The organism is Streptomyces sp. NPDC001920 (assembly GCF_053594495.1).
The window spans coordinates 1-56,382 of sequence record NZ_JBSFEP010000005.1; the positions used below are offsets into that span (position 1 = coordinate 1).

General features: G+C 72.4%; 47 protein-coding genes and 1 pseudogene (1 of these 48 only partly in view). 34 read left to right on the forward strand and 14 right to left on the reverse strand.

The window, feature by feature from the left end:
• From treS to ACWCPI_RS09615, 8 genes are all read left to right on the forward strand, one after another.
• Positions 1 to 1,359: maltose alpha-D-glucosyltransferase (gene treS / locus ACWCPI_RS09580; RefSeq protein ID WP_451037582.1), on the forward strand; the 1,359-nt coding region annotated here is incomplete at its 5' end.
• 35 nt (positions 1,360 to 1,394) lie between these two features.
• Complete coding sequence (locus ACWCPI_RS09585; protein WP_451037583.1) at positions 1,395 to 2,756, forward strand: maltokinase N-terminal cap-like domain-containing protein; 1,362 nt, start codon at positions 1,395 to 1,397, stop codon at positions 2,754 to 2,756.
• A 4-nt stretch (positions 2,757 to 2,760) separates the two neighbouring features.
• Complete coding sequence (gene glgB, locus ACWCPI_RS09590) at positions 2,761 to 4,968, forward strand: 1,4-alpha-glucan branching enzyme (protein WP_451037584.1); 2,208 nt, start codon at positions 2,761 to 2,763, stop codon at positions 4,966 to 4,968.
• A 133-nt stretch (positions 4,969 to 5,101) separates the two neighbouring features.
• A complete protein-coding gene (locus tag ACWCPI_RS09595) occupies positions 5,102 to 7,009 on the forward strand; it encodes an AMP-dependent synthetase/ligase (RefSeq protein WP_451037585.1) in 1,908 nt (635 codons plus the stop codon).
• 369 nt (positions 7,010 to 7,378) lie between these two features.
• Positions 7,379 to 8,764, forward strand: a complete 1,386-nt coding sequence (locus ACWCPI_RS09600) for an NAD(P)/FAD-dependent oxidoreductase (RefSeq protein WP_451037586.1) — start codon at positions 7,379 to 7,381, stop codon at positions 8,762 to 8,764.
• 60 nt (positions 8,765 to 8,824) lie between these two features.
• Positions 8,825 to 11,068 carry an FUSC family protein gene (locus ACWCPI_RS09605; RefSeq protein WP_451037587.1) on the forward strand — a complete coding sequence of 748 codons (2,244 nt, stop codon included), beginning with the start codon at positions 8,825 to 8,827 and terminating at the stop codon, positions 11,066 to 11,068.
• Positions 11,069 to 11,103: 35 nt separating this feature from the next.
• Positions 11,104 to 11,325, forward strand: a complete 222-nt coding sequence (locus ACWCPI_RS09610; protein ID WP_019760806.1) for a hypothetical protein — start codon at positions 11,104 to 11,106, stop codon at positions 11,323 to 11,325.
• Positions 11,326 to 11,663: 338 nt separating this feature from the next.
• Positions 11,664 to 12,119 carry a cyclic nucleotide-binding domain-containing protein gene (locus ACWCPI_RS09615; RefSeq protein WP_451037588.1) on the forward strand — a complete coding sequence of 152 codons (456 nt, stop codon included), beginning with the start codon at positions 11,664 to 11,666 and terminating at the stop codon, positions 12,117 to 12,119.
• Between the two features lie 69 nt (positions 12,120 to 12,188).
• On the opposite strand, the gene ACWCPI_RS09620 is transcribed toward ACWCPI_RS09615, so the two are convergent.
• Both ACWCPI_RS09620 and ACWCPI_RS09625 read right to left on the reverse strand, forming a co-directional pair.
• Complete coding sequence (locus ACWCPI_RS09620; protein ID WP_451037589.1) at positions 12,189 to 12,752, reverse strand: DM13 domain-containing protein; 564 nt, start codon at positions 12,750 to 12,752, stop codon at positions 12,189 to 12,191.
• Between the two features lie 120 nt (positions 12,753 to 12,872).
• The gene (locus ACWCPI_RS09625) at positions 12,873 to 13,604 is read right to left on the reverse strand and encodes a flavodoxin family protein (protein ID WP_451037590.1); all 732 of its coding nucleotides are present in this window, start codon (positions 13,602 to 13,604) and stop codon (positions 12,873 to 12,875) included.
• Between the two features lie 124 nt (positions 13,605 to 13,728).
• On the opposite strand from ACWCPI_RS09625, the gene ACWCPI_RS09630 reads away from it, so the two are divergent.
• Positions 13,729 to 14,733 carry an NAD-dependent epimerase/dehydratase family protein gene (locus ACWCPI_RS09630; RefSeq protein ID WP_451037591.1) on the forward strand — a complete coding sequence of 335 codons (1,005 nt, stop codon included), beginning with the start codon at positions 13,729 to 13,731 and terminating at the stop codon, positions 14,731 to 14,733.
• A 90-nt stretch (positions 14,734 to 14,823) separates the two neighbouring features.
• On the opposite strand, the gene ACWCPI_RS09635 is transcribed toward ACWCPI_RS09630, so the two are convergent.
• A complete protein-coding gene (locus ACWCPI_RS09635) occupies positions 14,824 to 15,936 on the reverse strand; it encodes a sensor histidine kinase (RefSeq protein WP_451037592.1) in 1,113 nt (370 codons plus the stop codon).
• A gap of 2 nt (positions 15,937 to 15,938) precedes the next feature.
• Entirely contained in the window at positions 15,939 to 16,670 is a 732-nt protein-coding gene (locus ACWCPI_RS09640) for a response regulator transcription factor (RefSeq protein WP_451037593.1), read from the reverse strand.
• A gap of 114 nt (positions 16,671 to 16,784) precedes the next feature.
• Between ACWCPI_RS09640 and ACWCPI_RS09645 the strand changes: the two genes are divergently transcribed.
• The 3 genes and pseudogenes from ACWCPI_RS09645 to ACWCPI_RS09655 all read left to right on the forward strand — a co-directional run bounded on the left by ACWCPI_RS09645 (position 16,785) and on the right by ACWCPI_RS09655 (position 19,302).
• Complete coding sequence (locus ACWCPI_RS09645; RefSeq protein ID WP_451037594.1) at positions 16,785 to 17,489, forward strand: glycosyltransferase family 2 protein; 705 nt, start codon at positions 16,785 to 16,787, stop codon at positions 17,487 to 17,489.
• A 29-nt stretch (positions 17,490 to 17,518) separates the two neighbouring features.
• Positions 17,519 to 18,127 (forward strand): annotated as a pseudogene (locus tag ACWCPI_RS09650) (TIGR04282 family arsenosugar biosynthesis glycosyltransferase); the annotation flags it as partial.
• A 410-nt stretch (positions 18,128 to 18,537) separates the two neighbouring features.
• The gene (locus tag ACWCPI_RS09655; RefSeq protein WP_451037595.1) at positions 18,538 to 19,302 is read left to right on the forward strand and encodes a class I SAM-dependent methyltransferase; all 765 of its coding nucleotides are present in this window, start codon (positions 18,538 to 18,540) and stop codon (positions 19,300 to 19,302) included.
• A 316-nt stretch (positions 19,303 to 19,618) separates the two neighbouring features.
• On the opposite strand, the gene ACWCPI_RS09660 is transcribed toward ACWCPI_RS09655, so the two are convergent.
• The gene (locus ACWCPI_RS09660) at positions 19,619 to 20,878 is read right to left on the reverse strand and encodes a molybdopterin-dependent oxidoreductase (protein WP_451037596.1); all 1,260 of its coding nucleotides are present in this window, start codon (positions 20,876 to 20,878) and stop codon (positions 19,619 to 19,621) included.
• A 161-nt stretch (positions 20,879 to 21,039) separates the two neighbouring features.
• On the opposite strand from ACWCPI_RS09660, the gene ACWCPI_RS09665 reads away from it, so the two are divergent.
• On the forward strand, positions 21,040 to 22,380 hold the full coding sequence (locus ACWCPI_RS09665) for a hypothetical protein (protein ID WP_451037912.1): 1,341 nt from the start codon (positions 21,040 to 21,042) through the stop codon (positions 22,378 to 22,380).
• 50 nt (positions 22,381 to 22,430) lie between these two features.
• Here ACWCPI_RS09665 and ACWCPI_RS09670 read toward each other — a convergent pair whose 3' ends face one another.
• Positions 22,431 to 23,045 (reverse strand): LysE/ArgO family amino acid transporter, encoded by a 615-nt coding sequence (locus ACWCPI_RS09670; protein WP_451037597.1) that lies wholly within the window; start codon positions 23,043 to 23,045, stop codon positions 22,431 to 22,433.
• Positions 23,046 to 23,125: 80 nt separating this feature from the next.
• On the opposite strand from ACWCPI_RS09670, the gene ACWCPI_RS09675 reads away from it, so the two are divergent.
• Complete coding sequence (locus ACWCPI_RS09675; protein WP_451037598.1) at positions 23,126 to 24,034, forward strand: LysR family transcriptional regulator ArgP; 909 nt, start codon at positions 23,126 to 23,128, stop codon at positions 24,032 to 24,034.
• Between the two features lie 15 nt (positions 24,035 to 24,049).
• On the opposite strand, the gene ACWCPI_RS09680 is transcribed toward ACWCPI_RS09675, so the two are convergent.
• Positions 24,050 to 24,754, reverse strand: coding sequence for a TetR/AcrR family transcriptional regulator (locus ACWCPI_RS09680; RefSeq protein ID WP_451037599.1), 705 nt, complete (start codon positions 24,752 to 24,754; stop codon positions 24,050 to 24,052).
• A 130-nt stretch (positions 24,755 to 24,884) separates the two neighbouring features.
• Between ACWCPI_RS09680 and ACWCPI_RS09685 the strand changes: the two genes are divergently transcribed.
• Positions 24,885 to 26,102 (forward strand): saccharopine dehydrogenase family protein, encoded by a 1,218-nt coding sequence (locus ACWCPI_RS09685; RefSeq protein WP_451037600.1) that lies wholly within the window; start codon positions 24,885 to 24,887, stop codon positions 26,100 to 26,102.
• Between the two features lie 106 nt (positions 26,103 to 26,208).
• The gene (locus ACWCPI_RS09690) at positions 26,209 to 26,460 is read left to right on the forward strand and encodes a WhiB family transcriptional regulator (protein ID WP_451037601.1); all 252 of its coding nucleotides are present in this window, start codon (positions 26,209 to 26,211) and stop codon (positions 26,458 to 26,460) included.
• A 46-nt stretch (positions 26,461 to 26,506) separates the two neighbouring features.
• Here the strand turns inward: ACWCPI_RS09690 and ACWCPI_RS09695 are convergent, their stop codons facing one another.
• Positions 26,507 to 26,953 (reverse strand): DUF6098 family protein, encoded by a 447-nt coding sequence (locus ACWCPI_RS09695; protein WP_451037602.1) that lies wholly within the window; start codon positions 26,951 to 26,953, stop codon positions 26,507 to 26,509.
• 131 nt (positions 26,954 to 27,084) lie between these two features.
• Between ACWCPI_RS09695 and ACWCPI_RS09700 the strand changes: the two genes are divergently transcribed.
• Entirely contained in the window at positions 27,085 to 27,438 is a 354-nt protein-coding gene (locus ACWCPI_RS09700; RefSeq protein WP_451037603.1) for a DUF488 domain-containing protein, read from the forward strand.
• 210 nt (positions 27,439 to 27,648) lie between these two features.
• Here ACWCPI_RS09700 and ACWCPI_RS09705 read toward each other — a convergent pair whose 3' ends face one another.
• Both ACWCPI_RS09705 and ACWCPI_RS09710 read right to left on the reverse strand, forming a co-directional pair.
• Positions 27,649 to 29,322 carry an FAD-binding dehydrogenase gene (locus tag ACWCPI_RS09705; protein WP_451037604.1) on the reverse strand — a complete coding sequence of 558 codons (1,674 nt, stop codon included), beginning with the start codon at positions 29,320 to 29,322 and terminating at the stop codon, positions 27,649 to 27,651.
• Entirely contained in the window at positions 29,259 to 29,981 is a 723-nt protein-coding gene (locus ACWCPI_RS09710; RefSeq protein WP_451037605.1) for a TetR/AcrR family transcriptional regulator, read from the reverse strand. The genes ACWCPI_RS09705 and ACWCPI_RS09710 overlap by 64 nt, the downstream gene beginning before the upstream one ends.
• Positions 29,982 to 30,134: 153 nt before the next feature.
• Between ACWCPI_RS09710 and ACWCPI_RS09715 the strand changes: the two genes are divergently transcribed.
• The 4 genes from ACWCPI_RS09715 to ACWCPI_RS09730 all read left to right on the forward strand — a co-directional run bounded on the left by ACWCPI_RS09715 (position 30,135) and on the right by ACWCPI_RS09730 (position 34,124).
• Positions 30,135 to 30,764 carry an alpha-ketoglutarate-dependent dioxygenase AlkB gene (locus ACWCPI_RS09715; protein WP_451037606.1) on the forward strand — a complete coding sequence of 210 codons (630 nt, stop codon included), beginning with the start codon at positions 30,135 to 30,137 and terminating at the stop codon, positions 30,762 to 30,764.
• Between the two features lie 108 nt (positions 30,765 to 30,872).
• Positions 30,873 to 32,054, forward strand: a complete 1,182-nt coding sequence (locus ACWCPI_RS09720) for an acyltransferase family protein (protein ID WP_451037607.1) — start codon at positions 30,873 to 30,875, stop codon at positions 32,052 to 32,054.
• A 49-nt stretch (positions 32,055 to 32,103) separates the two neighbouring features.
• Positions 32,104 to 32,850: an MBL fold metallo-hydrolase gene (locus ACWCPI_RS09725; RefSeq protein ID WP_451037608.1), complete on the forward strand. Its 747-nt coding sequence runs from the start codon at positions 32,104 to 32,106 to the stop codon at positions 32,848 to 32,850.
• A gap of 41 nt (positions 32,851 to 32,891) precedes the next feature.
• Positions 32,892 to 34,124 (forward strand): DUF4032 domain-containing protein, encoded by a 1,233-nt coding sequence (locus ACWCPI_RS09730; RefSeq protein ID WP_451037609.1) that lies wholly within the window; start codon positions 32,892 to 32,894, stop codon positions 34,122 to 34,124.
• Positions 34,125 to 34,137: 13 nt separating this feature from the next.
• Here the strand turns inward: ACWCPI_RS09730 and ACWCPI_RS09735 are convergent, their stop codons facing one another.
• Positions 34,138 to 35,010, reverse strand: a complete 873-nt coding sequence (locus ACWCPI_RS09735) for a universal stress protein (protein WP_451037610.1) — start codon at positions 35,008 to 35,010, stop codon at positions 34,138 to 34,140.
• A gap of 477 nt (positions 35,011 to 35,487) precedes the next feature.
• Here ACWCPI_RS09735 and ACWCPI_RS09740 point away from each other — a divergent pair, with 477 nt between their 5' ends.
• The 12 genes from ACWCPI_RS09740 (at position 35,488) to ACWCPI_RS09795 (ending at position 52,164) form a co-directional block, all read left to right on the forward strand.
• Positions 35,488 to 37,164: an FAD-dependent oxidoreductase gene (locus tag ACWCPI_RS09740; protein WP_451037611.1), complete on the forward strand. Its 1,677-nt coding sequence runs from the start codon at positions 35,488 to 35,490 to the stop codon at positions 37,162 to 37,164.
• Positions 37,161 to 38,606, forward strand: a complete 1,446-nt coding sequence (locus tag ACWCPI_RS09745; RefSeq protein WP_451037612.1) for an ATP-binding protein — start codon at positions 37,161 to 37,163, stop codon at positions 38,604 to 38,606. The genes ACWCPI_RS09740 and ACWCPI_RS09745 overlap by 4 nt, the downstream gene beginning before the upstream one ends.
• Positions 38,603 to 38,956 (forward strand): UBP-type zinc finger domain-containing protein, encoded by a 354-nt coding sequence (locus ACWCPI_RS09750; RefSeq protein ID WP_451037613.1) that lies wholly within the window; start codon positions 38,603 to 38,605, stop codon positions 38,954 to 38,956. Before ACWCPI_RS09745 ends, ACWCPI_RS09750 begins: the two co-directional genes overlap by 4 nt.
• 60 nt (positions 38,957 to 39,016) lie before the next feature.
• The gene (locus ACWCPI_RS09755; RefSeq protein WP_451037614.1) at positions 39,017 to 41,977 is read left to right on the forward strand and encodes a helix-turn-helix transcriptional regulator; all 2,961 of its coding nucleotides are present in this window, start codon (positions 39,017 to 39,019) and stop codon (positions 41,975 to 41,977) included.
• Positions 41,978 to 42,402: 425 nt separating this feature from the next.
• Complete coding sequence (locus tag ACWCPI_RS09760) at positions 42,403 to 43,647, forward strand: serine hydrolase domain-containing protein (RefSeq protein WP_451037615.1); 1,245 nt, start codon at positions 42,403 to 42,405, stop codon at positions 43,645 to 43,647.
• Between the two features lie 181 nt (positions 43,648 to 43,828).
• The gene (locus ACWCPI_RS09765; RefSeq protein WP_451037616.1) at positions 43,829 to 44,506 is read left to right on the forward strand and encodes an AIM24 family protein; all 678 of its coding nucleotides are present in this window, start codon (positions 43,829 to 43,831) and stop codon (positions 44,504 to 44,506) included.
• Positions 44,507 to 44,707: 201 nt separating this feature from the next.
• Positions 44,708 to 45,784: a tetratricopeptide repeat protein gene (locus ACWCPI_RS09770; protein WP_451037913.1), complete on the forward strand. Its 1,077-nt coding sequence runs from the start codon at positions 44,708 to 44,710 to the stop codon at positions 45,782 to 45,784.
• Complete coding sequence (locus ACWCPI_RS09775) at positions 45,781 to 46,851, forward strand: polyprenyl synthetase family protein (RefSeq protein ID WP_451037617.1); 1,071 nt, start codon at positions 45,781 to 45,783, stop codon at positions 46,849 to 46,851. The genes ACWCPI_RS09770 and ACWCPI_RS09775 overlap by 4 nt, the downstream gene beginning before the upstream one ends.
• A gap of 136 nt (positions 46,852 to 46,987) precedes the next feature.
• Positions 46,988 to 47,947 carry a threonine/serine dehydratase gene (locus ACWCPI_RS09780; RefSeq protein WP_451037618.1) on the forward strand — a complete coding sequence of 320 codons (960 nt, stop codon included), beginning with the start codon at positions 46,988 to 46,990 and terminating at the stop codon, positions 47,945 to 47,947.
• Between the two features lie 156 nt (positions 47,948 to 48,103).
• Positions 48,104 to 49,732: a serine/threonine protein kinase gene (locus tag ACWCPI_RS09785; protein ID WP_451037619.1), complete on the forward strand. Its 1,629-nt coding sequence runs from the start codon at positions 48,104 to 48,106 to the stop codon at positions 49,730 to 49,732.
• Positions 49,733 to 50,026: 294 nt separating this feature from the next.
• Entirely contained in the window at positions 50,027 to 51,004 is a 978-nt protein-coding gene (locus ACWCPI_RS09790; RefSeq protein ID WP_388796025.1) for an LLM class F420-dependent oxidoreductase, read from the forward strand.
• 116 nt (positions 51,005 to 51,120) lie between these two features.
• Positions 51,121 to 52,164: a hypothetical protein gene (locus ACWCPI_RS09795; RefSeq protein ID WP_451037620.1), complete on the forward strand. Its 1,044-nt coding sequence runs from the start codon at positions 51,121 to 51,123 to the stop codon at positions 52,162 to 52,164.
• A 36-nt stretch (positions 52,165 to 52,200) separates the two neighbouring features.
• Here the strand turns inward: ACWCPI_RS09795 and ACWCPI_RS09800 are convergent, their stop codons facing one another.
• Both ACWCPI_RS09800 and ACWCPI_RS09805 read right to left on the reverse strand, forming a co-directional pair.
• Positions 52,201 to 52,695: a DUF6328 family protein gene (locus ACWCPI_RS09800; RefSeq protein WP_451037621.1), complete on the reverse strand. Its 495-nt coding sequence runs from the start codon at positions 52,693 to 52,695 to the stop codon at positions 52,201 to 52,203.
• Between the two features lie 98 nt (positions 52,696 to 52,793).
• Positions 52,794 to 53,777 carry an aldo/keto reductase gene (locus ACWCPI_RS09805; protein WP_451037622.1) on the reverse strand — a complete coding sequence of 328 codons (984 nt, stop codon included), beginning with the start codon at positions 53,775 to 53,777 and terminating at the stop codon, positions 52,794 to 52,796.
• A 137-nt stretch (positions 53,778 to 53,914) separates the two neighbouring features.
• Here ACWCPI_RS09805 and ACWCPI_RS09810 point away from each other — a divergent pair, with 137 nt between their 5' ends.
• Positions 53,915 to 55,606, forward strand: coding sequence for a cholesterol oxidase substrate-binding domain-containing protein (locus ACWCPI_RS09810; protein ID WP_451037623.1), 1,692 nt, complete (start codon positions 53,915 to 53,917; stop codon positions 55,604 to 55,606).
• A gap of 6 nt (positions 55,607 to 55,612) precedes the next feature.
• Here ACWCPI_RS09810 and ACWCPI_RS09815 read toward each other — a convergent pair whose 3' ends face one another.
• Positions 55,613 to 56,382, reverse strand: partial view of an FAD-dependent monooxygenase gene (locus tag ACWCPI_RS09815; protein ID WP_451037624.1) — the 3' portion only. The gene runs 454 nt beyond the window's last position; only the last 770 of its 1,224 coding nucleotides appear in the window; the start codon falls outside the window, past its right edge; the stop codon is at positions 55,613 to 55,615.

Below are 56,382 nucleotides of genomic sequence, written 5' to 3' on the forward strand. Positions count from 1 at the left end.
AGCGACCAGCACCCGTGGTTCCAGGAGTCCAGGAAGGACCCCGACGGCCCCTACGGCGACTACTACATGTGGGCCGACGACGACAAGCAGTACGGCGACGCCCGCATCATCTTCGTCGACACCGAGGTCTCCAACTGGACCTTCGACCCGGTCCGCAAGCAGTACTTCTTCCACCGCTTCTTCTCCCACCAGCCGGACCTGAACTACGAGAACCCGGCCGTCCAGGAGGAGATCCTCGCCGCCCTCCGCTTCTGGCTGGACCTCGGAATCGACGGTTTCCGGCTCGACGCCGTGCCCTACCTGTACGCCGAGGAGGGCACCAACTGCGAGAACCTCCCGGCCACCCACCAGTTCCTCAAGCGTGTCCGCCGCGAGATCGACGCGATGTACCCGGACACGGTGCTGCTGGCGGAGGCCAACCAGTGGCCGGAGGACGTCGTCGACTACTTCGGCGACTACCGGGCGGGCGGCGACGAGTGCCACATGGCGTTCCACTTCCCCGTGATGCCGCGGATCTTCATGGCCGTGCGGCGGGAGTCGCGCTATCCGGTCTCGGAGATCCTCGCCAAGACCCCGGCCATCCCGTCGGGCTGCCAGTGGGGCATCTTCCTGCGCAACCACGACGAGCTGACCCTCGAAATGGTCACCGACGAAGAGCGCGACTACATGTGGGCGGAGTACGCCAAGGACCCGCGGATGCGGGCCAACATCGGCATCCGCCGCCGGCTCGCCCCCCTGCTGGACAACGACCGGCACACCATCGAACTGTTCTCCGCGCTCCTGCTGTCGCTGCCCGGCTCACCGATCATCTACTACGGCGACGAGATCGGCATGGGCGACAACATCTGGCTCGGCGACCGCGACGCCGTCCGCACCCCCATGCAGTGGACACCCGACCGCAACGCCGGCTTCTCCACCTGCGATCCGGGCCGCCTCACCCTGCCCACGATCATGGACCCGGTCTACGGCTACCAGGTCACCAACGTCGAGGCGTCGATGGCCTCCCCGTCGTCGCTGCTGCACTGGACGCGCCGGATGATCGAGATCCGCAAACAGAACCCGGCGTTCGGACTCGGTTCCTACACGGAACTGCAGTCCTCCAATCCGGCGGTGCTCGCCTTCCTGCGCGAGTACGAGGACGACCTGGTGCTGTGCGTGAACAACTTCGCGCGCTTCGCTCAGCCGACCGAACTCGATCTGCGCGAGTTCAGCGGACGCCACCCGGTCGAACTGTTCGGCGGGGTCCGCTTCCCGGCGATCGGCGAGCTGCCCTACCTGCTGACCCTCGGGGGCCACGGCTTCTACTGGTTCCGGCTCTCCCGAGTCGCATCCCGCATCGGCCGACGACTCTCAGCGTGAGCTTTGAGCAGGCGCCGAGGAAAGGACGCGTCACCATGCAGAAGACCGCATCACCCCGACCGAGCTGTACGCTCGACGCCGGCCCCATGGCCTCGCTCGCCGGGCTGCTGCGCGAATGGCTGCCACGGCAGCGCTGGTTCGCGGGCAAGGACCGCCCGGTGACGGACCTCGCGCTGCTGTCGATGACGGAGCTGTTCCCGGGCTGTCTGCATCTGCTGGTGCACGCCGGACACACGGCGGTGCCCGCGCCCGGCGGCGCGCCCCCGGCCGGTGACTGCTACCAGCTGCTGCTCGGCGTACGCCAGCACCTGTCACCGCGGCTGGGACGGGCGCTGATCGGTCGCGCCGAGGAGGGCCCGCTGGCCGGTCTGACGGTGTTCGACGCCCTGCAGGACCCCCGGTCGGCCCAGCTGCTCCTGGAGCGGCTGCGGCATCCCGGCGCGGCGGGCCCGCTGCGCTTCGAGGGGGACCCGTCCGTGCCGGTGCCGGCCGGGCTGGTGCCGCGGCTGCTGGACGCGGAGCAGTCCAACTCCTCGCTGATCTACGGGGACGCTTTCATCCTCAAGCTCTTCCGGCGTATCCAGCCGGGCGTCAACCCCGATCTGGAGGTGCCGGTCGCGCTGGCCGGGCAGGACTGCCGCCGGGTTCCGGCCCCGGTGGCCTGGTTCCGCACGACGCATCCCTGGGAGGCGACGCTCGGCGTGCTGCAGCCCTTCCTGCGGGACGCCACCGACGGCTGGACGCTGGCGCTGGACGCGCTGGCCTCGGGTGCCGACTTCACGGCCGAGGCCCGTCAACTGGGGCGCGCGACGGCCGAGGTGCACGTGGCGCTGGCGTCGGCCTTCCCCTCCCTGTCCCGCGGCGAGAACGGCCGTACGGCGGCGGCGATGACCGAGCGCCTGGAGAACGCCGCGCACTTCGTCCCCGTGCTGCAGCCGTACGTCCCCGGCCTGCGCAATGCCTTCGGCGCCCTCGTCGGCTGCGATCCGGGGCCGCCCGCCCAGCGCATCCACGGTGACCTGCACCTGGGGCAGGTGCTGCGGGCCGGCCGTGAGTGGTTCGTCATCGACTTCGAGGGCGAGCCGTCCCGACCGCTCGCCGAACGGTGCGGCGTCCACTCGCCGGTGCGGGACATCGCCGGCATGCTGCGCTCCTTCGACTACGCCGCCCGCCAGCGCCGGCCGTGGCGACCGGAGTGGGCGCGCCGCTGCCGGGAGGCCTACTGCGCGGGCTACGCCGCCTCGGCCGGGTGGGACCCGCGCCAGAAGCACGGCCTGCTGCGTGCTTACGAAACAGACCGCGCCGTGTACGAGGTCCTGTACGAGGCCCGGCACCGACCCGACTGGTTGCCCGTACCGATGGCGGCGATCGAACGCCTCGCCGTGAGAGGAGCCTGACCGCATGGCCCTGCACGAGACTTCGCGCCCTGAGTCGGCCGGACCGAACCGGTGGGCCGGCGCGCCCGCCCTGGACCCGGCCGACCGTGATCGCCTGCTGTCGGGCGCCCACCACGATCCGCACGCCCTGCTGGGCGCCCATCCGGTGCCGGGCGGGATCGCCTTCCGCGCGCTGCGCCCGTTCGCGCGGGCGGTGAGCGTCGTCGTCGACGGCGAACGCACCCGGCTCGTCTCCGAGGGGGGCGGCCTGTTCTCCGGCGTCCTGCCCCTGGCGGCGGTCCCCGCGTACACGCTGCTGGTGGCGTACGCCGAGGACGAGTCCGACGAGCGTGAGGTCCACGACCCGTACCGCTTCCTGCCCGCCCTCGGCGAGTTCGACCTGCACCTCGTCCGGGAGGGCCGGCACGAGCAGCTGTGGAAGGCGCTGGGAGCCGAGCCGATGACCCACCAGGGTGTGGCCGGCACCCGGTTCACCGTGTGGGCGCCGAACGCGCGGGGGGTGCGGGTCGCCGGGGACTTCTGCCACTGGGACGGCACGGCGTTCCCGATGCGGTCCCTGGGCGCGTCCGGGGTGTGGGAGCTGTTCCTGCCGGGCATCGGTGAGGGCGCCCGGTACAAGTTCGAGATCACCTCCCGGTACGGCGGCCGGTTCCTCAAGGCGGACCCGATGGCCCGCCGCGCGGAGGTGCCGCCGGACACGGCGTCGATCGTGCACACCTCGCGCTACGAGTGGGGGGACGAGAAGTGGATGGCGCACCGGGGCGACGTCCCCGTGCACCAGGCTCCCTTCTCCGTCTACGAGGTCCACCTCCCGTCCTGGCGCCCCGGGCTGACGTTCCGGGAACTCGCCGAGGAACTGCCCGCGTACGTCAGGGACCTCGGGTTCACCCACGTCGAGTTCATGCCGGTGGCGCAGCATCCCTTCGCCGGTTCCTGGGGCTACCAGGTCACCGGCTTCTACGCGCCGGCCGCACGGCTCGGTACCCCCGACGACTTCAAGTACCTGGTGGACCGTCTGCACCAGGCCGGCATCGGGGTGATCGTCGACTGGGTGCCGGCCCACTTCCCCAAGGACGACTGGGCGCTGAGCCGGTTCGACGGCGACCCGCTGTACGAACCCGGGGACTCACGGCGGGCCGAGCACCCGGACTGGGGGACGTTCGAGTTCGACTACGGCCGCACGGAGGTGCGCAACTTCCTCGTCGCCAACGCCACCTACTGGTGCGAGGAGTTCCACGTGGACGGGCTGCGCGTGGACGCGGTCGCCTCCATGCTCTACCTCGACTACTCGCGGGAGGGCGGGCAGTGGGCGCCGAACGAGCACGGCGGGCGCGAGGACCTGGCCGCCATGCGGTTCCTGCAGGAGATGAACGCGACCGTGTACCGGCGCAACCCGGGGGTCGTCACCATCGCGGAGGAGTCGACCGCCTGGGGCGGCGTGACCCGGCCCACCGACAGCGGCGGGCTCGGGTTCGGGCTGAAGTGGAACATGGGCTGGATGCACGACTCGCTTCAGTACATGGCCAAGGAGCCGGTGCACCGCAAGTACCACCACAACGAGATGACGTTCTCGATGGTGTACGCCTACAGCGAGAACTACGTCCTGCCCATCTCCCACGACGAGGTGGTGCACGGCAAGCAGGCGCTGGTCTCCAAGATGCCCGGCGACTGGTGGCAGCGACGTGCCAACCACCGCGCCTACCTGGGCTTCATGTGGGCCCACCCGGGCAAGCAACTGCTCTTCATGGGGCAGGAGTTCGCGCAGGGCGCCGAATGGTCCGAGGCGCACGGGCCGGAGTGGTGGCTGCTGGATCCGGGGTACGCGTCGGCGGGGGACCACCGGGGGGTGCAGGACCTGGTCCGCGACCTCAACACGCTCTACCGGGCGAGCCCGGCCCTCTGGGAGCGGGACACCGACCCGGCCGGGTTCCAGTGGGTGCTCGGGGACGCCGCCGACGACAACGTGTTCGCGTTCCTGCGGTACGGCGCCGACGGCGACGTCCTGCTCTCGGTCTCCAACTTCTCCCCCGTCGTCCGTCACGACTACCGGCTGTGGGTGCCGGACCACATCGACGTCTGGCAGGAGACCCTCAACACCGACGCCGCGCACTACGGCGGAAGTGACGTCACCAACCCCGGCCCCGTCAAGCCGGAGGACGGGCACATCCGGCTCACCCTGCCCCCGCTCGCCACGGTGTGGTTGTCGCCCTGAGCGGACCGAGATCACCGGACGGGATCAATTGTCAGTTCTCGACACCAGGCGCTCTCAGCTGGGCTAGATTCGGGCACCGCCGATAACGGAACTCGTCGGTGATGTCACGCCCGGTACACAGCAGGAGCAGCGCATGCGCGACCTCGGCCTCGCTCCCCCGACCGTCACGACTTTGACCGGTGGGCTCGCCGACTCTCTCTTCGAGACGGCGGCCCGCAGCCCCATGCTGCCGATGCTCGCGCGCCGTCCGGACCCCTCCTCCACCACCTGGGAGGAGGTGACCGCGGTGGAACTGCGCGACGAAGTGACCGATCTGGCCAAGGGTCTGATCGCGTCGGGGATCTCGCCGGGCCACCGCGTGGCCATCATGGCGCGCACGCGGTACGAGTGGACGGTGATCAGCTACGCGCTGTGGACGGTGGGCGCCGAGGTGGTGCCCATCTATCCGACGGCCTCGCGCGACCAGGTCGCGTTCATCCTCCGGGACGCCGAGTGCGTGGCCGTCGTGGTGGAGGACGAGCAGTCGGTCATGACGGTGGGTTCGGTGTGCGGATCGCTGCCTCGGCTGCGCCATGTCTGGCAGCTGGACGCCGGAGGACTCGGACAGCTCGTCCAGCGCGGCGAGCTCATCCCGCTCACCACCGTCGAGTCGCTGCGCCGCATCGTGCTGCCGGACTCCACCGCCGCCGTCTCGTACACCTCCGGCACCACGGGCCGGCCGCTGGGCTGCGCGTCGAGCCACCGCAGCCTCGCGAGCCCCTGCGACACACTGCTCGCGGGCTGGGGGCACACGGTGATCCCGCCCGGAGAGCAACAGGCGTCCGTGCTCGCCTTCCTGCCCTTCTCCCATGTGTACGGGCTTCTGGTGCAGAGTCTGTGTATTCGCGGCGGCATGCTGATGGGGCACGAGCCCGACCTGAGCGAGGCGGCGCTGTCCTCGGCGCTGCGGACCTTCCGCCCCACGTACTTCTGCGCCGTACCGTCGATCTTCGAGAAGATCTACAAGAACTTCCTGCGCGTGGCCCAGCAGGCGGGCCGCGGCGCGCTGTTCGAGCGGGCCGCGGACACCGCGCGGGACTTCGCGGCGGCTCAGGAGCGCCACCGGCTGGGCGGCGGCCCCGGGCCGGGTTTCGATCTGCGGCTTCAGCACGCCCTGTACGAGCGGACGGTGTACCGCAAGTTGCGTGCCGCGCTGGGCGGCCGGGTGTGCCGGGCGACCTCCGGCGGTTCCCCGCTCAACCGTGAACTGTCCTTGTTCTACGAGGGCATCGGCATCTATCTGAACGACGGGTACGGCCTGACCGAGACCAGCGGCGGGGTCACCGCGCAGCCGTTGGGCCGGGAGATGTCCGGAACGGTCGGGCGGGCACTGCCGGGCACGGACATCCGGGTGGCCGACGACGGGGAGATCCTGGTGCGAGGGCCGTCGGTGTTCCAGGGATACGTCAACGACGACGCCGCGACGCGGGCGGTGCTGCGCGGCGGCTGGCTGGCCACCGGGGATCTCGGGCGGCTGGACTCCGAGGGCTATCTGACGATCACCGGACGCAAGAAGGACGTCATCGTCACGAGCAGTGGCAAGAGCGTCTCCCCGGCGCTGCTGGAGCAGCGGCTCAGGCAGCATCCGCTGGTCCATCAGGCGGTGGTGGTGGGCGACGACCGGCCCTGTGTCGGCGCCCTGATCACTCTGGACCCGGATTTCCTGGCGTTCTGGCGGGACTCCCTCGCGGCGCGCAGTGACGCGCGGATGCGGGAGGCACGGGAGGAGAACGCCCTGCGCGAGGAGATCACCAGAGCCGTGGCCGCCGCCAACAGCGCGGTGTCACGTGCGGAGTCCATCCGGGTGTTCCGGGTGCTGCCGGAGCCGTTCGACGTGGCCAACGGTCTGCTGACACCGTCGATGAAGCTGCGCCGGGACGCGATCGTGCGGCACTACGCGTCGCAGATCGACGCGATGTACCAGGCCCGTTCACGGGTGCCCCGGGACCAGATGTCGGACGAGTTGGCGCACTGGGACGACGCGGACAACGTCTTCGGCTGAGGACACCCGTTCGCTCGTGGTGAGCCGTACGGCATCGGACTGCCCGCCGAGGGCGAGGGTGTTCCTGGACGGAGTTTCACACGATGACCTGCTGTTCATGTACGCGAACAGCAGGCCCGGCCTTGGACGAACTGTTCGGACGTCAGGTTCAGACCATTCGGCCCTCAAAAGATCGCGCGTACATGTCTTTCACTTCCGAACCGGTGTGCCCCCGGGTCGACCGGGGCAAGGTGGCTGTCGACGGGTTCGTCTGCCTGCTGCTCCCGGCTGGCGGAACGACCGGCGGCGCGGTGGGATCGATGCGTGCGAAGCAGCGATTCAGGGGCAGGCGAACGACGTCGAGGCAGACCGCCTGGAGCCGCAGAAGGGATGATCACCGTGACACGACCCAGGATCCTGGTGGTTGGCGCAGGCTTCGCCGGAGTGGGATGCGTTCGCCGGCTGGAACGCAAACTCGCCCCCGACGAGGCCGAGATCACCTTGGTGACGCCGTCCTCCTACCAGCTCTACCTGCCACTGCTGCCCCAGGTCGCCTCCGGCGTCCTCACCCCCCAGTCGATCGCCCTCTCACTGCGCCGCAGCCGCAAGTACCGCACCCGGATCATCCCGGGCGGTGCCATCGGCGTGGACCTCGCGGCCAAGGTGTGTGTGATCCGCACCATCACCGACAAGATCGTCAACGAGCCGTACGACTACATCGTGCTGGCCCCCGGGAGTGTGACCCGCACCTTCGACATCCCGGGGCTCGTCGACCACGCGTACGGCATGAAGACCCTCGCGGAGGCCGCCTACCTGCGCGACCACGTCATCTCCCAGCTGGACCTCGCCGACGCCAGCCAGGACCCGCAGGAGCGCGCCGCACGGCTGCAGTTCGTGGTGGTCGGCGGCGGCTACGCCGGCACCGAGACCGCCGCGTGCCTGCAGCAGCTGACCCACAACGCGGTCAAGCGCTATCCGCGGCTCGACCCGCACCTGATCCGGTGGCATCTGATCGACATCGCGCCGAGGCTGATGCCCGAGCTCGGCGAGAAGCTGGGCGGCACCGCCCAGGAGGTGCTGGGCAGGCGCGGGATCGAGATCTCGCTCGGCGTCTCCATCGCCAAGGCCGGTCCCGACGAGGTCACCTTCACCGACGGTCGGGTGGTCCCCACCCACACCCTGATCTGGACCGCCGGTGTGGTCGCCAGCCCGCTGATCGGCACGCTGGGCGCGGAGACCGTCAGGGGCCGGCTCGCGGTCACCGCCGAGATGAACCTGCCCGGGCACGACGGCGTCTTCGCGCTCGGCGACGCCGCCGCGGTGCCCGACCTGGCCAAGGGCGAGGAGGGCGCCGTCTGCCCGCCCACCGCCCAGCACGCCATGCGGCAGGGCAAGGTGGTCGCCGACAACGTCATCGCGGCCCTGCGCGACCAGCCGCTGCGCCGGTACGAGCACAAGGACCTCGGCCTGGTCGTCGACCTCGGCGGCCGCGACGCCGTGTCCAAGCCGCTCGGTGTCGAGCTCAAGGGCCTGCCCGCGCTCGCCGTCGCCCGCGGCTACCACTGGTCGGCGCTGCGCACCAACGTCGCCAAGACGCGCGTGCTGACGAACTGGCTGCTCAACGCCGTCGCCGGGGACGACTTCGTACGCACCGGCTTCCAGTCGCGCAGGCCGGCCAAGCTGAAGGACTTCGAGTTCATCCACGCGTATCTGACGCCGGAGCAGCTGCGGGAGTACGTCGCCGGGAAGGACGGGCCCGCGGGGACGGCCGGGTGAGGTGAGGACCCCGGCTCGGGGCGTGCGGCACGCAGGAAGCGAGGGAGAGAGTACGGCGGCGTGAGGGCAGCGGGACGACCGGTCCGGGCACAGGTCAGGGACCGGATCGCGGCGTCGGACCCCGGGCTCCTGCGGCTGGCCGCGGGTCTGCGGACGGTGGGCGCGATCGCCCTCGCGGTGGCCGTGCTGGCCGTACTGGGCAGCGATGTGACGCACCTGGTGGCGGGGGCCATGGCGGCGATGGTCGCCACCTTCGCCATCCGGGAGAAGCAGCGCGGGCAGCAGGCCGTCACGCTCGCCCTGGGGCTGCCGGTGGCCCTGGCCTCCATGACGCTGGCGGCGCTGCTGCATCGCCATGTCGTGGCCGGCGACCTGTTCTTCGTGGCGCTCATCTTCTGTGCCGTCTACGGCCGCCGGTTCGGGGACCGCGGGACGGCGCTCGGCCTGATCGGCTTCCAGATCTACTTCGTGTCCCTCTTCGTCGGTGCCACGGTCCCCGACCTGCCCGAGCTGTACGCGGCGGTCGCCGTCGCCTTCGCGTGCAGCGCGCTGGTGCGCTTCGCCGTCGTCGCCGAGACCCCTGCGGGGGTGCTGGAACGCCTGCGCGAGGCGTTCCGCGTCCGGCTGGCCCAGCTGCTGTCCGCGCAGCTCGAGCTGCTCGACGCCGGGCCCCGGGAGGCGGACCGTGCCCTGGAGCGGGTGCGCGAGGGCACCGCGCGGCTGCACGAGACGGCGCTGCTGATCCAGGGCCGGCTGACGGAGGGGACCGCCGACGAAGCCGTGGCCCGGCTCCTCCAGCGGCGGGTCGTGGATGCCGAGATCGCCGCCGAGAGGCTCGGTCTGTCGCTGCTCGCCGCCCGCGGTGCCGAGCGGGCGGACACGCTGGCCCTGCACCTGCCGGGCGCGCCGGTGCCGACGGGCGGACGGCATCCCGTACGCGACGAGGCGACCGACACGCTGCGCCGTGACCTGGAGGCGCTGCGTCTGCTGGTGCTGCGGCCGGTCGCCGACGACGCGGGCACCGCGCTGTCCCAGGTCCGCAACCGGCTCCTCGGCTACCGCGACGACGAGAACCTGCCGTCCGCCTCACCCGTCGTGCAAGACGTCTTCCGGCGCATCGGTGAGGCCGCCCGCGCGGTGCTCGGGCTGCGGATCGCCCTGGGCAGCGCCCCGGACGAATCGGACGACAGCCCCGCCACGGCCCGCTCGCGCGAGGAGCTGGACGCGGAGGAAGCCGTGCTCGACGCCGGGGAGGAGGAGTCCCCGCAGGAACCCGCGGGACTTCGGCGTCCCACCACGCGCGCCGCCGTGCAGGTGGCCGTGGGCTCGGCGCTGGCCATCGCCGGCGGTGAGCTGCTGTCCCGGGACCGCTGGTACTGGGCAGTGCTGACCTGCTGGATCGTGTTCCTCAACACCGCCTCGACGGGCGAGATCCTGGTCAAGGGATACCGCAGGCTGCTGGGTACCGTGCTGGGCGTCCTGGCCGGCATCGTGCTGGCGGGCGCCGTCGGAGGCCACACCTGGACGGCCTTCGCGCTGGTCCTGGTGTTCGTCTTCCTGATGTTCTACTCGGCTCCGCTGTCCTACACGCTGATGTCCTTCTTCGTCACCGCGGCGCTCGGGCTGCTCTACACCCTGCTGCACACCTACAGCCTGTCGGTGCTCGTGCTGCGCATCGGGGAGACGGCGCTGGGCGCGGCCTGCGGGGTGATCGCGGCCGCGTTCGTCCTGCCGGTGCAGACGGACCGGCGTACCAACGAACTGCTCGCGACCGTCCTGGAGCGGCTCGGGGACGTCACCCGCAGCGCCGTGGAGCAGCTCAGCGGCGGGCCGCCCGTCGACCTGCTCGACCAGGCACGGGATCTCGACCAGGCGTTGGCCGACCTCAGGGCCGCCACCCAGCCCCTGACGCACCCGGTGACGCCGCTGCGGGCCCGGCGGGAGACCGCCCGCCATGTGGTCGCGCTGCTGGAGACCTGCGCGTACCACGCGCGCTCGCTGGCCGCCACCGCCGAGCTGCTGCCCACCCATCCCGCGATCGCGGCGGACCCCCGGCTGCGCCGGGCCGCGGCGCGCATCGCGCACAACATCGAGGCGGTCGCGGCGCACGTCACGGACGAAGGCTCCGGGGCCGAGATCGAGACCGGCCCGAGCATCGCCTCGCTCCTGGGACCGACCGTTCCGGGCGTGCCGCGCTACGGCCGGGTCACCGACCGCGTGCTGCGCCATCTGCAGCGTCTCGACGAGGGCGTGGCCGGATTGGCCCGCCCGCTGGACGTCCCCGTGAAGGCGCTGGAGGGCTGACGGCTCACCGGAGCGAAAGCGGGTACGCGGAATGCATGACCGATGTCGTGGACTCAGACGAACTGTTGCGACGCATGCAGCGGGCCAGGGCTTGCGCCCGGCAGGAGGAGCGGACTTGGCGGGCACGGAGCGAGGAGTTGAGGTCGACCGACCCCGAGGGCGCCCGGGACGCGGCGGTACGGACAGTGGCCTACGGGGCCGTCCTCACCGTGCTGGAGGAGATCCTCACGCCGGGTCGGCACTACGAGAGTTCCTGACCGAGAAGCCCGGCGAACGGGACGTGAGGGCCTCGAAACATGGATCCGAGTGAAACCGGTCACGTAACCCGGCCCTGCCGGCCCTGGATCCCCACAGATGGTTTACGATTCATACATACGTGGTCGAGGGGTAGACCGTGACCGTCCCCCTGAACCACCACCTACGGCCCTGGCTGGCCTCCCCCGTCCAGCCAGGGCTTTTTCATGCCCTCAGGCACCACGCCACGCAGGAATTCCCGCGGAAAGAGCCCTCCGCCGAGGTGCTCACCGGGCCGGCAGCGGCTGAAATGGACGCAGGGAAGCAACGGAACCTCAGTCGCCGTGAGGAGCCCCGTGTCATGACCAAAGCGATCAAACTGCTGACCGCCCTTCCACCACCGCAGCGTGAGCGTCTGATGTCGCTCGCCCGGGACGTCGCCTTCCCGGAGGACGCCCGGATCTTCGAGGCGGGCGGTACGGCCGACCGCTTCTGGGTGATCCGCTCGGGCGCCGTCTCCCTCGACCAGCGCGTGACGCCGGTCCAGCGGGTCACGGTCGCGAGCCTCGGGGCGGGCGATCTGCTCGGCTGGTCCTGGCTGTTCCCGCCGTACCGGTGGGACTTCGGCGCGGAGGCCTTCAGCCCCGTACGCGCCCACGAGTTCGACGCCGCCCAGGTGCTGCGGCTGTGCGAGGAGGACCCCCGGCTCGGGATGTCCCTGGTGCGCCATGTCGCCGAGATCCTGGCGCACCGGCTGGAGTTGACCCGAGGCAGGCTCATGGAGCAGTACGGGCAGCGTCGGCGCAGTGTGCTGTGAGCGTCGGAGCCAGGTGTCGTACGGGCAGGACGGCCCCCGGGAGCGGCTCCCGGGGCTCCGTCGCCGTCTTCAGGTGCGGGCGAGTTCCGCGGCGCCGAAGGACACGTCGAAACGGTCGCACCAGATGCTGACGCTGCTGTACCGGGCCGGGTCCACGTCAGCGGGCACGACGTAGTTCTGACTGCCCTTGTTGCCCTTGAGCTTGCCCAGGCTGACGTACTCCCCGTCGTCGAAGACCCGCCAGCCGTCGAGCCCCTTCTTCACGGGCGCGTCGGTGAGCCAGACCCGCAGGTCGGGGCCGTTGCTGGTGTCGAGGTTCTCCAGGCGCACAACGTGGGAGCCGTCGGGCAGTCGCACGAGCCGCACCGTGCCGGAGGTCGTGTGCTCGTGGCTGATCAGCTCACCGCCGGCCAGCGTCACCGGTCCGGCCGGGGTGGGCGAAGCGCCGGACGACGGCACCTCGGCCGGCCTCCTGGAGGCGTCCACGGCGACGGGGAGGGCCTCCTGGACCGTCTCGTCCTGCCACAGCTTCCACGGCTGGAACCAGTACAGGCCGAAGCCGGCCCCGGCGACCGCCACCACCAGCACGCCGACCGTCCACGGCCTGATCCACCCGCGTCGTCCCCGTCCCATACCGCCCACCTCCTGGTAGTCCTGCGCGTCCCTTCCCATTCAACGGGCGCGACGGGCGGCAGGGGATGACCGGCGGGGTGACGAAATCCTTACGTCCGCCGCCCCGCCGGCCAGGGACGGTCAGCGGTGCTCGGGATTGTCCGCACCCGGGCGGCAGCCGGCGTCCCACTGCGAGCGCTGGTTGCCGTGGGCCGGGATGCCCCCCGTGCGCTTCAGCAGGCCGGCCACGTGCATCAGGTTCCAGGTCATGAAGGCGGTGTTGCGGTTGGTGAAGTCGTTCTCCGGTCCGCCCGAGCCGGGGTCGAGGTACGACGGTCCGGGGCCGGCCGCGCCGATCCAGCCGGCGTCGGCCTGGGGCGGGATCGTGTAGCCGAGGTGCTGGAGGCTGTAGAGGACGTTCATCGCGCAGTGCTTCACACCGTCCTCGTTGCCGGTGATCAGACACCCCCCGACCCGGCCGTAGTAGGCGTACTGGCCCTGCGCGTTCAGGAGGCTGGAGCAGGCGTAGAGGCGCTCGATCACCTTCTTCGTCACGGAGCTGTTGTCGCCGAGCCAGATCGGCCCGGCGATGACCAGGATGTCCGCGGCCATCACCTGCTCGTACAGCGCGGGCCACTCGTCCGTCGCGAAGCCGTGCTCGGTCATGTCCGGGTAGACGCCGGGCGCGATGTCGTGGTCGACGGCGCGGATCTCGGACGTGGTGACCCCGCGCGACATCATGATCTCCGCGCTTTTGTCGATCAGCCCCTGGGTGTGGCTGAGCTCCGGGGAGGGTTTCAGGGTGCAGTTGACGAACAGGGCGGTCAGATCGTCGAAGCGGTACTGGGCATCGGCTGAGGGAGGAACCGTCATGGAGGCAGCGTCTCGCGCGTGGTCTGCTTTGTCCCGGTCCGACGCACCCGTGCATGCCTTACGGAGTCATGACGTGCGCGCGTGGCCCCGTGGCAGGGCAGTGCCGCGGATCTAGCGTGGCCGTATGCGTGTACTGGTCACCGGCGGTGCCGGATTCATCGGGTCCCATGTCGTCAGCGCGCTCGGATCGCGTGGCCACGAGGCGCTCGTGCTCGACGTACGGCAGGGGTCCGCCGCGGATGTGCGGGACCCGGCGGCGGTCGGCCGGGCCCTGCGCGGCGTGGACGCGGTGTGCCATCAGGCCGCCATGGTCGGACTGGGCGACGGAGTCCGCGACGCCGCAGAGTACGTCTCGCACAACGATCTGGGCACCGCCGTGCTGCTGGCCGCCATGGCGCAGGCGGGTGTCCGGCGCCTCGTGCTGGCCGGCTCGATGGTCGTCTACGGGGAGGGGCGGTACGAGTGCGCGAGGCACGGTGTCGTCAGACCCGGCCCTCGGGCCGTGGCCGACCTCGACGCGGGCCGGTTCGAACCGGCCTGCCCGGTGTGCGGGGACGCCCTCTCCCCCGGTCTCGTCGGCGAGGACGCACCGGCCGATCCGCGGAACGTGTACGCGACCACCAAGCTCGCCCAGGAGCACCTGGCCGCCGCCTGGGCCCGCTGCACCGGCGGGTCGGCGGTGTCGCTGCGCTACCACAACGTGTACGGGCCCGGGATGCCGCGTGACACGCCGTACGCCGGTGTCGCCTCCTTCTTCCGTTCGGCCCTCGCCCGCGGTGAGGCACCCCGCGTGTTCGAGGACGGGAGGCAGCGGCGGGACTTCGTGCACGTACGGGACGTGGCGGCGGCGAACGCGGTGGCGCTGGAGGCGCAGGCCGCCCCGGGTGCGCTCACCGCGTACAACACCGGCAGCGGTGACCCGCACACCGTCGGCGAGATGGCGCGGGCCCTGGCCGACGCCTGCGGCGGGCCCGAGCCGGTCGTCACCGGCGAGTTCCGGCTCGGGGACGTACGGCACATCACCGCGGACTCGTCACGGCTGCGCGACGGGCTGGGGTGGAAGCCGGAGGTCGGCTTCGAGGACGGCATGGCGGAGTTCGCGCGGGCCGGGATGCGACAGACCCCCTAGTGCGTGCCAGGCGTCGCGGGGCAGGCGGGACTTTGCGGACACGACCTAGCGTCTCGGCCCGGCACACCGGACCGGTGGTGCTGCCCGCGATCAGGAAGCGGCGGCGGGCAGCACCACCTCGAAGCGGCAACCGCCGGGGATGTTGCGCACGGTGGCCCGGCCCTGGTGCGCCTCGACGATGCCCCGGACGATGGCGAGCCCGAGGCCCGCGCCCGCCGGGGGCGTCCGGGCGTGCGAGCCGCGCCAGCCGGTGTCGAAGACGCGCGGCAGGTCGCCCTCGGGGATGCCGCCGCAGCCGTCGGTCACCGACAGCACCACACCCTCGGGGGAACGCTCCGCGCAGACGGCGACCGTCCCGTCGGCCGGGGTCCGGCGGATGGCGTTGACCAGCAGGTTGCCCAGCACCCGGCTCATCTCCTTGCCGTCCACGCGCACGGGCACCGGCTCGATGCGGCCGCCCACCAGCCGCACCCCGTGCTCCCGGGCCAGCGGATCGGCTCCCGCGAGCGCGTCGCCGACCAGGTCGTACAGGGACATCCGGGTGAGGGCCAGCGGGAGCGTGCCGGCGTGGATGCGGGAGAGTTCGAAGAGGTCGCCGACCATGTCGTTGAGGCGTTCGACCTCGGTGCGGATCTGTTTCAGATAGCGGTCGGGATCGGCGGCGACGCCGTCCTCCAAGGCTTCCGACATCGCGCGCAGACCGGCGAGCGGGGTACGCAGGTCGTGTGAGATCCAGGCGACGAGTTCGCGCCGGGAGGCCTCCAGCGCACGCTCCCGCTCCCGGGACTCGGCGAGCCTGGCGCTGGTGGCGGCCAGTTCGCGGCTCAGGGTCTCCAGTTCGGCGGTGGCCGGGCCGTGGGGGGCGGCGAACGTCCCGCCTTCGCCGAAGGAGCGTGCCGCCACGGCGAGTTCACGGCTGCGGGCGACGACCCAGCGGCCCAGCAGCAGCGCGGTGGCCAGGGAGACGACCGCCGCCATCGCGACGACGGTGGTGACGACGGTCAGGTCGTGCGGCGAGAGGAACATGGCCCAGGCGACGGCGAGTGTTCCCGCGAGCATCGCGACGACGCCGACCGCCGCCACCACGGCGAGCGAGGCGGTCAGCGAGCGGCGCCGGATGAGGCGCAGTACGCCCGATCCGGCCAGCCCGGTGGCGGCGGCACCGGCGAAGGCATACAGAGCGATGAGGAGGGTGTCGCGCATGGTCAGGCCTCCCCCGCGCCGGGGTCGAAGCGGTAGCCGACGCCCCATACGGTCTGGATGAGGCGGGGCCGGGCGGGGTCGTCCTCGACCTTGCCGCGCAGGCGCCGGACATGGACCGTGACGGTCGACAGGTCACCGAAGTCCCACCCCCACACCTCGCGCATCAGGTCCTCTCGGGCGTAGGCCCGCCCAGGGTGGCGCAGGAAGAAGGCGAGCAGGTCGAACTCCCTGAGCGTCAGACCGAGTTCGCTGCCGTTCTTGGTGGCCCGGCGGGCCGCCGGGTCCAGCGCCAGACCGGCGGCGCCGAGGCGGAGCCCGTCGGCGGCCGGCGGCCTGCTGCGGCGCAGCACCGACTCCACGCGCAGCACCAGTTCGCGGGGGCTGAAGGGCTTGGTGACGTAGTCGTCGGCGCCGACCTCCAGGCCCAGGATGCGATCGTCCTCGTCGCCCCGGGCGGTGAGCATGATGACCGGGACCGGCCCCTGTCCCCGCATCCGGCGGCACACCTCCAGGCCGTCCATGCCGGGGAGCATCAGGTCGAGCACCACCAGGTCCGGCCAGTGGGCGCCGGCCCGGGTCAGGGCCGTCGGTCCGTCGTCGGCGCGGTCCACGACGTAGCCGGCGCGGTCCAGGTAACCGGCGACGACCTCGGCGACGGTCGGATCGTCGTCGACGACCAGGATCCGGGGGGAGTCATCGGCTCGCGGCCCGGGGGGTTCGTACGGCTGCTGCATGCCCCCAGCCTGGCACCACCCGCCGCCGGTGCGGCGTCCGAGTGGCTCCTCGGCCGTCGACGTCCGCGTTTCGTAAGGACCGGAAGTCCGTTATGCCCGATTCAGGTTCGTAGGGTGAGGACCGTGACGACGAAACATTCGGACGTCGACGTGGTGCTGCCGTGCCTGAACGAGGCCGAGGCCCTTCCCTGGGTGCTCGAACGGATCCCGCCGGGCTGGCGTGCCCTGGTCGTCGACAACGGTTCCACGGACGGCTCGGCCCAGGTCGCCCGCGCGTTGGGCGCGACCGTCGTGCACGAGCCGCACAGGGGCTTCGGCGCGGCCTGCCACGCCGGGCTGCGCGCCGCCTCGGCCGACGTGGTGTGCTTCTGCGACTGCGACGCCTCCCTCGACCCGTCGCTCCTCGTCCCGTTCGCGCGTGCGGTGCGGGCCGGCGAGGCCGACCTCGTGCTCGGGCGGCGGCGTCCGCAGGGCCGGGGCGTGTGGCCCGCGCATGCCCGCGTCGGCAACCTCGCGCTGGCGCGGATGCTGCGCCGCCGCACCGGGCTGCGCCTGCACGACCTGGGTCCCCTGCGCGCCGCCCGCCGGGAGCCGCTGCTCGCCCTCGACCTCACCGACCGGCGCAGTGGCTATCCGCTGCAGATGGTCGTACGCGCGGCCGACGCGGGCTGGCGGATCGCCGAGCACGACGTGCCGTACCTGCCGCGCACCGGCGCGTCGAAGGTGACCGGCACCTGGCGCGGCACCTGGCAGGCCGTACGGGACATGAGCCGGGTACTGAGCGAGAGCCCCGCGCACGAAGGAGGAACCGTCCGTTGAGCCCTTCTGGTGACTCGAACCCGTCACGGGTGTCGCCCGCGCTCCTCGTCATCGCCAAGGAACCGCGGCCCGGCCGGGTCAAGACCCGGCTCACCCCGCCGTTCACGCCCCTCCAGGCCGCTCAACTGGCCGAGGCGGCCCTCGCGGACACCCTGCGCGCCGTGGCGGCCACACCCGCCGCGCGGCGCGTCCTCGTCCTCGACGGTGCCCCCGGCCCGTGGCTGCCGCCGGGCTTCGACGTCGTACCGCAGGGCAGCGGCGGCTTGGACGAGCGGCTCGCGAACGCCTTCGCCCGCTGCGCCGGCCCGGCCCTGCTCATCGGCATGGACACTCCGCAGGTGACGCCGGGGCTGCTCACCGTGGACTTCACCGAGTGCGACGCCTGGTTCGGCCCGGCGGAGGACGGCGGCTTCTGGGCGCTCGGCCTGGCGTGCCCCGACCCCGCCCTGCTGCGGGGCGTGCCGATGTCGACCTCCGCCACGGGCGCGGTCCAACGCGACCGGCTCGCAGCGGCCGGACTGCGGGTGCGCGACCTGCCCCGGCTGCGCGACGTCGACACCGCGGCCGACGCCCACGCGGTGGCGGCGCTGGCTCCGCGAGGGCGTTTCGCGGCGCGTCTGGCACGGTGTACGGCGGCTTGGGGGCAGGACGCACGGTCGGCCACGGGACCCGGTACGCGGTCCGCCACGGAACCCGGCAGGCCGTCCCCGGCGGGCCCGAGCGCACCGGCCGCCGCAGAACCCGAGGCCGGCCCCGACGCGATACCCGGCACGGACGCCGACACCCCACCCGCCGCCGACCGCGACGAGCGTCCCGCCGCCGCCTTCGGCACACCACCCGCCACGAGTTCGCACCCGCGGCCGGCTTCGCCCCCAGGGGCCCCGCCGGCCACGGGACCCGATCCGCGGTCCGTCGCCGGGCCATCGGCGCCACCGCCGGCCACCGGAGCCGGCACACAGCCCGCCCGCCGGCCGAAGACCTCACCGCCGGGTCTGCCCCGGGAGCACTCCTCTGCCACCGCACCGGCACCGCGCCCGGCCGGTTCCCGATGAGCGCGCCGCCCGCCACCGGCCCCGCGTGGGCCGCCGCCGACCCCTACGCCGCCGCCCTGCGCGCCGGTCGCGGTCCGCTGTTCCTGCGCCGGGCCGACGGCTGGCTGCTGCCGTTGGACGTGGAACGCTGGTGCGCTCGGGCCGACGCCGTCGACCGGGACGTGCTGGCCCGGTGCGAGGGCACCGTGCTCGACGTGGGGTGCGGTCCCGGACGGCTGGTCGCGGAACTCGCCACCGGGGGCAGGCCCGTCCTCGGCATCGACGTCAGTGCGGCAGCCGTGGACCGCACGGTACGGCTCGGGGGCCAGGCGCTTCGGCGCTCGGTGTTCGAGCCGTTGCCGGGCGAGGGCCGCTGGGGCACCGTCCTGCTCATGGACGGCAACATCGGCATCGGCGGCGATCCACGCGCCCTGCTGGACCGGGTGGCCGGCCTGCTGCGCCCCGGTGGTCTGCTGATGGCCGAGACCGCCCCGCAGGACATCGACGAACGCTCCCGGGTGCAGGTGGTCGACCAGACCGGCACCGGCACGACCGGCACCCACTTCCCCTGGGCGCGGCTCGGCACGCCGGCGCTGCTGCGCCACGCCCAGGGGTGGGAGCGGGCCGGTCAGTGGACGGCCGGCGGACGGTGCTTCGCCGCCCTGCGCAACCGCGGCAGGCGCAGCGCCAGCAGCAGCGCCGAGGCGCCGAAGAGAACAGCGGTGATCAGCAGCCAGCGCGCGAGGAACACGTCCGGGGGCAGCCCGGTGGCGGACCGGTAGCGCCGCTCCACCATCCCGCTGATCAGCGGGAACCACACCAGCAGGAGCAGCCCGGACAGGGCCGCCGGTACGCGCACGTACGGCACCCACGCCCGGCGCCCGGCCGCGTCGAGGCCCCGCACGACCGCCCGGTCCGCACTCGCGTACAACGGCAGCAGGACGAGGTCGTGCAGCAGCGCGGCCCCCACGAACCACAGCGTCACACCGAACCAGTCGTCGGCGAGCAGCCTCACCCCCGCATAGCCGGTGAGCGCGAACGAGCAGGCGAGCAGCAGGAGTGGGAAGGGGCTTCCCCCACGGATCCGCGGTCGGCGCATCACAGGTCTCCGAACGTCATCCGGGCCACCCACTTGGTGTTGAGCACACCGGGCGCGGCGGGCACGATGACGCGCGCCGGGTAGCCGTGGTCGGGGGAGAGCTCCTCGCCGTTGACGTACAGGGCGAGCAGCGAGCGCGGGTCGGCCACCTGGTTGGCGCGCAGCGCGGCCTTCCGGAAGGCGCCGCGCCGCTGGAGGGACTCGACGAACACGTCCGGCGGTTCGTCCTGGTACCCGACGAGCGCCGCGAGGTCACGCAGTCGCACCCCGCGCCACCACTGGTCCGAAGTCGACCAGCCCTCCACGCAGGCGATGGGCAGGGCCGAGCTGTGCAAGGGGAGTTCGGCGAGCTGTGCGCGGCTGAGACGGACGGTGCCCGTGCGCCCGGTGATGACGAGCCGCCAGGCGTCCTCGCCCGTTTGAGCCGCGTCGATCCCGGCGTACGCGGCGGTCTTGTTGATCTGGAAGCCGTTCGGGCCACTGCCGGGATCACCGCCGCCGTGCGGTGCGAGCACCGCGGTGCGCCGCAGGGCGTCGAAGTTCTGTCCCACTGTCGTCGCGAACAGCAGCAGCGAGCCGCCCCCGACGAACCACAGGGCGCCCCGCCGGGTGAGGGTCGGCTCGGTGGGGCGTGGCGGCACCAGGTCGTCATCCTCCTCCCGCAGTCGGCGCAGATTGCGCAGCGCGACGGGCATCTTCAGCAGCACGTGGGTCACGAAGGCGGCGAAGAACACCCAGGCGCCGTAGAAGTGCAGCGGGTAGAAGGAGCCGGGAAAGACGTAGTCGAGCTGGACGTTGAGCACACCGGTCACGAACTCGAACAGGGCCCCGCCCACCAGGAGCAGCAGCGAGATCCGCTCCAGCGCGTGCGCCGGCGAGCGGGCCGGCGGCAGCGCGAACAGCCTGGGGATCACCGACCAGAGCTTGGCGAGCAGGACCGGGATCAGGGTGATGCCGAGGGTGACGTGGACGCCCTGGTTGAGCCGGTACAGCCAGTGCGGGTTCGTCGGCCAGGGAAAGAGGTAGAAGCCGAGGATCCCCTTGTCCGGTGTCTTGTCGTTCACCGTCGACAGGTTCGGGTTGTAGGCGGCGTACGAGACCAGCCCGGTCACGAACAGCACCGTGATGCCGACGAGCAGGACGAGACCCAGCACGGAGGTGAACCGGGGGCCGCGCAGCGGGCTGCGCCAGAAGCCGGGCGAGGTGGGGAGCCGGGGGTCGGCTCGCAGGGGGAGCCGCGGGGTGTCGGGGTCGCGCATGTCCCGACGGTAGGCCGGGACCGCCCCGCGAAAGGGTGCTCGACCCATGACGAAACGCTGACATCAGGCCCGGACGGCGGTCCGGGACCGGCCGTGCGGCCTAGCGTTCCGGTGTGATCCGCACCTTGACCTCCGCCGAGCCCGGCCCCGCGCGCTCCGGCGTGCGCCGTGACACGCGACGTGACCTGTACGCCGCCGGGGCCGCCGTGCTGCTCGTGACGGCGGCCGCGCTGGTCGGCCGTCACATCCAGGGGTCCCGCCACACGCTCTTCGTCAACTGGCCCCCGCTGCTGGCGTCCTGGGGCCCCCACCTGGGCGCCGGCACACCGGCGGCGGTCCTGGTGGCGATCGCCACCGTCGCGTACGGCCCCTCCGTCGCGGCCCGCCTTCCCTGGCGGGCGCTGCTGCCGGTCGCGTTCGCAACGGCCACGGCCTGGACCTGTTCGCTCTCGCTGGTCGACGGCTGGCACCGCGGCATCGCCGGGCGGCTCACCACCCGCCACGAGTACCTGCGGGCGATCGACCGCTTCCATGACATCCCGGCCGCTGTGAGGACCTTCGTCGACCACATCCTGCTGCAGTCCCCCGACAACTGGCCCGCCCACGTCGCCGGCCACCCGCCTGGGGCGACGCTCACCTTCGTCCTGCTGGACCGGGTCGGGCTGCGCGGCGGAGGCTGGGCCGGGATGGGGTGCATCGTCGCGGGGGCGACGGCCTGCGTGGCGGTGCTGGTCACGGTCCGTGCCCTGGCCGACGAGACACTGGCGCGCAGGGCCGCGCCCTTCCTCGTGCTGGCACCGGCCGCCGTGTGGATGGGCACCTCGGCCGACGGGTACTTCACGGCGGTGGCCGCGTGGGCGGTGGCGCTGCTGGCGCTGGCCGTCACCCGTCGGTCCCCCGGACGGGCGTCGGCGTCCGGGCTGCTGTTCGGCCTGGCCTGCTACCTGTCGTACGGTCTCACGCTCCTCTCCCTGATCGCGGCGATGGTCCTGCTTTTCGGCCGGAAGGGGGCCCGCGAACGCCCCGCGGTGCTCGTGGCGCTGCTCGCCGGTCTGGCCGTGGTCCCGGCGGCGTTCACGCTCGCCGGGTTCGACTGGTGGGAGGCGTACCACCTGCTGGTCACGCGTTATCACCAGGGCGTGGGCGGCATCCGCCCCTACGGCTACTGGGTGTGGGCCAACCCGGCCTGCACGGTGCTGGTCACGGGCCTGGCGACGGTGGCGGGGCTGCGGCGGGCCGGGGCGGTCCTCGTCCGGCGCCGTGGCGGCACCGACGGCCCGGCCGCCGACGTCCGCCTCGCCCTGCTGGTGTCCGGCGCTCTGCTCGCCGTGCTGGTGGCCGACCTGTCCGGCATGAGCAAGGCGGAAACCGAACGTATCTGGCTTCCCTTCGCCGTGTGGCTGCTGCCCGCGTGTGCCCTGCTGACGGGCGCCCGCGCCTGGCTCGCCGCCCAGGCGGTGCTCACGCTGCTCCTCAACCATCTGCTGCTCACCGGATGGTGAGCGCTGAAGCGTGTCGCGGAATGCCTGTTCACGGCCTTTTGCACCCTTCTTCAGGCGCCCGCGATCAGCGTGGCGCCCAGCGCGACCATGGTCACGGCCACCAGTGCGTCCAGCACCCGCCAGGCCGTGGGCTTGGCGAGGTGTCGGCTCAGCAGCCGCGCTCCGAAGCCGAGGGCCGCGAACCAGCAGAGGCTGGCGAGTGCGGCGCCCAGGCCGAAGGTCCAGCGCATCGGTCCGCGGTCGGCGGCGACCGTGCCGAGCAGGAACACGGTGTCGAGGTAGACGTGCGGATTGAGCCAGGTCAGCGCCAGACAGGTCAGCACCGCGCGTCGGCGTGAGCCGGCCGCGTCACCGTCGGTCAGCAGGGCACCGCCCGGCCTGAACACCCGGCGGGCGGCGAAGGCGCCGTAGCAGAGCAGGAACGCCCCGCCGATCCAGGCGATGGCGGTCAGCATTCCGGGCCATGCCACGACCACCGCGCCGACGCCGGCCACGCCGAGGGTGATCAGGAGCACGTCGGACAGGGCGCAGATGCCGACGACGGCGAGGACCGCGTCCCGGCGGATGCCCTGGCGCAGGACGAAGGCGTTCTGGGCGCCGATGGCGACGATGAGCGAGAGGCCGGTGCCGAATCCCGCGGCAACGGTGGTCAGAGCGTTGGTCATGGCATCGACGCTAGAGAGACGATCACCGGGAGTACAGCTAAAGATTCTTACGTATCCTTAGCTGCCATGAAGGAGGGCCGATGCGGAACGAGCTGACGGAGCTCCCCCTCGACCAGGTGCGGACCCTGCTGGCGGTGGTGGACGAGGGCACCTTCGACGCGGCCGCCGCGGCGCTGCATGTGACGCCGTCGGCGGTGAGTCAGCGGGTGAAGGCGCTGGAGCAGAGCACGGGGCGGGTGCTGCTCGTGCGGACCAAGCCGGTGCGGCCGACGGAGTCGGGCGAGGTCGTCGTCCGGTTCGCCCGGCAGCTGGCCCGGCTGGAGCGCGACGCTCGGGCCGAGCTGGGCCTGAGCGCCGCCGGGGAGGTGACCCGGGTGTCGATCGCGGTGAACGCCGACTCGTTGGCGACGTGGTTCCTGCCGGTGCTCACTCGTGTGCCCGAGGATCCTCCGCTCTGCTTCGAGCTGCGGCGGGAGGACGAGAGCCGCACGGCGACGCTGCTGCGGGAGGGCCTGGTGATGGCCGCGGTGACCTCGTCGCCGGATCCGGTGGCGGGATGTTCGGTGCGTCCGCTGGGCCGGATGCGCTATCTCGCGGCGGCGAGCCCCACCTTCGCCGAGCGGCATCTGGGCGGTCCGCTGCGGGAGGCGCTCGTGCGGGCGCCGGTGCTGGTGTTCGACCGTAGCGACGATCTCCAGGACGGGTTCGTGCGCAGACTGCGGCGCGGTCGTGCCGACGCGAGTGCCGTACGGCACCACGTCCCCACGTCGGAGGGGTTCCTCGCGGCGGTGACCGCCGGTCTGGGCTGGGGCCTGGTCCCCGAGGTGCAGGCGCTGCCGCTGCTGGCGGACGGCCGGCTCGTGGAGCTCGCGCCGAAGCGGCCGGTGGACGTCCCGCTGTACTGGCAGCAGTGGAAGCTTCACTCACCGGCGCTGGTCGCGGTGACGCAGGCGGTGACCGCCGCGGCGGCGCAGGCACTGCGGGCCTGACGGTACGGCGCGGCGCTACCGCGACGCGGCCAGCTCGGCGGCGGCACTGTCCAGGAGCATCTCCAGCGCCGTCGGATACGCGCTGGTCACCATTCGGTTCGCCAGCAGCGGTGCCGCCTCGGCGATCCGGGGGTGCGTACGGCGGGGCAGCCGCGCATAGGTGGAGCGCCACATGTCCTCGTCGGCCCGGAGCGAAGCGCTCGGCAGCGTCAGCGACGCGGCGTCCAGGGCGGCGAAGGCCAGCGTCTGGTCGATGAAGGCGTGGTAGATGCGCACCGTGTCCCGCAGCGGGAACCCCGCGGTACGCAGGATGTCCAGCACGGCCTCGTCGGCGGCCAGTTCGTTGGCCCGCCCGGTGACGCGGTTCGTGGTCAGCACGGCGGCCTGGGGATGGGCGACGTACGCCGCGTGGATGCGCAGCCCGACGGCGCGCAGGTCGTCCCGCCACTCCCCCGTCGGCCGCCAGCCCTGCAGCGCCTGGCCGATGAGGGCGTCACCGATGGCGAGGGTCAGGTCGTCCATGCCGCGGAAGTACCGGTACAGCGTGCTCGGGTCGGCGTCGAGGGCCAGGCCGAGGCGGCGGGCGGTGAGGCCGGCGCTGCCGTGTTCGCGCAGCATGCGCAGGGCCGTCTCGACGATCAGGCGCTCCGAGAGCACGGTGCCGCTCTTCGTGGGACGGCGCCGGCGCCTCTTCTCCTCCGGAACGACCGGCTTGGGCATCTCACTCTCCGTCCGCGCGCCCGGCTTCCGGGCCTTATGCCAACGCCATTGACCTTACGTGACCGTGCCGCGTTGTATCTCTCGCGGGGCCCCGTTCACGTCGTAGACCTTCAGTCGAGGGAGTCTTGTCATGCGTGTACTGCTCGTGGGAGCCGGCGGAGTGGGCAGCGCCGTCACCCGGATCGCCGCCCGGCGGCCGTTCTTCGAGGCGATGGTGGTCGTCGACTACGACCTCGGGCGGGCCGAGGCGGCCGTGGCGGCCCTCGACGGCGACGCCCGGTTCCGGGCCGAGCGCGTCGACGCCGGCGACGAGTCGGCGGTGGTCGCACTGCTGGAGCGGCACGCGTGCGACGTCCTGCTCAACGCCACCGACCCGCGTTTCGTGATGCCGCTGTTCCGTGCCGCCCGCGCGGCGGAGGCCACCTATGTCGACATGGCGATGTCGCTGTCGCGGCCGCATCCGCAGCGACCGTACGAGGAGTGCGGCGTGAAGCTGGGCGACGCCCAGTTCGAGGAGGCGGCCGACTGGGAGAAGGCGGGGGCTCTGGCCGTCGTCGGCATGGGCGTGGAGCCGGGTCTGTCGGACGTGTTCGCCCGGTACGCGGCCGACGAGCTCTTCGACGAGATCGAGGAAGTCGGGGTCCGCGACGGCGCGAACCTCACCGTCGACGGGTACGACTTCGCGCCGTCCTTCAGCATCTGGACGACGATCGAGGAGTGCCTCAACCCGCCGGTGGTCTACGAGAAGGGGCGCGGCTGGTTCACCACCGAGCCGTTCAGTGAGCCGGAGGTGTTCGACTTTCCGGAGGGCATCGGCCCGGTCGAGTGCGTGAACGTGGAGCACGAGGAGGTCCTGCTGGTGCCGCGCTGGGTCGACGCGCGGCGGGTGACCTTCAAGTACGGCCTCGGCGAGGACTTCATCCGCACGCTGAAGACGCTGCGCCTGCTGGGCCTGGACCGCACCGAGCCGGTGACCGTGCCGAGCGCCGCGGGACCGGTGCGGGTGTCGCCCCGGGACGTCGTCGCGGCATGTCTGCCGGACCCCGCGACGCTGGGTGAGCGGATGCACGGCAAGACGTGCGCGGGGACCTGGGTGCGGGGCGTCAAGGACGGCAGGCCGCGCGAGGTGTACCTGTACCACGTGGTGGACAACCAGTGGTCGATGGCGGAGTACGGCAGCCAGGCCGTGGTGTGGCAGACGGCCGTGAACCCGGTCGTGGCCCTCGAACTCCTCGCCACCGGCGCCTGGTCCGGCTCGGGTGTGCTGGGCCCGGAGGCGTTCCCGGCCCGGCCCTTCCTCGATCTGCTGACCGCGTACGGCTCCCCGTGGGGCATGCGCGAACACTGACCGAAATCGTTGGGCTCTCACGGGGTTTCACTCACGTATCGACAGGCGACTCGAAAACGAGTAATGCATCCACCGAGGGCACGTACGACGATCGCAGGTGACTTTGATGGACGACTGGCGAGACCACTCGGCCTGCCGCCATGAGGACCCCGACCTCTTCTATCCGATCGGCACCTCCGGGCCGGCTCTGTTCCAGACCGAGCAGGCCAAGGCGGTGTGCCGGCGCTGCCCCGTCCAGGAGCCGTGCCTTGAGTTCGCACTGGACACGGGGCAGTCCATAGGTGTGTGGGGCGGGACGAGCGAGACGGAACGGCGAGCGCTCAGGCGCCGTACGGCCGCGGCCCGCCGCTCCGGCTGACTCCGTTTCGAAGAGCGGGCGGAGCTGTCCCGGCAGGATCGGGGCCTCAGCGGCCGCTGCGGCGCAGCGGCCCCCAGGGGCTCCCCTGCCGGGACACCTCTGTCCTGGCCTCGTCGATCACCCGCTGATCGATCCAGCACAGCGGCCGGACGTCGGCGACCAGCGGTTCGTTGTCGGGTCCGCGGGCGATCTCCCTGCCCGCGAGCACCCAGGGCCGTACCCCGGCGCCCTTCTCGTGCGGCAGATGGGCGTAGTCGTGCAGGCGCCGGGCCACCCACACCCGGACGGGCCGGTCCCACCACTCCTCGACGTCGAGCGGGTTGGCGGACAGCCCGGGCATGGACACGCCGGTCAGGTCGTCGGTGCTGGACACCGCGGGGAGATCGCTCGCCGGACCGCGCGACCAGCGGACGTACAGGCCCTGCCGCCGTTCGACGAGTTCGGTGAACTCGTCGAGCGCGCGCACCACCGGCAGCTCGTCCGACCGGCCCATGCCCCCTCCTCCTCCCGGAACGCCGTCAGGCGGACGGAGTACCCGCAGGACACGAACGGAATCGGACGAGCAGCCTCCGCCGGGCCGGGGCAGTACGCTCGCGGCACGCCCCGCCCACCGGAAGGCCGATCATGAGCGTGCGTGTACGCCGGGTCCAGGAAGCGCCCCAGCCTGACGACGGCGTCCGTGTGCTCGTCGACCGGCTGTGGCCGCGCGGTGTGTCGAAGGACGCGGCACGCGTGGACGAGTGGCCCAAGGCCCTCACCCCCTCGACCGAGCTGCGCCGCTGGTACCACGCGGGCGAGGGGTCGTACGAGGAGTTCGGCGAGCGGTACGAGGCGGAGCTCGCCGCCCCGGAGGCGGCCGAACTCCTGGACCACGTGCGCGAGCTGTCCCGCAGGGGGCCGGTGACGCTGCTGACCGCGGTCAAGACCCCGGAGCGCAGTCACGCGGCCGTGCTCGCCCGGGTGCTCGGCGAGGGCTAGCGAGCGCTGGGCGGTCCGCTCGGCCGGCCGGGGCTAGGTCGTGTCCGCAAAGTCCCGTCGTCCGCCCGGAGGGCGGGCCGCGCGGCGTATGGTGCGTGCTCTCGGCGTGCCGGGCGGAAGCCCACGTACTGGTTGTACGTGGGCTTTCGCCCGGTGCGGCGAGAGTGCGTGCCAGGCGTCGCGGGGCAGGCGGGACTTTGCGGACACGACCTAGGCGGTCTGCTCGGCCGCGGCCCGTCCGGCCGCCCGCCCGGAGAAGAGGCAGCCACCCAGGAACGTTCCCTCCAGGGCGTTGTACCCATGGACGCCGCCACCTCCGAAGCCGGCGACTTCTCCGGCCGCGTACAGCCCGTCGACGGGGGTCCCGTCGGCCGCGAGCGCGCGGGAGTCGAGGTCGGTCTGGATGCCGCCGAGGGTCTTGCGGGTCAGTACGTGCAGCTTGACGCCGATGAGGGGGCCGGCCGCCGGGTCGAGGATGCGGTGCGGGGTGGCGACCCGGCCGAGGCGGTCGCCGATGTAGCGGCGGGCGTTGCGGATGCCCTGGACCTGGGCGTCCTTGCTGTACGGGTTGGCGATCTGCAGGTCGCGGGCCTCGATCTGGCGTCGGATGGTCTCGGCGTCGAGGAGCGGCTTGTCCGTCAACCGGTTCATCTTCTCGACCAGTTGCTCCAGACTCGGGGCGGTCACGAAGTCCGCGCCGTTGCGCAGGAACGCCGCCACCGGTCCGGGGGCGCCCTTGCCGAGGACGCGCTCCTTCAGGAACCCGGCGCGGTCCTTGGCGGTGATGTCCGGGTTCTGCTCGGAGCCCGACAGGGCGAACTCCTTCTCGATGATCTTCTGGCTGAGGATGAACCAGGAGTGGTCGTGGCCGGCGATGGCCGCGTCGGTGCGCAGGTGCCTGAGGGTGCCGAGGGTGTCGTAGCCGGGCAGGCAGGGGTCGGGCAGCCGGCGGCCGAGGGCGTCGAACCACATCGAGGACGGTCCGGGCAGGATGCGGATGCCGTGGCCGGGCCAGATCGGGTCCCAGTTCTGCAGGCCCTCGGTGTAGTGCCACATGCGGTCGCGGTTGACCAGGCGTACGCCGGCCTCCGCGCTGATGTCGAGCATCCGCCCGTCGACGTAGGCGGGCACGCCGGTGACCATCTCGGTGGGCGGGGTGCCGAGCCGCTCGGGCCAGTGGCGGCGGACGATCTCGTGGTTGGCGCCGATGCCGCCGGTGGTGACGACGACGGCCTGGGCGGTCAGTTCGAACTCGCCCGCGCGCTCGCGGTTGGAGGCGACACCGCGGGGCGAGTCGTCGTCGGCCAGGACCGTGCCGCGTACTCCACGCGCCTGGCCCTGTTCGATGACCAGCTCGTCGACCTGGTGGCGGTGGTGGAACGTGAGCAGCCCGTCGCGCGCGGCCTGCTCGGCGTACCGGACGAACGGCTCCACCACTCCCGTACCGGTGCCCCAGGCGATGTGGAAGCGGGGCACCGAGTTTCCGTGGCCGTCGGCGCGCAGGTCGCCGCGCTCGGCCCAGCCCACGGTGGGCAGGAACCTGATGCCGTGCCCGTCCAGCCAGGCCCGCTTCTCACCGGCCGCGAACTCCACGTAGGCGCGCGCCCAGCGCACCGCCCAGGAGTCCTCGTCGTCCACACGGTCGAACTGGGCGCTGCCCTGCCAGTCGCTCCAGGCCAGGTCGAAGGAGTCCTTGATGCCCAGGCGCCGCTGCTCCGGGGAGCCGACGAGGAACAGCCCGCCGAAGGACCAGAACGCCTGCCCGCCGAGGTTGGCGGCGTTCTCCTGGTCCACGAGCGCGACCCTGCGGCCCCGGCTGGTCAGTTCGTGCGCGGCGACGAGGCCCGCGAGTCCCGCTCCGACGACGATGACGTCGGCATCCATGGCGACCGTCCCTTCCCGATGAGGTGGTGGCGCTGTCCGGTGGTGTCGCTGCCGTCGGTGAGCAGCGCGGTGAGCAGTTGCTGCAACCAGGCGCGAGCGCGTTCGACGTCCTGGTCCAGCAGCAGTTGCGTGGTGACGCCGTCGTAGGCGGCGACCACGGCGTGGGCGGCGCCCTCGATGTCGCCGAGCACGGCCGGCAGCGCGGTGTGCCCCCGCGCCCGGGCGAGCCGGTCGGCGATCGCGCCGCGCAGGCGTGCGCGGTGTTCCAGCAGGGTCCGCGCGACGGCCGGTTCACGGGCGGCGTGCACCAGGAAGTCGGTCTTCACCAGCAGCCAGTCACGGTCCAGGAGCAGCACCTCGGTCACCCGGTCCACCGCGGCGGGCACGTCCAGGTCCGGCCCGTCGACGGCGAGGGCACCGGAGACCTGCTCCGCGATCAGGTCGGCCCGCTGCTGGTAGAGGGCGAAGAACAGCTCGTCCAGGCTGGCGAAGTTGGAGTAGAAGGCGCCCCTGCTGTACCCGGCGGCCTCGCAGACCTCCTCGATGGAGACCCGGCCGAACCCCTTCGCGGCGAACACCGCGAACGCGGCGTCGAGGAGGTTGGCCCGGGTGCGGACCCTGCGCCTGGTGACGCGCTTGGCCGTGCTGTCCGTCGTCATGTCCTCCCCACCTCCGTTCGATGCATGAATGTATCCGATACATCAATGCATCCAAAGACCTCGGAGCCCGGCGCATGCCGGGAAGGCCCACCGGAAGACACCCCGGAAGATCGAATGGGAACATGCTTTCGATTAAGCGGTACGCTGGATGGCATGACCAGGCACCTCCAGGGCTCCCTGTTCGACCAGACCGACGAGCTGCGGCTCGGGCCCCTCTCCGGGATCCGCCGGACCCCGCTCGACCACGGCGCCTGGATCGACGTCCTGCCCGGCTGGCTCAGCGGGGCCGACACCTTGTTCGAACAGCTGGCCACCGAAGTCCCCTGGCGTGCCGAGCGGCGCAGGATGTACGACAACGTCGTGGTGGTACCGCGGCTGCTCGCCTACTACGGCGCCGACGACCCGCTCCCGCACCCGGTGCTGGCGGAGGCCCGCGCCGCGCTCTGCGCGCACTACGCCGAGGAACTGCGCGAACCGTTCACCACGGCCGGGCTCTGCTACTACCGCGACGGCCGGGACAGCGTCGCCTGGCACGGCGACCGCATCGGGCGAGGCGCACATGAGGACACGATGGTCGCCATCCTCTCCGTGGGCGCCCCCCGTGATCTGCTGCTGCGCCCCGCGCGGGGCGGTGGCGGGTCGCTGCGCCGCCCCCTCGGCCACGGCGACCTCATCGTGATGGGCGGCTCCTGCCAGCGGACCTGGGAGCACTCGATACCCAAGACCTCGCGTGCGACGGGACCACGCATCAGCATCCAGTTCCGCCCGCACGGCGTGCACTGAGGCGCAGGGCCGACCGCTTCGGGTGCGCGCGGGAGCTGCCTCCGGCGGACGGTGCCGGAGGCAGCCCTTCCTCTGGGCGGGACCCCGCCGGGCGACCAGACTGGCCGGGTGAGCGCCGAGCAGCAGATTCCGCCCACCGGTCCCCGGCGCGGGGAACTGGACGCCCTGCGCGTCTACGTCGTCCTCGGGCTGGTCTTCTTCCACTCCGCCCTGGTCTTCTCGCCGGACGACGACTTCTATGTGAAGAACCAGGAGACGACCGGCGCCGTCACCGTCCTCGCCGGGCTGGGTGTGGTCTGGGCGATGCCCATGCTGTTCCTCGTCGCGGGGCTCGGCTCGCGGTACTCGATCCGGCGCCGCGGATCCGCCCGCTTCGCCCGTGAGCGCCTGCTGCGCCTGGGTGTCCCCCTGGTCTTCGCCACCCTCGTCCTGTGCCCGCTCCCCCAGTGGCTGCGGCTGCGGGCCGCCGACCCCGCTCACGACGAGTCGTACGCGCGCTTCTGGCTGCGTTTCTTCACGGTCCGTCCGGACGCGGCCGACTTCCCCTTCGTCCTGGAAGGGGAGCACTTCGAGACCGGTCATCTGTGGTTCGTCGTACTCCTGCTGGCCTTCAGCCTGCTCCTGGCCCCGGTCGCGGCATCGTTGGCCGCCTGGACGCAGCCCCTGTCGCAGGCGGTGGCGAGGCGTCCCGCGCTGCTCGTGCTGCCCGCGCTGCCGCTCGCCGCGATCAACGCCTTCCTCGGCATGGAGGAAGGCTTCGCGGGCTGGAACCGCTGGGCGTACCTGGTGTTCTTCCTGTTCGGTCACGCCCTCGCCGACGACCCGCGCGTGCGCGCCGCGCTGCGCCGGGCGGCGGTTGCGGTGGGCCTGCTCGGGCTGGTGCTGTTCGCCGGGACCGCGCCCGGGTTCCTCGCGCTCGCCGACCCGTTCACCGAGTGGAACGCCTTCGCGCTGGCCACCCGGGCGGCGTTCGGCGCGGCGGGCTGGTGCTGGGTCTTGGCCATCCTCGGACTGCTGGACCGGCCCCGTGAGGCCCGGCCGCCCTCGCGCGCGATGCTGTACCTCGGGGTCGCCGCCCTGCCGGTGTACGTACTGCACCAGCCGGTCGTGGTGGCCGTGGCGTACGGCGTGGTGGGCCGGCCGGCGCCGATCCCCGTCAAGTACGCGATGATCGTGACGGCTTCACTGGCCCTGATCCTCGCGCTGTACGAGTGCGTGGTGCGCAGAACGCGCCTGACGCGGTTCCTGTTCGGCATGCGCCCTCACCCGCCGCTCACGCCTTCGTCCTGATCTGCTTTGCTGTCCCGTGTCGGGCAGGACCTCACCACGGGGGACGATCATGCGGACAGACATGCAGCAAGTCGCCGACGGCACCTACCTGGTACACGGCAGCAACACCAACTGGGTGATCCTGGCCGAGGGGGACGCGGTCACGCTGGTGGACACCGGCTACCCGGGGGACCGGGCACGGCTCCTCGCCTCGCTCGCGGAGGTGGGAAGTTCCCCGGAGGCGGTCACGGCCGTACTGATCACGCACGCGCACACGGACCACCTGGGCAGCGCCGAGTACCTGCGCGCCACGTACGGCACGCCCATCTACCTCCACGCGGCCGAAGTACCGCACGCCCGCCGCGACTTCCTCCACCAGGTGGACGTCGGGACGGTGCTCAGGAACGGCTGGCGGCCGGGTGTGCTGCCCTGGGCGATGCACGCCATCCGCTCCGGCGGCACGGCACACGTCCCGGTCTCCTCCCCCGAGCCGTTCCCCTCGGAAGGTCCGCTCGACCTGCCCGGCCGGCCCGTGCCGGTGCACACGCCCGGTCACACCGACGGGCACTGCGCCTACCACCTGCCGGACGCCGGCGTGATCGTCTCGGGCGACGCCCTGGTGAGCGGACACCCCACCTCGCGTCTCAAGGGGCCGCAGCTGCTGCCCGACATGTTCCACCGCGAGCGGGCTCGTGCCGTCGCCTCGCTCGACGTGCTCCACGAGCTGGAGGCCGACCTGCTGCTGCCCGGACACGGCCCGGTGCACCGGGGCGCGGTGCGTGAAGCGGCTCTTCAGGCCCGGGAGCGCGCGCTCTAAGGTGAGGTGACGATCACCGGCGAGGCGAGGACGAACGGCCCATGGCACTGCAGATCAGCGCGACGAACCCGGAGCACCCCGCGCTCCTGCTGGAGCTGCCCTGGCATCTGCCTCTGGAGGAGTGGCCGCAGGAGGTGCTGGTCCCGCTGCCGCGCGGCATCTCCCGGCACGTCGTGCGGTACGCCCGGGCCGGCAGCGAGGTGATCGCCGTCAAGGAGCTCGCCCAGCGCCCGGCCCTGCGCGAGTACGAACTGCTGCGCGACCTGGACCGCATCGGCATCCCCGCGGTGGACCCGCTGGCCGTGGTCACCGGGCGCACCGACGCCGACGGCGGCCCGCTGGAGCCGGTCCTGGTGACCCGGCACCTGGGCGGCTCGCTGCCGTACCGTTCGATGTTCGAGACGACGATGCGCCCGGCGACCATGCACCGGCTGATGGACGCCCTGGCCGTGCTGCTGGTCCGCCTCCACCTCGCCGGGTTCGCCTGGGGCGACTGCTCGCTGTCCAACACGCTGTTCCGGCGGGACGCGGGCGCCTACGCCGCGTACCTCGTGGACGCCGAGACCGGTGATCTGCACGCCCGGCTCAGCGGCGGCCAGCGCGACTACGACCTGGAGCTCGCCCGCGTCAACATCAGCGGTGAGCTGCTGGACCTGGAGGCGTCGGGGGCCCTGCATCCGTCGGTGGACCCGGTCGAGTTCGGCATGGAGATCTGCGCCCGGTACCAGGGGCTGTGGGAGGAGCTGACCCGCACCTCGGTCTATCCGGCGGGCAAGTACCACTACATAGAGCGCCGGATACGCCGTCTGAACGAGCTCGGTTTCGACGTGGCCGAGATGCAGATCGAGCACGCCCCGAACGGCGACACCGTCACCTTCGTGCCCAAGGTCGTCGACGCCGGCCACCACCAGCGGCAGCTGCTGCGCCTGACGGGCCTGGACACCGAGGAGAACCAGGCCCGCCGACTGCTGAACGACCTGGAGAGCTGGATGGCCACCCAGGACGACTACGCCCCGGGCGACCCCCTCGGCGCCCGGCCCGAGGTGCTCGCCCACCGCTGGGTGCGCGACGTCTTCCGGCCCACGGTGCGGGCCGTGCCGCCGGAGCTGCGCGGCTCGATGGACCCGGCCGAGATCTACCACGAACTCCTCGAACACCGCTGGTACCTGTCCGAGCGGGCGCAGCACGACATCGCCCTGGAGGCGGTGGTCGCGGACTACATCGAGAACATCCTGCCCAAGGCCCGCGCGACGCTGCAGCCCACGTCCGACTGACCGGCCCGGCGGATCAGTCGTGCGGCACCACGGCGACCGGGCAGTCCGCGTGGTGCAGGACCCCGTGCGCCACCGAGCCGATGCGCGCTCCGACCGCCGTACGGTGGGCCCGTCGCCCGACGACCATCAGCTGAGCCCGGCCCGCCACCGACAGCAGCACCTGCCCGGCGCTGCCCATCTCGACGTGCTCGACCACCCGCACGTCCGGGAACTGCTCGCGCCACGGCCGCAGCGCCTCGCCCAGCGCCTTCTTCTCGTACGGCTCCAGGCCGCCCGCCTCGTCGAGCAGCTTCAGTGAGCCGGGGCTGTAGGCGAACAGCGGAGGCAGCGTCCAGGCCCGTACGGCGCGTACCGTCGCACCCCGCGCCGCGGCCGTCTCGAACGCGAACCGCAGGGCGGCGGCACTGTCCTCAGGGCCGCCCTGCTGGCCCACGACGATCTCGCGTCCGGCGGCCTCCGCGGACGCCTCGTCCCCGGCTCGGACGAGCACGACGGGGCGTTCGGCCCCGGCGATCACCTGCTGACCGACGGAACCCAGCAGGAAGCCGACGACCGCGCCGTGCCCCCGCGATCCCAGCACCAGCATCTCCGCGTCCGCCGCCGCCGCGGCCAGCGTCTCGACGGGACCGCCCTCGACCGGGTCGGTGGTCACCTGGAGGCCGGGGTGCCGCTCGGCGACGGACCGGGCCGCCTGCGCGAGCTGCTCCCGCACCCAGTGGGCCTGGGAGTCGGCGTCTCCCGCGTCGATCGCCTCGTGCGGCTGGAACCGCCAGGCGTGCACCACCCGCAGGGCGAGTCCGCGGCGCACCGCCTCCCGGGCTGCCCAGCCCAGTGCGGCGAGACTCTCCTCCGATCCGTCCACCCCTGCCGTGATCGGGCGCGTCATGTCCGGTTGCCTCCTCATGTCGTGATCACATCCGTCGGGGCCCAGTCTTCCCTACCGCGCCTTCCTCACCTTCGAGTGGGAGCAGGTGAACGTCGACACGGCCGACCCCTTCGACCTGGGAGCCCGGTGGGCGAAGGCGCTCGGGTGGGTCGTCGTGGAGTTCCGTCCCATGGACCCGGGAAGCGGAGGTCGCCCGGATCCCCGCGCCCGGCGCCCGTCACGCGGACGTCCGGCAGGGCGACGAGCCGTGGGTGTTCCGGCCGATCCGCAGGTCGACGGGTTCCGCGCACTCGGCCCGCGCCGGAGCTGGGAGCCGGACGCGGCCGAGAGGCAGCCACACGCTCGAGGCGGCGGCCACCCGCATACCCGAGCGAAGCGGGCGGATCGAACATACGATGGGGCCGAGTCGGCGCGGCGACTGCGCCATCAGGTCCCGTCCGCCGTGCCGAGAACGAGAACCCCCGGGGTGGGAGACGTATGGCACAGGCCGCCGACGCAGCGCGGACCGTCATCCTGACCGTGGACGACGACCCGGGAGTGTCCCGGGCGGTCGCCCGTGATCTGCGGCGGCGCTACGGCGAGTCGCACCGCATCGTGCGCACGGAGTCCGGCGCGTCCGCGCTGGAGGCGCTGCGCGAACTGAAACTGCGGGGCGACCTGGTCGCCGTGATCCTGGCCGACTACCGGATGCCGCAGATGAACGGCATCGAGTTCCTCGAACAGGCCCTGGACGTGTACCCGGGCGCCCGGCGGGTGCTGCTGACCGCGTACGCGGACACGAACGCGGCGATCGACGCGATCAACGTCGTCGACCTCGACCACTATCTGCTCAAGCCCTGGGACCCGCCCGAGGAGAAGCTCTACCCGGTCCTGGACGACCTGCTGGAGGCCTGGCGGCGCAGCGACTACCGGCCGGTGCCCAGCACCAAGGTGGTCGGCCACCGCTGGTCGGCGCACTCCTCCCGGGTGCGGGAGTTCCTGGCCCGCAACCAGGTGCCGTACCGCTGGTACTCGGCAGACGAGCCCGAGGGGCAGCGGCTGCTCGCCGCCGCCGGACAGGACGGGCTGCGGCTGCCGCTGGTGATCACGGCGCAGGGCACGCCCCTCGTGGCGCCCGAAGTGCCCGAGCTGGCCGCCGAGGTGGGGCTGGCCACGACGCCGACGGCCGACTTCTACGACCTCGTCGTCATCGGCGGCGGCCCGGCGGGGCTGGGCGCGGCCGTGTACGGGGCGTCGGAGGGCCTGCGCACCGTGCTGGTGGAGCGGTCGGCGACCGGTGGGCAGGCCGGGCAGAGCTCCCGGATCGAGAACTACCTCGGCTTCCCCGACGGCGTGTCCGGAGCGCAGCTCACCGACCGGGCCCGGCGGCAGGCGGCGAAGTTCGGCGCCGAGATGCTCACCGCGCGCGAGGTGACGGCGCTGGAGGTCAGCGGTGCCGCCCGGATCGTACGGTTCTCGGACGGCTCTGCGGTCGCCGCGCACAGCGTGATCCTGGCGACCGGTGTGTCCTACCGGCAGCTGGCGGCACCGGGCTGCGACGAGCTGACCGGCTGCGGGGTGTTCTACGGGTCGGCCCTGACCGAGGCGCCCGCCTGCCAGGGGCAGGACGTGTACATCGTAGGCGGCGCCAACTCGGCCGGTCAGGCGGCGATGTACCTGGCGAGGGGCGCGAAGTCGGTGACGCTGCTGGTGCGCGGACCGGATCTGTCCGCGTCCATGTCGCACTACCTCATCCAGCAGATCGACGAGGCCCCGAACATCTCGGTGCGCACGCGCACGGTCGTCGAGTCCGCGCACGGCTCCGACCATCTGGAGCAGCTGACGCTGCGCGACGTGGACAGCGGGCGCGCCGAACTCGTCGACGCCCAGTGGATGTTCGTGTTCATCGGCGCGGCCCCGCTGACCGACTGGCTGGCCGGGACCGTGCTGCGCGACGAGCGCGGGTTCATCCTGTCCGGCCCCGACCTGAGCCCGGACGGACGGCCACCGGCCGGCTGGGAGCTGGACCGGCCGCCGTACCACCTGGAGACCAACGTTCCCGGCGTGTTCGTGGCGGGCGACGCCCGTGCCGAGTCCGCCAAGCGGGTCGCGTCCGCCGTCGGAGAGGGAGCCATGGCCGTGATGCTCGTCCACCGTTATCTGGAACAGTCATGAGCGGGCAGTCGATGCCGTGCAACCCCGGCGAGATCGGGGCGCTGTTCCTGTTCGAGAAGCTCACCCCCGAGCAGCTCGGCAGGCTGTGCAGCGAGGGGCGGGTGGAACTCTTCCCGCCCGGCCCCGTGTACACCGAGGGTGAGCCCGCGACCTGCTTCTACGTCATGATCGAGGGCACCGTCGTGCTGTCCCGGCGGGTCGGCGCGGACGACGTGGAGGTCACCCGGACCTCCCAGCGCGGGGTGTACTCCGGTGCCTGGCAGGCCTATCTCGGGGACCGGGTGCCGCAGACGTACAACAGCTCGATGCGGGTCACGGAGCCGACGCGGTTCTTCGTGCTGCCCGCGGCGACCTTCGCGGAGGTGATCCGCGAGTGGTTCCCGATGGCCCTGCATCTGCTGGAGGGGCTCTTCTTCGGCCAGAAGAGCACCCAGGTGGCGATCAACCAGCGCGAACGGCTGCTGGCGCTCGGTTCGTTGTCGGCCGGTCTCACCCATGAGCTCAACAACCCGGCGGCGGCGGCCGTACGGGCGACCGCGACGCTGCGGGAGCGGGTCGGCAAGATGCGGCACAAGCTGGCCGTCATCGCGCAGGGCTCGTACTCCCCCGAGGTCATGGCGAACCTCATCGAGATCCAGGAACGCACGGCCGAACGGGTCGCGAAGGCACCGGCGTTGAGTCCGCTGGAGGCGTCGGACCGCGAGGACGACGTGACCGACTGGCTGGACGACCACGGGATCCCGGAGGGCTGGCGGATCGCGCCCACCTTCGTGCAGGCCGGTCTCGACGCGGACTGGCTGGACCAGGTCGCGGCGGCGGTGGACGAGGAGATGCTGCCGAGCGCGATCGGCTGGCTCAACTACACCGTCGAGACGGAGCTGTTGATGGACGAGATCAACGACTCCACCACGCGCATCTCGCATCTCGTCGACGCCGCCAAGCAGTACTCCCAGCTGGACCGGGCGCCGTTCCAGAACGCCGACGTGCACGAACTGCTCGACAGCACCCTGCTGATGCTGTCGGGCAAGATCGGCCCGCGGATCAAGGTCGTCAAGGAGTACGACCGCACGCTGCCGAGGATCCCGGCGTACCCGGCGGAGCTCAACCAGGTGTGGACCAACCTCATCGACAACGCGGTCTCCGCCATCGACAGCGCGGGAGGCGAAGGCACGTTGACCGTGCGGACGGCACCCGATCACGACCGGCTGCTCGTGGAGTTCCGGGACACCGGCATCGGCATACCCCCGCAGGACCGGGGGCGGATCTTCGATCCCTTCTTCACGACGAAACCCGTGGGCGAGGGCACCGGGCTCGGGCTCGACATCTCCTGGCGGATCGTCGTCAACAAGCACCACGGCAGCATCCAGGTGGAGTCCGAGCCGGGTGACACCCGCTTCCAGGTGCTGCTGCCGCTCACAGCCGCCGAGGAGGACACCCCATGACCGGCCACCAGGGAATCGAACCGAGCGTGCCGCCGAGCGGCAGCGGGTGCGTGGAGTGCGATGCGCAGGGCGGATGGTGGTTCCATCTGCGGCGGTGCGCGCAGTGCGGGCACGTGGGGTGCTGCGACAGTTCGCCCGCGAAGCACGCCAAGGCGCACTTCCGGGAGAGCGGGCATCCGTTCGTGCAGAGCTTCGAGCCGGGTGAGAGCTGGTACTGGAACTTCGAGACGAACGAGCTGTACGAGTCGGGGCCCGAACTCGCGCCGCCGGTGAGCCATCCCACGGAGCAGCCCGCGCCGGGCCCCGCGGGACGGGTGCCGGCGGACTGGGCCAGGACGTTGCGCGCGTAGGCACCGAGGGGGCGCAGAGGCCGGCGCGGGCGCTTGCGTTCGAAGTGACAGGATGTGTCCGTGTCACAGACCTCATTCGGTACGCCGATCATCGGGCGGGAGGGCGAGCTTGGCCGGCTCTCCGGTGCGCTGGAACGAGCCCGCGACGGCGAGGCCCGGGCGGTCCTGGTCGCCGGGGACGCCGGCGTCGGCAAGACACGGGTGCTGGACGAGGTGGCGGGGCGGGCGGCTGGGGACGGGATGCTCGTCCTGACCGGGCACTGCGTGGATCTCGGTGAGGTCGGGCTGCCGTATCTGCCGTTCACCGAGGCGCTCGGGGCACTCGCCGGTGACGGGCGGTTCCCGGAGGTTCTCCGGGCGCATCCCGTGGTCGAGGGGCTGCTGGGGGGCGGGACGGACGCCGTGCGGGACCGGCTGCGGCTGTTCGAGGGCATCGCCGGGCTGCTGGCCGATCTCGCGGACGTCGTACCCGTGCTGCTCGTCCTGGAGGATCTGCACTGGGCCGACCAGTCGTCCAGGGATCTGCTGCGGTTCCTGCTCAGCCGGGGGATCCTGCAGCGGCCGGCGGGTGGGGCGGCCGGGCACCGGCTGGCCGTGTTCGCCTCGTACCGCGCGGACGATCTGCATCGTCGGCATCCGCTGCGGCCGCTGCTCGCCGAACTGGTGCGGCTGCCCGCCGTCGAGCGGCTGGAGCTGCGGCCGCTGGCCGACGGCGAGGTGGCCAGGCTGGTGCGGGCCGTGCAGGAGCGGCCGCTGCCGGACGGCACGGTCCGGCGGATCGTCGAGCGGGCCGAGGGCAACGCGTTCTACGCCGAGGAACTGGTCGCGGCGACGGGCTCGGAGGCCGGCGGGGTACCCAGCGGGCTGGCCGACGTCCTGCTCATCCGTGTCGAGCAGCTGCCCGACACGGCGCAGCAGGTGCTGCGCACGGCGGCCGTGGCGGGACGGCGTGTCGAGCACGACCTGCTGCGGGATGCCGTGGGCATCCCGGAGGAGGAGCTGGAGTCGGCGCTGCGCGAGGCCGTCGGCCGGCAACTGCTGGTGCTCCGCGACGGCGACACGTACGCGTTCCGGCACGCACTCGCCCGCGAGGCGGTGTACGCCGACCTCCTCCCCGGTGAACGGGCCCGGCTGCACGGCACGTTCGCCCGGTTGCTCGCCGGGCGGGGCCGTCCGGCCGAGACGGCGGCGGAGCGTGCCCACCACTACCGCGCGAGCCATGACCTGCCCGATGCCCTGGCCGCCTCGCTGGAGGCCGCCGCGCACGCGCACCAGGTCGGCGCGCCCGCCGAGGAACTGCGGCATCTGGAGGCGGCCCTGGACCTGTGGTCGTCGGTGGAGCCGTCCGCGCGCCCCTCGGGCGAGGGCAACGACCGGGTGACCCTCACCCTGCGCGCGTCCGCGGCGGCGGCACACGCCGGGGAGGCGCACCGCGCGGTCTCGCTGACCCGTTCCGCACTCGCGGGCGTCGGCCAGGACACGGACGCCGAACTCGCCGCCCGGGTCCGCTACACGCTGGCCGGCAACCTTCTCGGCGTCGACAGTCTGACGGCGGCCTTCACCCACAGCAGCGAGGCACTCGCCCTCATCCCGGCCGAGCCGCCTTCGCGTACCTGGGTGTGGGCGGCGGCCACCCATGTCCTGGCGGCCCGTCAGGTCGGGGAGAACGAGACGGCGCTGCGCGTCGCCCGCGAGGCGCTGCGGGTCGCCGAGGACCTGCGGGTGACCGACGCCCGGGCGGACCTGCTCATCTCACTGGCCGGGCTGGAAGGCGGTGGCCGCCGCACCCCGCAGGGCCGTGAACGACTGCGGGAGGCACGCGAGTTGGCGCGACGCTCGGGCAACGGGCCGGTGGAGATGCGGGCGCTGTTCAACCTCGCCGTCGGCTGCTTCGAGTCCGGTGATCTGCCGGAGTCGCTGCCCTGGCTTGCGGAGGGGCTGGACCGCGCCCGGCGTGCCGGGCTGCTGTCCTCGCCGTATCCGCTGGAGATGCGGTACCTGCAGTCCCTGGTGCTGTACACGCTGGGCCGTTGGGACGAGTGCCTGCGGGTCGCGGCGGCCGCTGCCGAGGCTCTGCCCGCGGCGGCGGGATACGCGGCCGGTCCGGCGATGTACGTGGCTCTCGCGCGCGGGGAGAGCGCGGCCGTGGACAAGGCCCGAGCCCTGCTCGACGGTCCCTTCGACTGGATGGGCACGCTGATCGCGGGCGTCGCGCTCACCGACGCCGCGGCGCTGCGCGGTGACGCGGAGGCGGCGGTGGAGCGGATGCGGTCCACGGTCGCGGCCCTCACCGACGACGTGGGTACGCTGCCCGACGCGACGGTCCGGCTCGCCGCGCTCGCGCTGTCCGCGGTCGCCGACCGGGCCGCCGAACTGCGCCTGACCGGCGACGAGAGCGGCGTGCGCCGCTGGGCGGACACGGCGACCGAACTGGTCGAGCAGGCGCGGGCCACGGCCGGCCGCGGCAAGGACGGCACGCCCCAGGGCCCGGAGGGCTCGGCGTGGCTGGCCCGTGCGGAGGCCGAGTGGACGCGCGCGGTGTCCGGGCCCGACCCGCAGGCGTGGGCGAAGGCGGTGGCCGCGTTCGACTACGGCGACGCCTACGAGCGGGCGCGGTGCCGGCTGCGTCACGCCGAGGCCCTGCTGGCGGTCGGCGACCGCGACACGGCTGCCGCCGAGGCCGCCGCGGCGCGGGAGACCGCCGCCCGGCTCGGCGCGGCGCCCCTCCTCGACCGGCTGGACGCCTTGGTCCGCCGCGGCCGCCTCAAGGACGCCGCCGACGCTACGGCGGCCGTCGCCGGCCGCGCCGCCGCGCTCACGGCCCGCGAGCAGGACGTCCTGCGACTTCTCGCTCTCGGCCGCAGCAACCGGCAGATCGGCGAGGAGCTGTACATCACCGGCAAGACGGCGAGCGTCCACGTCTCCCGCATCATGGCGAAGCTGGGCGCCGCGAGCCGTACCGAGGCGGTGGCGATCGCCTACCGGGAGGGCCTGATCTCCCGGGCGCAGACAGTGGGCTGACGCGCCGGCGCCCACCGGTCGGCCACCGGGCGCCCAGGACGTCGGTCGGTGACGGCGTCGGCTCTCCACTGCCGCGGATGCAGTCGCAAGACCTCTTGGCGTGCGGCCCCGGCGGCCCCGGTCCCGTGCGTGCCGGCCCTGGAAGGGCCCGACGGTCGCGCCGACGACCCACGTGCCGGCCGTGTGCGAGCAATTGGCGAACTCACCGCAGCCCTCGATCAGGCCGTCGGCGGTGACGCCGGTGCGGGCCTTTTGCGGGGCACCGCCTCGGCCGCGCAATTCGTCCGGGGACTCCCACCCGGTGATCCACCATGTCCGACTTGTGAGTCGTGCGTTGAGATCTGACGGGATGCGAGAAAGTGGCCCCGCACGAAGCGCGACTGTTCACGCATCAGTGACATTCAGCGGAAACGAGAGGAAGCCGGATGGTCTCAGCAACGGTGGTCAGGGGTACGGCGGTCACGGCGGCCCTGGTGTCGCTCCTGGCGGTCCCCGCACATGCCGCACCCCGACAGCCCGGCGCCACCACGGCGGCCCCCGCGGCGAGCGCGCTGCCCGAACCGGACATCGACGGCCTGTGGGGCGTCCTGCGCACGGCACGGCGGCACGGCGCCCCCGGTGCGATGGCGCGCCTGAACGACCGCAGCACGGTGTACTGGGCGGCCACCGGGGTCGCCGACCGCACGACCGGACGGACCCTCAGCAACACGGACCGGTTCCGCATCGGCAGTGTCACCAAGATCTTCTCTGCCGTCGTCCTGCTGCAACTGGCCGACGAGAAGAAGCTGAAGCTCGACGCGCCGGTCAACCGCTATCTTCCAGGGCTGCTGCCCGACGACCGCATCACGGTACGCCATGTGCTCAGCCACAGAAGCGGCCTGCACGACTACACCAACGAGATGTTCGCGCGCACGGTTCCCGGCTTCGAGGCGGTGCGCAGCAAGGTCTTCACCTACCGGCAGCTGATGGACCGGTCCCTGAGCAAGCCGCGCACCACCAAGCCCGGTGGCGCCTACTCGTACTCCAACACCAACTTCGTCGTGGCCGGCATGCTCATCGAGAAGCTCACGGGTCACTCGGTGCGCACGGAGTACAAGAACCGGATCATCGACCCGCTGGAACTGCGCGACACCTTCTACGTGCACCCAGGAAAGAAGATCCCCGGCCGTCACACGCGCGGCTATCTCACCCCGGACACGGCGGGCGCGGCCCTCGTCGACGCCACCGAGCAGACGGTGTCCTGGGCGCAGAGCGCCGGCGCGGTGATCTCGACCACGCGGGACCTCAACACGTTCCTGTCCGCGCTGCTCGGCGGGCGGCTGACCTCCCGGACGCAGCTCGCGCAGATGCAGCGGTGGGTGCCGGCGGGCGGCACACAGGCTTACGGGCTCGGGCTGCGGCGCCGCGATCTTTCCTGCGGGGTCTCCGTCTACGGCCACACAGGTGCCGTCCAGGGCTACTACACGTACGCGTTCGCGTCGAAGGACGGCGCGCGCAGCCTCGCGGCGCTCGCCAACACCTCCAACAACGGCACGGTCCTCAACACCATGCTGGGCACTTTGGAGTCCGCGTTCTGCGGCAAGAAGGCGAAGTCGGGTCAACGGGCCACGCCGACCGAACGGCACGAGGACGTCGCTCCGGGCGTCCCGGTGAATCCAAACCCGCGCTGAGAGCACAGGCCGGCCGGGAACCCGCGAGATCCGGTGGACGTTTCCCCGACATCCCCACCGGATCTCGCGGGCGGCGGCCCGGCGGGCACGTACTGGACACAGCTCTTCGGCGCCTGACGAGCGGTGAGACGGACACGACGCGATCTGGCCGGAACGGCAGCGTCCGGGACAGGATGCCCGCATGAAGGGTGACCTCTTTTCCAGCGAGCACATGGTCCAGCCCGCCACGGCGCCGGGCATGACGATCGAGAACGCCAAATGCATCAAGTACGCGGTCGACGGTGAGATGCACGCCCGCCAGGGGGCGATGGTCGCCTACCGCGGCAACCTCCAGTTCGAGCGCAAGGGCCAGGGCGTGGGCGGCATGCTCAAGCGGGCCGTCACCGGCGAGGGACTGCCGCTGATGGCGGTGCGCGGGCAGGGCGAGGCATGGTTCGCGCACGAGGCGCAGAACTGCTTCATCATCGACGTCGACCCCGGCGACGAGTTCACGGTCAACGGCCGCAACGTCCTGTGTTTCGACGCCTCGTTGTCGTACCGGATAGCGACGGTCAAGGGCGCGGGCATCTCCGGCGGCGGGCTGTTCAACAGCGTCTTCACCGGGCACGGCAGGCTGGGGCTGGTGTGCGACGGCAATCCGCTGGTGATCCCGGTCTCGCCGGACTTCCCGGTGTACGTCGACACGGACGCCGTGGTCGGCTGGACCGCGGGGCTGCAGACCTCCCTGCACCGTTCGCAGTCCCTCGGCTCGATGCTGCGGGGCGGCTCGGGTGAGGCCGTGCAGCTGATGCTCCAGGGCCAGGGGCATGTCGTGGTACGGCCGAGCGAGGTGACGCCGCAGAAGGCGCAGCAGCACTGACCGGCCCGAACGTGATCTGCGCCTCACGGGCAACCCTCTCCACCGTGCCGGCGTCTTGATCGGCAACAGGTGACGCCCTGGTCCCCCGCGAGGGGCCAGGGCGGATTTTCGACGCGCTATACACGCTGCGTATACACCGTGCGTATACATCTCGCGTACTGAGGCAGCGTACGCACGGTGCGTATCAACCGAGAGGGATCGATGTACGGCAAGGCATTCGCACCCGAGTACCAGGGCGCCCTGACCACACTGTCCGTCAACTCGTCGCTCACCGACGTACTGGCCGCCGGGACCGAGCAGTTGCGCGCCGCCGAGCGGGCCGGGCAGCACGGTGAGGCGGCGCGTTCGGGTCTCGCCGTGGCCGAGGCGCACCGCCGGCTGGGACAGATCGGGGACGCGGACCGGGCATGGAAGGCGAGCTACCGCTCGGCGCGGCGGGCCGGCGACACCGCGGCGATGGCCTGGGCGCTGTGGAGCGGCGGCACCCTGGCCCGCCAGCGCGGGGCCTTCCCCCTGGCCCGGCGGCTGCTGCAGCTCGCGGCGGACCTCGGCGAGCGCGGCGGCGACATCGTCGTACGCGGCTACTCACTGGCCGGCCTGGCGGAGACGGGCCGGATCCAGGGCGACTACGAGGCCGTGCACCGGCTGCACGAGCAGTTGCTGGCCGAGGCACGGCGGCGCGGGGAGGCGCGGCACACGGTGTGGGCGCTGGAAGGCATCGCCCAGATCCACCGCAACACCGGCTCGTACGACACGGCGTACGCCCTGTTCGAGGAGGCGGCCGAGATCGCCGCGCGTGCGGAGGACCGGCGCGGCCACGCCTGGGCGCTGCGCGGGCTCGCCGACATCGTCTCCGTCCGCGACGGCGACACGCAAAGGGCGCTGGAGCTGCTGTCCGAGGCGGAGACCACGTGCCGGGCTATGAAGCTGTCCAGTGCGCTGGCCTACAACCACAAGATGCGCGGCAACGTCTTCTACCGCGCCGGCCGTTACGCCGAGGCGCGCGAGCTGTACGAACTGGCCCTCGCGGAGTTCCGCGAGATGAGCGAGCCGCGCGGTGCGGCGCTGTCCCGACTGGGGCTGGTCAAGTCCCGGGCCCGGCTGGGGCGCGACCGTGCCGAGACGGCCGCCGAACTCGCCGAGCTGGCCGGGGTGCTGGAACGGATCGGGCTGCGGCACGCGCGGGAGATGGTGGCGCGGGCGCAGGAGGAGTTCGCAGTGGTGGAGGAAGCCGTCGAGCATGCCGTGGTGGGCGCCGAGGCGGTGGGCACGCGATGACGGCCTCCTCTTCGACGGTGCGGGCGTCCCGCACCGCACACGAGATCTCCGCGCCCGTACCCGGGCCGCCTGACGGCCGCCACGTCCTCGACCGCTGCCGTGCCCTGGTGCGGCCCGCGCTGCGGGAGGCGGTGGGGCGGACCCACCCGTGGGTCGGCGAGATGGCGGCGTACTCCTTCGGCTGGTGCGAGGTGGGCGGTGCGCCCGCCGACGCCTGCGGCGGGAAGGGCGTACGGCAGGCGCTGGCCGTGCTCGGGGCCGAGGCGGCCGGCGCGAAGGGGTCCGTGGCGGTGCCGGGCGCGGTCGCGGTGGAGCTGGTGCACGCCTTCTCGCTGCTGCACGACGACATCATGGACGGCGACCCGACCCGGCGCCGCCGCCCCACCGTGTGGAAGGCGTACGGCACGGGACCGGCCGTCCTCGCGGGGGACGCGCTGTTCGCGCTGGCCGTAGAGACGCTCGCCGAGGCCCCGGCGGGTCCGCGGGCGGTGCGGCTGCTGTCGCAGGCCCTGCAGGACCTGGTGCGCGGGCAGGCGGACGACCTGCTGTTCGCCGCCCGCCCGTGGCGGGGCGCGGAGCGGGTGCGGCCGCGGGAGTACCGCAGGATGGCCGAGCACAAGACGGGCGCCCTGCTGGGCTGTGCGGCGGCACTGGGCGCCCTGCTCGGTGGTGCGCCACCCACGACGGTCTCGGCCCTCGACCGCGCGGGACGGCACCTGGGCATCGCCTTCCAGGTGGTCGACGACCTGCTGGGCATCTGGGGCGACCCCGCCGTCACCGGCAAGCCCGTCCACGGCGATCTGCGGGAACGGAAGAAGACGTACCCGGTGCTGGCCGCGCTCGACTCCCCCGCTGCCGGGCGCCTGTGCGCACTGCTGGAGTCGGCCGCCGACCCCGATGCCGCGGCCGGCCTGATCGAGGAGCTGGGCGGCCGCTCGGCGGGGCTGGCCGAGGCGCGCCGCCAGGTGCGGGCCGCGGACACGGCTCTGTCGGAGGTACCGCTGCAGGCGGGTGCCGTCGCTGAGCTGCGGTCGCTGCTGGACTTCCTGGTTCGGCGCGATCTGTGAGGCCCGGTTCGGGGCCGGGCGGCGATGAACGGCGGGGCTGTCGGCTTGCGGCGGAACCCGGTTGACCGGCGCCCGCTTCCCGGGTCAGGGTGCGAAGCGGCGCGGATCACCGCCCCGCGCCGGAGAGGTGACTGCCTTGATCGGGATCTCGGACGTCGAAGCCGCGGCCGGACTCATCGCCGGCCATGTCGTGCACACCCCGACCGTCTCCAGCCCGGGGCTGTCGGCCCTGCTCGGCGTTCCGGTCACGGTGAAGCTCGAACTCCTCCAGCGCACCGGCTCGTTCAAGGCCCGTGGGGCGACCGCGAGGCTGCTGTCGCTGACCGACGCCCAGCGCGCCGCCGGAGTCGTGGCGGTCAGCGGTGGCAACCACGGGATCGCGCTGGCGATGACCGCCGCCGCCCTGGATGTGAAGGCCACCGTGGTGATGCCGCGTTCGGCACCGGCCCGCGCGGTGGAGATCGCCCGGGACGCGGGGGCGTCGGTGCGGCTGACGGACGACATGGAGGGGGCGTTCTCGCTCGTCACCAGGCTGCGGGACGAGGGCCTGGCGCTCGTCCACCCCTTCGACGACCCGGTGGTGATCGCAGGCCAGGGCACGGTCGGGCTGGAACTGGCGGACGACGCCGGTGATCTCACGGACGTGCTCGTCAGCGTCGGAGGCGGTGGACTGATCGCGGGTGTCGCGGTGGCGCTGCGGGCCCGCCGTCCTGACGTGCGGATCTGGGGAGTGGAGACCGAGGGCGCCGAGGCCATGTCCCGGGCGCTGGCCGCGGGCGGGCCGGTGCCGGTGCCCCTGTCGTCGATCGTGTCGACCCTGAGCGCACCGGCCGTGTCGCAACTGACCTACGACCATGTCTCCGCCTTGGTCGACGAGGTGCTCGTGGTCCCGGACCGGGAGGCGGTGCGGGGTGTGCTCGACCTCGCCGAGCACGCCAAGGTGTGGACCGAGCCCGCCGCCGGCTGTCTGCTGCCCGCGGCCCGGCGGGTACGGGAGCGGGTCGGGAACGGTGCCCGGCTCGGGTTCGTCGTCTGCGGGGGCAACGCGACGCCGGGCGATGTGCTGCGCCGGGCGAAGGATTTCGGTCTGCACTGAAGTGTTCCGACTCAATTCCCTAAATCTTCGGTCAGCTTACTTACTCGTCAGAAACAAGGGAAAAGAAACGGCCTTTCGTTGCGGATTCCGTTGAACGCTTCACGTCGCGTCTCTCGTACTTCCTGTGGGAAATGAGAGCCAGGGGTTCAGCGAGGGATGGCCATGGTCAAGGCGCGCGTCTCCACAGCCGGGTCGATCGCCGGAAGGTACCGACTCGTCGATGTCGTCCATCGTGAGACGAATCGCGACAGCTATTGCGGCGAGGACATGGAGACCGGACGTCCGTGCCTTCTCTCCCAGATCGGTCTGCCCGACGACATGGGCCCGGACGACAGGCGCCGGGCGACCTCGCGGATCCTTCGGACGTCCGAGCGGATGGGGTTGCTGCGTCCGGGCCGGGTCGCCACCGTCCTGGACGTCGTCGAGGAGTCCGGGAGCCTGTGGATCGTCACCGAGTGGCTCGACGGCACGCCCTTGGGGGAACTCCTCACACGGCAGGGCCCGTTGAACCATGTGCGGGCCGCGCGCATCGGCCTCGAACTGCTCGACGTGCTGGAGGCGGCGCACGTCGCGGGCATCACGCACGGCGAGCTGAGTCCGGGCCAGGTGTTCGTCGGCGACGAGGGCTCCGTCGTGGTCACCGGCTTCGGGCTGGCCGGCGCGACCCTCGCCCCGCGGGTCGCGGCCCCGTCGTACGCCTCCCCTGAGCAGGCCCGCGACGAGCGCATCGGACCGGCGTCCGATCTGTGGGCGCTCGGCGCGATCCTCTACACGATGGTCGAAGGCCGCCCGCCGTACCGCGAACGGGACCGGCCCGAGGCCACGCTGAAGGGCGTGGACCGGCTGCCGTTGCGCGCCCCGGTGCGTGCCGGGCCGCTCACCCAGGTCGTCCAGGGGCTGCTGCGCAAGGACTCCAGGGAGCGGCTGAGCAGACCGGTGGTGCGCGACGCTTTCGTCCGCGTCCTCGACGAGGACCCCGGGGCGTCCCTGCAGGCCGCACCGCGCCCCCGGGTGCGCGGCCGGTACGCGGTGGGGCCGGGCTGGAGCAGACGGGCCGTGGTCGTCGGCACCGCGCTGGCCGTCGTGACCGTCGCGGCCGCGGTCCTCATGGTCACCGACCAGCGTCCGGACGACACCGATCCCTCCGCGGCGGCTCCTGCACCCGCGCCCTCGACCTCCGCCGGGGCACCGACACCCGCTCCGTCGACCTCCGCCGGGGCACCGACCGACACGTCCCCGGCTCCCACCCCCAGTTCGTCCCCCACCCGGGAGGCGGCGGAGCCGGGGACGCCCACCGCCACTCCCTCGCGCACGGCCCTGCCCGCCGGTTTCCGGACGTACACCTCACCGGAGGGCTTCTCCGTCGCCCTGCCCGAAGGCTGGGAGCCGCAGCTCACCAAACGGGCCGCGGACCTGGCGTACCGAGTGATCTTCGGCGCCGACGACGATCCGCGCAGCCTGGCCGTCACCTACAGCGAGCGCGTGGGCCCGGACCCCGTCGCCGTGTGGCGGGACGACGTCCAGCCCGGTCTGCGGGAGCGGGCCGGGTTCCGGCGGATCGGCGACATCGAGGCGACCACGTACCAGGGCTTCAAGGCCGCCGACATGCAATGGCTGGCCGAGAGCGGCGGCACCCGCATCCGTACCCTCGGCCGCGGCTTCGTCGTCGCCGAGCACCGCGGCTACTCGCTGCGCTGGACGACACCCGAGGCCGACTGGAACGACCCCGGCAATCGCGAGGCCCTGGACGTCATCCTGCGCACCTTCCGGGTGCCCGAGGGGTGATCAGGACACCCCGCGGGGTGCGCACATCCGCAGGGGCAGGCCGCGCAGTCGCATCGAGGGCGTCCGGGAAGGTTGGGACGCCGCGGGCGTCGGCCCCGTGGGCCGCCGGGGTGCTGGAGGGCAGGGGCGGGAGGGCATGCGGGCATCCCGCCGCCGCCGTCACCCGTGGTTCCACCCGATCCCCCACCCTTCAGGCCCCCACTCGCCGGCCCCGGAGCCCCTGCCGCCCCCGGACGGCCCCTGCCGCCCCGTCCGTCCCGTTTTCGGTCAGCCGTGTCCGGGGACCCGGTGCGCATGGTGCAGATCGGATACACGATGATGACCGAGCAGGCCGGCCCTCGTGAGCTGGTGGACCATGTGGTCCGCGCCGAGGAGGCGGGCTTCGACTTCTCCGTGACCTCGGACCACTACTTTCCGTGGCTGCGCTCGCAGGGTCACTCCCCGTACGCCTGGAGTGTGCTGGGCGCGGCCGCCCAGGCCACCTCGCGGATCCCGCTGATGACCTACGTAACATGCCCGACCGTGCGCTACCACCCGGCGGTGGTGGCGCAGAAGGCGGCCACCATGCAGCTGCTGTCCGAAGGCCGGTTCCGGCTGGGGCTGGGCTCGGGCGAGAACCTCAACGAGCATGTCGTGGGCGGCGGCTGGCCGTCCGTGGACGTGCGGCACGAGATGCTCGAAGAGGCGGTGGAGATCATCCGGGCGCTCTTCGAGGGCGGCCATGTGAACCACCGGGGTACGCACTTCGACGTGGAATCGGCGCGGCTGTGGGACCTGCCGGACCAGCCACCGCCCATCGGCATCGCGGTCTCCGGGGAGCGGTCCTGCGCGCTCGCGGGCAGGCTGGGTGACCTCGTGATCGCCACGGAGCCCAAGGCCGGCCTGCTGGAGGCGTTCGACCGGCACGGCGGCCGGGGCAAGCCGCGCGTGGGACAGCTGCCCGTCTGCTACGACCCCGACCGGGACACCGCGATCAAGCGGGCGCACTCGCAGTTCCGCTGGTTCGGCAGCGGCTGGAAGGTGAACTCGGAACTGCCCCACCCCGACTCCTTCGAGGCGGCGACGCAGTTCGTCACCCAGGACGACGTCGCCGACGCGATCCCGTGCGGCGACGACCCGGACGCCTTCGTGGAGGCGGTCCGCCCGTACGCCGAGGCGGGCTTCACCGAGATCGCGCTGGTGCAGATCGGGGGCGAGAGCCAGCCGGCCTACCTCGACTGGGCGGAGAAGACCCTGCTGCCCGCGCTGCGGGACGCTCTCGGCCGACCGTAGGCGCAGCGCGCGGGCGGTTTCCGAGTGGGACGAGCCTCCCTCAGGGGTGCCATAAGCTGCCGGATGCACTTGTCGTTGCCCTCCGGGCAACCCGTCCCCGTACAGGAGAGTCATCCGTGACCCTGGCGTTCGTCCCGCCCGAGACGTCCCCCGCACCCCAGGCCCCGCCGTCCGATGCCGTCGCGCGCGACGCCCGCGAGTTCGGGGCCTACGCGCGGACCGGAGGGTGGGCCTTCGGCCTGATGGTGGCGCGCAGTGTGCGGCCCGGCGGCCAGAGCGCGGGCGAGACGCCGAAGGTGTCCGCGAAGGAGTTCGCGGAACTCGCCGGGTGCTCCCCCGAACGCGTCATGCGCTACTACAAGGCCTGGGACCGGGCGGCCGACGACGGTCTCGTGCCGCACTTCGAGGCCCTCGCGCCGGGCCAGGAGGTGGAGCTTCCGGACGCCGACGTGTGGCTCGGCTACTACGTGTCCCGCAACAGCGCGACGTCCGAGCGCGGCGCCGCCATCGCCGAGGCCGCCGAGGCCGAGGGGATCCGCCCGACCAAGGCCCTGGAGGTCGCCGAGAACCCCACGGCGCTGCGGGCCGCGATCCTCGCCGACCCCTCGACGGCCCGCGCGGCCCGCCAGGCGCTCCTGGACCGGGTCCGTGAGGATCCGGACCTGCAGACCGAGTTGGCGCGGGACGTGGTCCGCACCGAGGAGCTGAAGAAGGCCGTCGCCGGGGAGAACCGGTCGGCCGACCGGATCGACTACGTCCGCCAGATCGCCGAGTCCGGACTGATCAAGACGCCGGCCGGGCAGACCGTCGACGCGCCGGGCGACCTGCGCCAGGAGGCCGAGCGGCACCTGTCCCTCATCGACGAGCTGGCGGACGACGAGGACGCCGGCGAGTGGGCCACCGAGGCCTACGGCACCATGAAGTCCCTGGTCGCCGAGGCGGTGGAGGCCGATCCCGAGCTGCGGGTGCAGGAGCGGCGGACGAAGTTCTACCACAGCCTGCAGCGGGCGACGAAGGTCTTCGAGGAGCTCACCTTCGACGACGTGCAGGAGTTCGTCGAGGACGACATGGTGTCGCAGCTGGAGGAGCTCCAGCAGGCCATCTCCACGTGCATCGCCGCGCTGCGCGGGGCTCAGCAGGGCTCGGCGCGGCCGAAGTAGCCGCGACCGTGCCGACGGCCGTGGGCACGCCGCCGCTCATTCCGTGTAGCGGCGGCGCGCCCACAGGGGCAGCACGAACCAGCAGACGACGTACCAGACGACCACGCCCGTGACCAGCCAGGGCACATAGCCGTCGTGCGTGGCGACCCGCAGGATCAGCAGCAGCGAGGACGCCATCGTGACGAGCAGCAGGATCAGGCCGATGAGGGTGAACCGGGAGGCCCACTCCACCGCCTTGGGCTTGATGAGCCGCCCGGAGACCAGCCGGTGCAGGGAGACGGGGCCTATCAGGGCACCGGTGGCGGCGGCGCCCAGCACGACCGTCACGATGTAGATCGTCTGGTCCGTGGCATCCAGGTCGTCGTACTTCGGGGTGAAGACGACGGTGAGCAGGAAGCCGAAGAGAATCTGCACCCCCATCTGGGCCACGCGGACCTCCTGGAGGAGCTCCACCCACATGCGGTCGGCTCTCTCCTCCTCGGTCTCGTTGCGCCCCCTGCGCCTGCTGGCTCCGTCCTGCTGTGCCGTCACCGTGTCCTCCTGCCTTCGAGCGACCTGAGCCCTCGGTCCGGCGAGTACCCGCTGAGCGGCGATTGTGTCCCGTCGGCCGGGCGTGTGCCCGCCGGTGACTACCAGCGGCCCTCCACCTGGTCCTTGATCCGCCGGTCGTACAGGGCCCGGATCGCGTCGAGTGTCTCGTCCGACAGCTCCGGCAGCGCGGCGGCGGCCGCGTTGGCGCGGGCCTGTTCGGCCGAGCGGGCGCCGGGGATCACGGTGGTCACACCCGGCTGCTGGATGATCCAGCGCAGGGCCAGCTGGGCCGGGGTGAACCCCTCGGGCGCGAGGTCGGCGAACTCGGCGGCGGCCTCCACGCCCGACTCGTAGTCGACGCCGGAGAAGGTCTCGCCCTGGTCGAACGACTCGCCGTGCCGGTTGTAGGTCCGGTGGTCGTCGGCGGCGAAGACGGTGTCCTTGGTGTACTTGCCCGACAGCAGACCGGAGGCGAGCGGCACGCGGGCGATGATGCCGACACCGGCGTCCTTGGCGGCGGGCAGCACCTCGCGCAGGGGCTTCATGCGGAACGGGTTGAGGATGATCTGCACGCTCGTGACACCCGGTCGGGCGATCGCGGTCAGCGCCTCCTCGCAGGTCTCCACGCTGACGCCGTAGCGGGCGATGCGCTCCTCCGCGACCAGGGTGTCCAGGGCGTCGAACACCTCGTCCGTCGAGTAGACGGGCGTCGGCGGGCAGTGCAGCTGGACCAGGTCGAGGCGGTCCACGCCGAGGTTGCGGCGGGAACGGTCGTTCCAGGCGCGGAAGTTGTCGAGGACGTAGTTCTCCGGGATCTGGTCGACGCGGCGGCCCATCTTGGTCGCGACGAAGACGTCCAGCTCGGGCCTGGCACGCAGGAACGTGGCGATGGTCTGCTCGCTGCGGCCGTCGCCGTAGACGTCGGCGGTGTCGAAGAAGGTCACCCCCGACTCGACCGCCGCCTCCAGCACCGCCAGGGCATCCTTCTCGTCGACGTCTCCCCAGTCGGCGCCCAGCTGCCACGTCCCCAGTCCGACGACGGATGCCCGCTGACCCGACCTGCCGATTACACGCTCGTCCATGACGTCAGTGTGTCATTCGTCATCCCCGCATGCGGAGCTGCCCCCTCCGCCCGGTCACATGTGAAGCCCTCACTCACACTGGTGAATGGTTTCGACAGACGGGCCGTGTGTGTCGAGTCGGTCCCTAGCTTGGCCGTGTGACCGACATCTTCAGCCGCAGGCGCTTCCTGCTCCACACCGCCGCCCTGACCGCCGTACCGGTCCTCCTGCCGGCCGACCCGGCCGTCGCCGCACAGGAGTTACCGGACTTCCCCGCCGATGTGGCCCTGTACCGCTCGGCGTACCGGAACTGGGTGGGTGAGATCACCGCCGACGGGCTGTGGGCGTGCGCACCGGCCGGTCCGGACCACGTGGTCGCCGTCGTCAACTGGGCCTGGCGGCACGGCTGGAGGGTCCGTGCCCGCGGCGCCTCGCACGGCTGGTCACCGCTGACCGTCACGCACGGAACGTCGTCCGACGCACCGGTCCTCCTCGTCGACACCGCCGCCCACCTGACCGGCCTGGCCCTGGAGTCGCCCACCTCGGTCCGGGCCGGCGCCGGCGTCACCCTGGAGGCCCTGCTCGGCTACCTGGAGGAGCACGGGCTCGGCGTCACCGCGGCACCCGCGCCCGGCAACCTCACCCTCGGCGGCGCCCTCGCCGTCGACGCCCACGGCACCGCGGTGCCGGCGCGCGGCGAGCAGCGGCTGCCCGGGCACACGTACGGCTCCCTGAGCAATCTCGTACTGTCGCTGACCGCCGTGGTCTGGGACGAGGCGAGCGGGGCGTACGTGCTGCGGACGTACGACCGGGACACGGCGGACTGCGCCGCCCTGCTCACCCATCTCGGCCGGTCGCTGGTCACCGAGGTCGTGCTGCGCGCGGGAGCCGACACCAACCTGCGGTGCGTCAGCCGTACGGACATCCCGGCCGGCGAACTCTTCGCCGCGCCCGGCACCGACGGCCGCACGCTCGCGAGCTTCCTGGACCGGGCGGGCCGGGTCGAGGCGATCTGGTTCGCCTTCACCGAGTTCCCGTGGCTGAAGGTCTGGAGCGTCTCCCCCACCCGGCCGCTGACCTCGCGCCACGTGCGGACGCCGTACAACTACCCGTTCTCCGACAACGTCCCCACCCCGGTGGCGGATCTGGTCGGGCGCATGGTGTCGGACGGCGCCTGGTACCTGGCGCCGGTGCTGGGCAACGCGCAGTACGACGTGGCGGCGCTCGGGCTCGTGGCGACGCGGTCGGCGGACATCTGGGGGCCGTCCAAGAACACGCTGCTGTATCTGCGTCCGACGACTCTGCGCATCGCGACGAACGGGTACGCGGTGCTGACCGGCCGGGACCAGGTGCAGCGCGTGCTGGCCGAGTTCACCGCCTTCTACCGGGAGCGGCTGGCGGCGTACGCGGCTCGGGGCCGGTTCCCGGTCAACGGCTCGGTGGAGATCCGGGTGACCGGTCTGGACGATCCGGCGGACGTCGGCGCGGCCGGTGCGCGGCACCCGCTGCTGTCGGCGCTCGGCCCTCGCGCGGACCGTCCCGACTGGGACACGGCCGTGTGGCTGAACGTCCTGACGCTGCCCGGGACCCCGCATGCGCATCAGTTCCTGCGCGAGCTGGAGCAGTTCGGCTTGCGCACCTTCGACGGCGGGTACGCCATGTCCCGGGTGGAGTGGTCGAAGGGCTGGGCCTACACCGACGAGGCCGCCTGGAGCGACGACGACGTGCTGGACTCGGCCGTGCCCGGTTCCTTCGGGGAGAGCGCGTGGGTGCAGGCGTCCGGGGTGCTGGACCGGCTCGACCCGCACGGGGTGTTCGGCAACACCTTCCTCGACCGGTTGTTCCGGTGAGTGCGGTCATCCGCGGCCGGCGAGGGTCCTCGTGTGGACGGCACGCGCGACCTTCGGCCCGAGCCGGCGCTTGAGGCGGCGCAGCGCCTGCGACCGCCCGGCCGCCCTGTCGATCCGGTAGTAGAGCCGGGGCGGCACATGGTGCAGCAGGGGTGAGTGGCGCTGGCCGAGCAGGGCGAACATCTGCTCGGGGGGCAGGCCGATGTAGCGGGGGAGGTTCTCGTACCACTGGGCGCTGAGGCGGGCCGCGCTCTGGACGGACAGCAGGGCGTGCTTGCGCCGCTGTTCGTACGCGGTGAGTGCCCGCGGGAGCGCGGGGTGCTCGTGCAGTGCGGCGGTCAGGGCGATGGCGTCCTGGAGGGCGAGGGTCGTGCCGGCGCCGACGGAGTAGTGGGTGGTGTGGGCGGCGTCGCCGAGCAGGACGAGGTTGCCGCGGTGCCAGGTGCGATTGGTGAGGGTGCGGAAGTTCAGCCAGCGGTCCCTGCCGTCGGCGCCCGCGGGGCCGGTGAGGGGGTGGCCGTCCAGGACATGGGCGAAGAGCTCGGCCAGCTGGGCCCGGCCGTCGGTCGCGGGCGCGGTGTCGAGGCCGAGGCCGGTCCAGGTTTCCGGGGCGCATTCGACGACGACGGTCCCGGCGTCGGGGCCGCAGCCGTAGCCGTAGCACCAGATCCAGCCGTGGCCGGTCTCGACGAAGGCGAAGGTGAAGGCGTCGAAGACCTTGCTCGTGCCGAGCCAGACGTAGCGGTTGCGGCCCTGCGTGAACCGGGTGCCGAAGT

Excerpts from the sequence above, each read along its gene's own strand:
- ACWCPI_RS09585 (WP_451037583.1), top strand. The coding sequence starts at position 1,395 with ATGCAGAAGACCGCATCACCCCGACCGAGCTGTACGCTCGACGCCGGC.
- glgB (WP_451037584.1), top strand. The coding sequence starts at position 2,761 with ATGGCCCTGCACGAGACTTCGCGCCCTGAGTCGGCCGGACCGAACCGG.
- ACWCPI_RS09595 (WP_451037585.1), top strand. The coding sequence starts at position 5,102 with ATGCGCGACCTCGGCCTCGCTCCCCCGACCGTCACGACTTTGACCGGT.
- ACWCPI_RS09600 (WP_451037586.1), top strand. The coding sequence starts at position 7,379 with ATGATCACCGTGACACGACCCAGGATCCTGGTGGTTGGCGCAGGCTTC.
- ACWCPI_RS09610 (WP_019760806.1), top strand. The coding sequence starts at position 11,104 with ATGACCGATGTCGTGGACTCAGACGAACTGTTGCGACGCATGCAGCGG.
- ACWCPI_RS09615 (WP_451037588.1), top strand. The coding sequence starts at position 11,664 with ATGACCAAAGCGATCAAACTGCTGACCGCCCTTCCACCACCGCAGCGT.
- ACWCPI_RS09620 (WP_451037589.1), bottom strand. The coding sequence starts at position 12,752 with ATGGGACGGGGACGACGCGGGTGGATCAGGCCGTGGACGGTCGGCGTG.
- ACWCPI_RS09625 (WP_451037590.1), bottom strand. The coding sequence starts at position 13,604 with ATGACGGTTCCTCCCTCAGCCGATGCCCAGTACCGCTTCGACGATCTG.
- ACWCPI_RS09630 (WP_451037591.1), top strand. The coding sequence starts at position 13,729 with ATGCGTGTACTGGTCACCGGCGGTGCCGGATTCATCGGGTCCCATGTC.
- ACWCPI_RS09635 (WP_451037592.1), bottom strand. The coding sequence starts at position 15,936 with ATGCGCGACACCCTCCTCATCGCTCTGTATGCCTTCGCCGGTGCCGCC.
- ACWCPI_RS09640 (WP_451037593.1), bottom strand. The coding sequence starts at position 16,670 with ATGCAGCAGCCGTACGAACCCCCCGGGCCGCGAGCCGATGACTCCCCC.
- ACWCPI_RS09655 (WP_451037595.1), top strand. The coding sequence starts at position 18,538 with ATGAGCGCGCCGCCCGCCACCGGCCCCGCGTGGGCCGCCGCCGACCCC.
- ACWCPI_RS09660 (WP_451037596.1), bottom strand. The coding sequence starts at position 20,878 with ATGCGCGACCCCGACACCCCGCGGCTCCCCCTGCGAGCCGACCCCCGG.
- ACWCPI_RS09670 (WP_451037597.1), bottom strand. The coding sequence starts at position 23,045 with ATGACCAACGCTCTGACCACCGTTGCCGCGGGATTCGGCACCGGCCTC.
- ACWCPI_RS09675 (WP_451037598.1), top strand. The coding sequence starts at position 23,126 with ATGCGGAACGAGCTGACGGAGCTCCCCCTCGACCAGGTGCGGACCCTG.
- ACWCPI_RS09680 (WP_451037599.1), bottom strand. The coding sequence starts at position 24,754 with ATGCCCAAGCCGGTCGTTCCGGAGGAGAAGAGGCGCCGGCGCCGTCCC.
- ACWCPI_RS09685 (WP_451037600.1), top strand. The coding sequence starts at position 24,885 with ATGCGTGTACTGCTCGTGGGAGCCGGCGGAGTGGGCAGCGCCGTCACC.
- ACWCPI_RS09690 (WP_451037601.1), top strand. The coding sequence starts at position 26,209 with ATGGACGACTGGCGAGACCACTCGGCCTGCCGCCATGAGGACCCCGAC.
- ACWCPI_RS09695 (WP_451037602.1), bottom strand. The coding sequence starts at position 26,953 with ATGGGCCGGTCGGACGAGCTGCCGGTGGTGCGCGCGCTCGACGAGTTC.
- ACWCPI_RS09700 (WP_451037603.1), top strand. The coding sequence starts at position 27,085 with ATGAGCGTGCGTGTACGCCGGGTCCAGGAAGCGCCCCAGCCTGACGAC.
- ACWCPI_RS09705 (WP_451037604.1), bottom strand. The coding sequence starts at position 29,322 with ATGGATGCCGACGTCATCGTCGTCGGAGCGGGACTCGCGGGCCTCGTC.
- ACWCPI_RS09710 (WP_451037605.1), bottom strand. The coding sequence starts at position 29,981 with ATGACGACGGACAGCACGGCCAAGCGCGTCACCAGGCGCAGGGTCCGC.
- ACWCPI_RS09715 (WP_451037606.1), top strand. The coding sequence starts at position 30,135 with ATGACCAGGCACCTCCAGGGCTCCCTGTTCGACCAGACCGACGAGCTG.
- ACWCPI_RS09725 (WP_451037608.1), top strand. The coding sequence starts at position 32,104 with ATGCGGACAGACATGCAGCAAGTCGCCGACGGCACCTACCTGGTACAC.
- ACWCPI_RS09730 (WP_451037609.1), top strand. The coding sequence starts at position 32,892 with ATGGCACTGCAGATCAGCGCGACGAACCCGGAGCACCCCGCGCTCCTG.
- ACWCPI_RS09735 (WP_451037610.1), bottom strand. The coding sequence starts at position 35,010 with ATGACGCGCCCGATCACGGCAGGGGTGGACGGATCGGAGGAGAGTCTC.
- ACWCPI_RS09740 (WP_451037611.1), top strand. The coding sequence starts at position 35,488 with ATGGCACAGGCCGCCGACGCAGCGCGGACCGTCATCCTGACCGTGGAC.
- ACWCPI_RS09745 (WP_451037612.1), top strand. The coding sequence starts at position 37,161 with ATGAGCGGGCAGTCGATGCCGTGCAACCCCGGCGAGATCGGGGCGCTG.
- ACWCPI_RS09750 (WP_451037613.1), top strand. The coding sequence starts at position 38,603 with ATGACCGGCCACCAGGGAATCGAACCGAGCGTGCCGCCGAGCGGCAGC.
- ACWCPI_RS09760 (WP_451037615.1), top strand. The coding sequence starts at position 42,403 with ATGGTCTCAGCAACGGTGGTCAGGGGTACGGCGGTCACGGCGGCCCTG.
- ACWCPI_RS09765 (WP_451037616.1), top strand. The coding sequence starts at position 43,829 with ATGAAGGGTGACCTCTTTTCCAGCGAGCACATGGTCCAGCCCGCCACG.
- ACWCPI_RS09770 (WP_451037913.1), top strand. The coding sequence starts at position 44,708 with ATGTACGGCAAGGCATTCGCACCCGAGTACCAGGGCGCCCTGACCACA.
- ACWCPI_RS09775 (WP_451037617.1), top strand. The coding sequence starts at position 45,781 with ATGACGGCCTCCTCTTCGACGGTGCGGGCGTCCCGCACCGCACACGAG.
- ACWCPI_RS09785 (WP_451037619.1), top strand. The coding sequence starts at position 48,104 with ATGGCCATGGTCAAGGCGCGCGTCTCCACAGCCGGGTCGATCGCCGGA.
- ACWCPI_RS09790 (WP_388796025.1), top strand. The coding sequence starts at position 50,027 with ATGGTGCAGATCGGATACACGATGATGACCGAGCAGGCCGGCCCTCGT.
- ACWCPI_RS09805 (WP_451037622.1), bottom strand. The coding sequence starts at position 53,777 with ATGGACGAGCGTGTAATCGGCAGGTCGGGTCAGCGGGCATCCGTCGTC.